Genomic DNA, 56,493 nt, shown 5'->3' with positions numbered 1-56,493 from the left:
GAACGCGAAACCTGGTTCACCGAAGCCAATGGCCGCTATTACGTCACCCGTAATGACTCTTCGATTGTCGCCTTCAAGCTGGGCCGCCACTCGCCCCTGCACGGCGGCATCCGCATGGTCGGTGCCCACACGGACAGCCCCTGCCTGCGGGTCAAGCCCCAGCCTGAACTGCAACGCCAGGGCTTCTGGCAACTGGGCGTCGAAGTCTACGGAGGCGCCCTGCTGGCCCCCTGGTTCGACCGCGACCTGTCCCTGGCCGGGCGCGTTACCTTCCGCCGCGATGGCCAGGTCGAAAGCCAGCTGATCGATTTCAAGGCGCCGATTGCAACCATCCCCAACCTGGCGATCCACCTCAACCGTGCCGCCAACGAAGGCTGGGCGATCAACCCGCAGACCGAGTTGCCACCGATCCTGGCCCAGGTCGCGGGCGATGAGCGCGTGGACTTCCGCGCCCTGCTCACCGACCAGCTGGCCCGAGAGCACGGCCTCAATGCCGACGTGGTGCTGGACTACGAGCTGAGTTTCTACGACACCCAAAGCGCTGCGGTGATCGGCCTCAACGGTGATTTCATCGCCGGTGCGCGCCTGGACAACCTGCTGTCGTGCTATGCCGGCCTGCAAGCCCTGCTCACCACCGAGACCGAGGAAACCTGCCTGTTCGTGGCCAACGACCACGAAGAAGTCGGCTCGTGCTCGGCCTGCGGTGCCGATGGCCCGATGCTGGAGCAGATCCTGCAACGCCTGTTGCCTGAGGGCGACGAATACGTACGCACGATCCAGAAATCCCTGCTGGTGTCGGCAGACAACGCCCACGGCGTTCACCCCAACTACGCTGACAAGCACGACGCCAACCACGGGCCCAAGCTCAATGCCGGGCCGGTGATCAAGGTCAACAGCAATCAGCGCTACGCCACCAACAGCGAAACCGCCGGGTTCTTCCGCCACCTGTGCATGGCCGTGGAAGTGCCGGTGCAAAGCTTCGTGGTACGCAGTGACATGGGCTGTGGCTCGACCATTGGCCCGATCACCGCCAGCCACCTGGGCGTGCGCACCGTGGATATCGGCCTGCCGACCTTCGCCATGCACTCGATCCGCGAACTGGCCGGCAGCCATGACCTGGCCCACCTGGTCAAGGTGTTGAGCGCGTTCTACGCCAGCCAGCAACTGCCTTGATGGGTGACATGTAGTCGCTGCCGAAGGCTGCGAAGGGGGGGCGAAGCCCCCCGTTTTCTTGAATACGCCGCAAATCCCCCGCAACGCCCTTCGCAGCCTGCGGCAGCGACTACAGGCGTATGCATCCGCTTGATTCATTTTTGATACACATCACCACACATCTGCGCAAACCGACCTAGACTTGGGGCATTCATTTGTTCAGGTCCCCTTACCATGTTCGAAACCACTGCATTCCACTCCATGATGATCCCCATCATCAGCGGCATGTTGCTGCTGACCATTGGCTTCAACTTTCGCGAACGCAGTAGCGGCATCGGCGTGCTGATGATCTGGGCCGGCATGCTGCTGATTTTCGGCACCATCGTGTTCAAGATCCTCGCCAAGCTCAACGAATAGACCCGACGCCGTTCCGCCCCGGGGCCGCGATCATTTATTTATGTGACAAGAAATGAATGATCACGAGCCCTAGCGTACACTCGGCCAATTCACCCCCCTCGAGGTTGGTCGCCCAGTGTTTTCCCGTCTTTTCGCCTTGCCCTGTTACCTGCTGGTTTGCCTGCTGACACTCTTGCCCATGACTTCGGCGCAGGCCGTCGGCTTGCCGGGCTTGCTCGGCAGTTCGGATAAAACCCAGGCGCAACCCACCGAGCCACTGGGCCAGTCGCTGGACGAGGTGATCAAGAACCTCGAAAACGACCAGCAGCGCAGCAAGCTGCTGGCCGATCTAAAAAAACTGCGCGACGCCACCAAAAAAGCCCAGCCCGAAGCCGAAATCGGCGTGTTGGGCCTGATCGGCAGCACCCTGGCCGACCTCGAAAAGCAGTTTTCCGGGGATGACAGCCCAACCTACCGCTGGACCAAGGAAATATCCCAGGCCAAGGAAGAGCTTTCGGCATTGATGCTGCCTGCCAATGAATGGCTGCCGATCATCTTTGGCTTTGCCCTGGTCATCATGATCTGGAGCCTGCTGGCCGCCCTGCTGATTTGGGTCAGCCATCGGGTGCGCTTGCGTTTTGGCCTGAGCGAGGAATTGCCCCAACACCCCAAGGCCGTCGACATGCTGCGTTTTGCCTTGCGCAAGCTGGGCCCGTGGATGGTCGCGCTGATGATCACGGTGTACATGAGTTATTCCCTGCCGTCTTCACTGGGCAAGGACCTGGCAATGGTGCTGGCGTACGCGCTGGTGATCGGCACCTGTTTCTCGGCCATCTGCGTCATCCTCTTCTCGCTGCTCGATGGCCCCCACCGCCACCGCGCGCTGCATATCCTGCGGCACCAGGCATTTCGCCCGCTGTGGTGGATCGGCAGCTTCGCCGCCTTTGGCGAAGCCCTGAGCGATCCGCGGCTGGTGGCCACCCTTGGCGTGCACCTGGCCCATACCGCAGCCACCTTCGCCAATGTCATGGCCGCATTGTCCACCGGCCTGTTTATCATCCGTTTCCGCCGCCCCATCGCCCACCTGATCCGCAACCAGCCATTGTCCAGGCGCCTGACCCGTCGCGCCCTGAGCGACAGCATCGAGATCCTCGGCACTTACTGGTACATCGCGGCGCTGATTCTGGTGGGCATCTCGCTGGCGGCCACGTTTATCTCGGCCGGCGACACCAGCACCGCCCTGCGCCAGTCGCTGATCTGTACCGTGCTGGTGGTGCTGTGCATGGTCATCAACGGGCTGGTACGCCGCCATGCGCAAAAGCCGCAACGTGGCCACAAGCGCCATGCGCTGTATTCCGAGCGCCTGAAAAGTTTCGTCTACACCTTGGCCCACCTGATTGTGTGGCTGGTGTTTATCGAGCTGGGGCTGCGGGTGTGGGGCTTGTCGCTGATCGGTTTCACCGAGGGTGAAGGTCACGAGATCAGCGTCAAGCTGTTCGGCCTGGGTGGCACACTGCTGTTTGCCTGGCTGATCTGGATTCTCGCCGACACAGCCATTCACCATGCCCTGACCCGCTCGCGCAAAGGCCTGGCCAATGCGCGTGCGCAAACGATGATGCCGCTGATTCGCAACATCCTGTTTGCCGCGATCTTCATCATTGCGCTGATCGTTGCCCTGGCCAATATGGGCATGAACGTCACCCCCCTGCTGGCGGGTGCCGGTGTGATCGGTCTGGCCATCGGTTTTGGTGCGCAGTCACTGGTTGCCGACCTGATCACCGGCCTGTTCATCATTATCGAAGACTCCCTGGCCATCGACGACTACGTTGATGTCGGCGGCCACCTGGGTACGGTGGAAGGGCTGACCATTCGCACCGTGCGCCTGCGCGATATCGACGGCATCGTGCACACCATTCCGTTCAGTGAAATCAAAAGCATCAAGAACTACTCCCGGGAATTTGGCTACGCCATCTTCCGCGTTGCGATCCCCTACAACATGGAAATCGACGACGCCATCAAACTGATGCGTGAAGTGGGGCAAAAGATGCGCACCGACCCGCTGCAGCGGCGCAATATCTGGTCGCCGCTGGAGATTCAGGGTGTGGAGAGCTTTGAGTCCGGCAGCGCGATTTTGCGCGCCCGTTTCAAGACCGCGCCGATCAAGCAATGGGAAGTGTCGCGGGCGTTTAACCTGTCGCTCAAGCGCCATCTGGATGAAGCCGGGCTGGACCTGGCCACCCCGCGCTTGAGCGTGCAAGTGGTGACGGCGGGGAGCGGGATATTGCAGAAGGATTGAACGCTGCCACTCACCTGACGGGTGTGGGAGCGGGCTTGCTCGCGATAGCAGGCGCCAGGTTCTTTCAGTTGAACCGTGTCGATGCCATCGCGAGCAAGCCCGCTCCCACAGGGGTGATCTATCGCCCAATAGCAGGCCGGAATCAGCGCTCCTGCACATCCACCCCGACATGAATCGCATCATGTCGCCAATACTCCAGGTCGCAGTCGATCAGCCGTTCGTGCTGGTCGTAATTGACCCGGGCAATGCGCAACCCCGGGCTGCCGGTTGAAACCTTGAGTGTCGCCGCAGCCTCTACCGGCAGCGCTGTAGGCACAATCTCAAAACGCACCCGGCCGTAATGCAAATCATAATGCCGGGCATAGAGTTCGGTGATCGACTGCGTCAGATCAAGGTCAAGGATCTGCGGGAAATATTGCGGGTTCAGGTAGTGCTCCACATACAGCACCAGCCGCCCGTCAATCCGCCGGCCCCGGCAGATCTGAATCACACTGGACAACGCCGGCAACTGCAAGCGCTCACACACCGCCGCCGTGGCCGGCAGCAGGCGCGCCGATATCACCTCAGTGGTAGGCACCCGCCCCTGGGCCGTGACCATTGCATGGAAGTGGCTGCGCTGCATCAGGTTGTACGCCAGGCGCGGCGGTGAAATAAACCAGCCGCGCCGCTCCTCGCGGTACACCAGCCCCTGGGATTCGAGCTGCAACAACGCTTCGCGCACGGTAATGCGGGTGGTGGCGAACAATTCGCTGAGTTTGCGCTCGGCCGGCAACTGACTGCCACCCGCCAGCAGGCCGTGCTCAATCTGCTCTTGCAGCGTGCGACTGATCGCTGTTACCGCCTTGGGTGCACCTTCTCGCATCAACGTTACCTGGCTGGACTAGTCCAGCACCAAATGTGGGCAGGCATGACCGTCAAACAGTCGCTCCTTGAGCCTGCCAGCCTAGGCAGAACATATGACTGTTCGATGACAAGGGCACTGCCACATACCCCCTGAAAACCGCCAGCCCCCTTGCCTGCCGGGGCCTGTGCGATGGTCTACGCTTAGCCGGAATGCACACGCTGGCTGGCGAGATGCCTTGCATAACCAATGCCGACATTAAAGTGTCATCTGCCGGGCTTAAATTGGCTCAGGTATTGCTGACCTAGACCAACCCACCGCAAAAGAGCAATAAAACCCAGCGTTGAAAACGCCCAAGGAGCTTCGGATGAAACAGTTTTTCCTTGCATCACTGTTAGGTTCAAGCATTGCCCTGTGCACATCGGCTATGGCCGCCGATGTCGATTTGAAAGCCCTCGAAGCCGCAGCCAGGGCTGAAGGCACCGTCAACAGCGTCGGCATGCCTGATGACTGGGCCAACTGGAAAGGCACTTGGGCCGACCTCAACAAGCTTTATGGCCTCAAGCACATCGACACCGACATGAGTTCGGCCCAGGAAGTGGCCAAGTTTGCCGCGGAAAAAGACAACGCCAGTGCCGACATCGGTGACGTGGGCGCCGCCTTCGGCCCGATCGCCGTGGCCAAGGGTGTGACCCAGCCGTACAAGCCGACCACCTGGGAGCAGATCCCGGACTGGGCCAAGGACAAGGACGGCAACTGGGCCCTGGCCTATACCGGCACCATCGCCTTTATCGTCAACAAAAAGCTGCTGCACGGCTCCGAAGTGCCGACCAAGTGGGCTGACCTGAAGTCAGGTAAATACAAGGTCTCGATCGGTGATGTCAGCACCGCGGCACAAGCCACCAATGGCGTGCTGGCGGCTGCCATTGCCAATGGCGGCGATGAAAAGAACGTGCAACCGGCCCTGTTGATGTTTGCCGACATTGCCAAGCAAGGTCGCCTGTCACTGGCTAACCCGACCATCGCCACGATGGAGAAAGGCGAAGTGGAAGTCGGCGTGGTCTGGGATTTCAACGGCCTGAGCTACAAGGCCAAAATGGCCAACCCCGATGACTATGTCGTGCTGATCCCATCTGACGGTTCGGTGATCTCGGGCTACACCACCATCATCAACAAATACGCCAAGCACCCTAACGCCGCCAAACTGACCCGCGAGTTCATCTTCAGCGATGCCGGGCAAACCAACCTGGCGCGGGGCAATGCCCGGCCGATTCGTGCCGAACACCTGAAGCTGCCGGCTGATGTGCAGGCCAAGCTGCTGTCCAACGACCAGTACAAGAATGTAACCCCGATCAAGGATGCAGACGCCTGGGAAAAAACCTCCAAGGCCTTGCCGCAGCTGTGGCAGGAAGAAGTCATCATCAATATGCAGTAACCCTGCGCCTTGATCTGTGTGGGAGCGGGCTTGCTCGCGATGCCATCGACTCGATCCAGCTGATGTGCCGAGTTGTACCCATCGCGGGCAAGCCCGCTCCCACAACAGCTTTTGCGCTGTGCCAGCGGAGTCTTACATGAAACACAACGTCATTCTGGTAGTCCTCGATGGCTTGAACTACGAGGTCGCCCGCCAGGCAATGGGCCATCTGCAAGCCTATGTCAGTGCCGACCGCGCCGCGCTGTACAAGCTCACCTGCGAGTTGCCCGCCCTTTCGCGCCCACTCTACGAATGCATCCTGACCGGCGTGCCGCCGATTGAAAGCGGCATCGTGCACAACAATGTGGCGCGCCTGTCCAACCAGCGCAGCGTTTTCCATTACGCCCGCGAAGCTGGCTTGAGCACTGCGGCTGCCGCCTATCACTGGGTCAGCGAACTGTATAACCGTTCGCCCTTCGTGATTGCCCGGGACCGCCACACCGTTGCCGCCGATCTGCCGATTCAGCACGGGCACTTCTACTGGAGCGATCACTACCCCGACTCCCACCTGTTCGCCGACGCCGAAAGCCTGCGGTTGACGCACAAGCCGGATTTCCTGCTGGTCCACCCCATGAATATCGACGACGCCGGGCACAAGCACGGCCTCGACACCCCGCAATACCGCAACAGCGCGCGCTCGGCCGACATCATCCTGGCCGACTACCTGCAAGGCTGGCTGCAGGCCGGCTACCAAGTACTGGTCACCGCCGACCACGGCATGAACAACGACCGCTCCCACAACGGCCTGCTGCCCGAAGAACGTGAAGTGCCCCTGTTTGTGCTGGGCGATGCATTTAGCCTCAACCCGGATGTCATGCCAAAACAGCTCGAGCTGTGCGGCACCATCTGCGAGTTGCTCGGTGTGGCTCACGACAAACCGCTGTGCCGCGAGCTGCTGAGGCCCGCACCATGACCCGGGGCAAATGGCTTGCAGTCCTGTGCCTGGTGCCCTTCGCGGTATTTTTTATCGTGTTTCAAATCGCTCCGCTGGTGTGGGTGCTGATCCACAGCGTGCAATCGGAAGAAAGCGGCTGGGGCCTGGCCAACTTTATCAAGATCTTCAATTCCAAATTCTATTTGCAGGCCATCCAGCACAGCCTGGAGATCAGCTTCTGGTCCAGCCTGTTCGGCATCGTCATTGCGATCCTGGGCAGTTATTCGCTGCGCAAGGTGGATTCGCGGCTGCGCAATTTCGTCAATGCGTTCGCCAACATGACCAGCAACTTCTCCGGCGTGCCGCTGGCCTTCGCCTTCATCATCCTGCTGGGCTTTAACGGCAGTATCACGATCATGCTCAAACAGGCGGGGATCATCGAGGATTTCAACCTCTACTCCAAAACCGGCCTGATCATCCTCTACACCTATTTCCAGATCCCCCTCGGCGTGCTGCTGCTTTACCCGGCCTTCGACGCCCTGCGTGAAGACTGGCGCGAGTCGGCCTCCCTGCTGGGCGCCAACAGCTGGCAATTCTGGCGTTTTATCGGCCTGCCGGTACTGACCCCGGCCCTGCTCGGCACCTTCGTCATCCTGCTGGCCAACGCCCTGGGCGCCTATGCCACGGTGTATGCCTTGACCACCGGCAACTTCAACGTGCTACCCATCCGCATTGCCGCGATGGTCTCGGGGGATATCAGCCTGGACCCGAACATGGCCAGTGCCCTGGCGGTGATCCTGGTGGGGCTGATGACCCTGGTGACCCTGGTGCATCAGTGGCTGTTAAAGAGGAGCTACCATGTCGCGCGCTGAAACCCCTTCGGCCAGTGTTTACCACCGCAGTGTGGTCTGGCTGCTGTTCCTGATTCTGTTGCTGCCACTGCTGGGCACGTTTATCTACTCCATCTCCAGCAGTTGGTCGGCCACGGTGCTGCCCAGCGGGTTTACCTTCAAGTGGTATGACCAGCTGTGGAGCGACCCGCGCTTCCTCAAGGCTTTCGGCCAGTCGCTGCTGGTCTGCGTTGCGGCGCTGGTGCTGTCAGTGGTGCTGATCCTGCCGTTGTTGTTTGTGGTGCATTACCACTTCCCCAAACTTGATGCGCTGATGAACATCCTGATCCTGCTGCCTTTCGCCGTGCCGCCAGTGGTGTCGTCGGTGGGGCTGCTGCAACTCTACGGCTCCGGCCCGCTGCAAATGGTCGGTACGCCGTGGATCCTGATCGGCTGTTATTTCACCGTGGCGCTGCCCTTTATGTACCGGGCGATCACCAACAACCTGCAAGCGATCAACCTGCGCGACCTGATGGACGCTGCCCAGCTGCTGGGCGCCAGCACCTGGCAGGCGGCGTTTCTGGTGGTGCTGCCCAATTTGCGCAAAGGCTTGATGGTCGCCCTGCTGCTGTCGTTCTCGTTCCTGTTTGGCGAGTTTGTGTTCGCCAATATCCTGGTGGGCACCCGCTACGAAACCCTGCAGGTGTTCCTGAACAACATGCGCAACAGCAGCGGCCATTTCACCAGCGCGCTGGTCATTTCCTACTTCCTCTTTGTACTGGTGCTGACCTGGGTTGCCACCTTCCTGAACAAGGACAAAAGCCAATGAGCTTCGTCAGCGTTGAACACCTGCAAAAATCCTATTCCGGCACCCCGGTTTTCAGCGATATCAATTGCAGCATCGCCAAAGGCGAATTCGTCACCCTGCTCGGGCCGTCCGGTTGCGGCAAGTCCACGCTGCTGCGCTGCATCGCCGGGCTGACGCCGGTAGATGGCGGCAAGATCCTTCTCGACGGCCAGGACATCGTGCCCCTGAGCCCGCAAAAGCGCGGCATCGGCATGGTGTTCCAGAGCTATGCGCTGTTCCCCAACATGACCGTCGAGCAGAACGTGGCCTTCGGCCTGCGCATGCAAAAGGTCAGTGCCAACGACAGCCACAAGCGCGTGGCCGAGGCGCTGCAACTGGTGGAGTTGAATGACTTCGCCAAGCGCTACCCGCACCAGCTGTCGGGGGGCCAATGCCAGCGCGTGGCCCTGGCCCGTTCACTGGTGACACGCCCGCGCCTGTTGCTGCTGGACGAACCGCTGTCGGCGCTCGATGCACGGATTCGCAAACACCTGCGCGAACAGATCCGCACCATCCAGCGCGAGCTGGGCCTGACCACGATTTTCGTGACCCACGATCAGGAAGAAGCACTGGTGATGAGTGACCGTATCTTCCTGATGAACAAGGGCCACATTGTCCAGAGCGGCAATGCCCAGACACTCTATGCAGCCCCGGCGGATGCCTTTGCCGCAGGCTTTATCGGCAACTACAATCTGCTCGACGCCGACACCGCCAGCCGCCTGTTGCAGCGCCCGGTCAGCAGCCGCATCGCCATTCGCCCCGAAACCCTGGGCCTGAGCGTGCAGGGTGAACCTGACGGAGTGATTCTGAACCACAGCTTGCTGGGCAACGTGATCCGCTATCGCGTCGAGGTGCGTGGCGTGCAATTGATTGTCGACGTACTCAACCGCGCGCCCGGTGACTTGTACCCGGACGGTCAGCGCGTGGCGCTGTCCATCGATCCGAGCACCCTTTGTGAGGTAGCCTGATGTTTCTGAATTCAATAAAGGGAGATTCGCGCTGATGGCCTTGGCAATTTTTGATCTGGACGAAACCCTGATTCATGGCGACTGCGCCACCCTCTGGAGCGAGCAGATGGGCCGCCTGGGCTGGGTTGACCCAAAGTCGTTCATGCAGCGCAACAATGAACTGATGGCGGCTTACAGCCGGGGCGAACTGGCGATGGAAGACTACATGGCCTTCAGCCTGGAACCCTTGATTGGCCGCACCCCTGAAGAAGTCGCGCACCTGGTCGAACCGTGGGTTGAAGACTATATCGAACCGATCATCTTCAGTGACGCAACCCGAACCATTGCTGCACACCGCAAGGCCGGCGACCGGATCCTGGTGATTTCGGCCTCCGGTACCCACCTGGTCAAGCCCATTGCCGAGCGCCTGGGTATTGATGAGGTGCTGGGTATCGAGCTGGAAGTGGCCCACGGTTTTTACACCGGCAAGACCGTGGGGACGTTGACCTACCGCGAAGGCAAGATCATCCGTTTGCTGGAATGGCTGGATGAGCAGGAAGAGAACCTTGAAGGCGCGAGTTTTTACTCCGATTCACGTAACGACTTGCCGCTGCTGCTCAAGGTCGATCACCCCCATGCAGTGAACCCCGACCCGGTGCTGCGCGAACAGGCTGAAAAGGCCGGCTGGCCGATTCATCACTGGAAATGACCCCCTGAAACTGTGGGAGCGGGCTTGCTCGCGATGGCATCACCGCGATTGGCCTGCCAGACCCAATCGCCTGTATCGCAGGCAAGCCAGCTCCCACAGGAGGGGTCAGGTCAAGCTGCTGTCTATCACCAGCACCAACTTGCCCGACACCTGATTGCTGGCCAGTTCGGCAAACGCCGCCTGCGCCTCTGCAATCGGGAAGGTCCTGGCCAACTGCGGGCTCAAGCGGCCCTCGGTGAACAACGGCCACACCTGCTGCCCCAGGTCACTGAGCAAATCCGCCTTGAACTGGTCGCTGCGGCTACGCAGGGTCGAACCCAGCAACTGGATACGCTTGCCCAGCACCAATGCCAGATCCAGCTCGGCCTTGCGACCGCCCATCAGACCGATCAACACCCAGCGCCCGTCCTGAGCCAGCAGCTTAAGGTTGGATTCGGCATAGTTGGCCCCCACAGGGTCCAGCACCACATCGAATGGCCCCAGCGCCTTGAGGCTGTCCAGCCCGTCGGTGCGGACTACGCCACCTTGGGCGCCCAGTGCCTGGCAGTAAGCCAGACGCTCAGCCGAACCCACGCTCACCCAGCACGGGCTGCCAAAGGCCTTGCACAGCTGAATGGCCGCTGAACCAACTCCACTGGCGCCAGCATGCAACAACACCTTCTCGCCCGGCTGCAGCGCCGCCAGCTGAAACAGATTCAGCCACGCCGTGCTGTACACCTCGGGCAGGGCTGCGGCTTCAACCAGCGACAAACCTTCAGGCACCGGCAGCGCGTGACGGGCATCCACCACCACCTCTTCTGCCATGCCGCCACCCGCCAACAGCGCGCACACCCTGTCGCCAACCTGCCACGACGAACCCGGGCCCACTTCACTGACCACCCCGGAACACTCCAGGCCCAATACCTGACTGGCTCCCGGCGGTGGCGGATACAAGCCTGCGCTTTGTAACAGGTCTGCCCGATTAAGCCCGGCAGCGGCCACACGAATACGGATTTGCCCTACATCGCAGGTAGGGCTTGGCTCTTCAACCCATGACACTTGACCTTCAACGCCTTGCAATGCTTTCACAGTGCCTCCATAGTGAGTCTGGACTGAGCCCGGAGCTGTTGCACCGGGCTTTTTGCATTATGCGACCGGTCCTTGATGGAACCGGCGACTTCAAAGACGGCCTAATATGCGTTATCAATTGCCCCCGCGTCGAATCAGCATGAAGCATTTATTCCCTAGCACCGCACTTGCCCTATTCATTGGCCTAGGCGTTTTGCCGTTTTCGGCCAATACGTTCGCCGCTAACAGTTGGGATAACCTTCAGCCCGATCGTGATGAGGTGATTGCCAGTCTTAACGTCGTTGAGCTGCTCAAGCGCCATCATTACAGCAAGCCACCACTGGACGACGCCCGCTCGGCGATCATCTATGACAGCTACCTCAAGCTGCTCGACCCTTCGCGCAGTTATTTCCTGGCCAGCGACATTGCCGAATTCGACAAATGGAAATTCCAGTTTGACGACTTCCTCAAGAGCGGTGACCTGAACCCCGGCTTCACCATCTACAAGCGCTACCTGGACCGCGTCAAATCGCGCCTGGACTTTGCCCTTGCCGAGCTGAACAAGGGTGTTGACTCGCTGGACTTCAATGCCAAGGAAACCCTGGAGATCGACCGCAAGGACGCTCCGTGGCTTAAGACTGAAGCCGAACTCAATGACCTGTGGCGCAAACGCATCAAGGACGAAGTCCTGCGCCTGAAAATTGCCGGTAAAGAACCTGCAAAAATCCAGGAACTGCTGACCAAGCGCTACAAGAATCAATTGTCGCGCCTTGACCAGACCCGCAGCGAAGACATCTTCCAGGCCTATATCAACACCTTCGCCATGTCTTACGATCCGCACACCAATTATCTGTCGCCAGATAACGCGGAAAACTTCGACATCAACATGAGCCTGTCCCTTGAGGGCATCGGCGCCGTGCTGCAGAGCGACAACGACCAGGTGAAAATTGTCCGCCTGGTGCCGGCAGGCCCGGCCGACAAGACCAAGCAGGTGGCACCGGCCGACAAAATCATTGGCGTGGCCCAGGGCGACAAGGAAATGGTCGATGTGATCGGCTGGCGCCTGGACGAAGTGGTCAAGCTGATCCGTGGCCCCAAAGGCTCTGTGGTGCGCCTGGAAGTGATTCCGGCGAGCAACGCGCCCAACGACCAGACCAGCAAGATCGTGTCCATCACCCGCGAAGCGGTGAAGCTGGAAGAGCAGGCGGCGAAAAAGTCGATCCTCAACCTCAAGCAGGATGGCAAGAACTACAAGCTGGGCGTCATTGAAATTCCGGCGTTCTACCTGGACTTCAAGGCGTTCCGTGCGGGCGATCCGAACTACAAGAGCACCACCCGCGACGTCAAGAAACTGCTGACCGAGTTGCAGAAGGAAAAAGTCGATGGCGTGATTATCGACCTGCGCAACAACGGTGGCGGCTCGTTGCAGGAAGCCACCGAGCTGACCAGCCTGTTTATCGATAAAGGCCCGACGGTACTGGTGCGTAACGCCGACGGCAAGGTCGACGTGCTGGAAGACGAGAACCCGGGTGCTTTCTACAAAGGCCCGATGGCATTGCTGGTCAACCGCCTGTCAGCTTCAGCCTCGGAGATTTTTGCCGGTGCCATGCAGGACTACCATCGCGCACTGATTGTGGGTGGCCAGACGTTCGGCAAAGGGACGGTGCAAACCATCCAGCCGCTGAACCACGGCGAGCTGAAACTGACCCTGGCCAAGTTCTACCGGGTTTCCGGCCAGAGCACCCAGCATCAGGGCGTGCTGCCTGACGTCGCCTTCCCGTCGATTATCGACACCAAGGAAATCGGCGAAAGCGCACTGCCTGAAGCCATGCCGTGGGACACCATCCGCCCGGCGATCAAGCCCGCTGTCGACCCGTTCAAGCCTTATATCGACAAGCTCAAGGCCGAGCACGAAGCACGGGTGGCCAAGGATGCCGAGTTTATCTTTATCCGCGACAAGCTGGCCCTGGCCGAGAAGCTGATGGCCGAGAAGACCGTCAGCCTCAACGAAGCCGAGCGCCGCGCCCAGCATGCCGACATTGATGCCAAGCAGTTGGTGATGGAAAACGCCCGTCGCCAGGCCAAGGGTGAAGCGCCACTCAAGGAAATGAAGAAAGAAGACGAAGATGCGCTGCCGGTGGAACCTGAAAAGACCAAGCCGGAAGACGACGCCTACCTGAGTGAAACCGGGCGGGTGTTGCTGGACTACCTCAAGCTCAGCTCCCAGGTCGCCAAGAAGTAATTCAACGGCGATAAAAAAGGGCGGGCCGCGTAATGCGGCCCGCCCTTTTTATTGCCTAGCGATACTGCCTGGCCAGTTCAGGATCGGCCAGCAATCCCGGGCCACCCTGCTGGTACAGGGTCGCTAGCTTGTGTGCTGCCAGGGGGTGCCCGGCTTTTGCCGCCAACGTCCACCAGCGGGCCGCCTCAGAAGCATCCGGCGGTTTTATCGGCGTACCCGCCAGGCTGAAAACACCCACCTGGTATGCCGCTTTGCCATCGCCGCTCAGCGCCGCCAGGCGCAACAAGCGCACGCCCTCCTCCCTGGCACCCAACCCTTGGCCGCGAAAGGCCAGGATATGCCCATAGAAGCTTTGCGCACGGGTATCGCCCAGGTTGGCCGCGCGCGCAAACTGCCCTTCCATCCAGTGCCAGAGACGCGGCTGACGAATACACCAGGGCCAGTGAAACAGCTTGCGCGCCAGCGCATAGCCCAGGCGCGCCTTGAGCCGCCAGAACACTCAGGCTTCCTCATGCTCATAGGCGTGCTCAAAGACCCGCACCACCTCAGAAGCATGCCAGGATGCAGCGGCAATACCATCCGGCGGGCCGGGGAAACGTCCGAGCCGTTCCACGCATTCAAAAAAACCGGTGCGCGGCAAGCGGCTTGCGCCCTGGCTGATCACCAGCGAACTGCGCAAGGGTTGATCGGCCTTGGCATCCATCGCCGCCAGATGTTCAAGAGCTGCGGTCAGGGTCAACATGGCCGGGCTCGGCAGTTGCAAACGCTCCAGCAATGCCCGGTATGTCAACAAGTGACGCTGTCGACGCGCCTGATCCAGCTCAGCCAACAACCCATCCCAGTGTTGACGACTGATGCGTACGCTCATGATGCTTCCCTCCAGCCTGCGATACCCAACTCCCAGGCCAAGCTGCGACGGATGGCGAGGTCGGGCAGACGCTCGCCGGTTTCGATCATTGCCAGATATGACGGACTAATGCCTACCGTGCGTGCCAGCGCCTCAAGGGCCAGGCCCTTGTGTTCGCGCAGGCGGCGCAACTGATCGAGTCCGGGGTGCTCCTGCTCGGCTGCAGGGGGCTGCAGAACCTTGTCAGGTTCGGCAAGTGGCTCCTGGAATCCGGCAGCCTTGAGCAGTGCCTGATAACTCTCCCACGAAAGAACGGCGTATTCAGGCTCACCATTACGCTTGATGATTTGAAGATCCATCACTAAACCCCGTCAGACTTTTTCATAAATCGAGTCAGAACTTTCCCTTTGAGCTTAATCCTATCAGCCGCCAAGGTCTCTGGGTTTTCAAACAAAAGTGAATATTTTGTGAAAACAGCCGAAAACGCCGTCATTTCCTGTAAATGTTATCCACACAAATTGTGGATAACCTTGTGAACAGAGCTGCTTTTCGCCCCTGAAAGGCCCGCCCCATAAGGGCTGGACTCAGATCGGGCATTTTTTACACACATAAAAAAACCCACAAATTCATTGACTTGGCAGTCAGCAACTACTAGCCAAGGGAACTTGTGGGCCTTTGAAGTTCTGTAGGGCAATGCCTACAAATACAGAATGCAGGCTATAGAAACGACAACGCCCCGTCGAGACGGGGCGTTATGCGTACAAAAGGCTGCTTACTGAGCAGCGTCTTGTTCTGGTTTTGCAGGGTCTTTGATGCCCAGCAGCTCCAGGTCGAATACCAGCACCGAATTGGCCGGGATTGCCGGGCTCGGGCTTTGCGCGCCGTAAGCCAGTTCGCTAGGGATGTACAGCTTGTACTTCTCGCCAACGTGCATCAGTTGCAGGCCTTCAACCCAACCCGGGATCACGCCGCTCACCGGCAGATCAATCGGGCTGCCGCGCTCAACCGAGCTGTCGAACACCTTGCCATCGATCAACTTGCCTTCGTAGTGAACAGTCACTACATCGGTCGCTTTTGGCTGAGGGCCATCGGCTTTCTTGATGACTTCGTATTGCAAGCCAGAAGCGGTAGTGACAACACCAGCTTTCTTGCCATTTTCTTCGAGGAATTTTTTGCCTGCAGCAGAGGCTTCTTCGCTCATTTTGGTCAGGCGTTCTTCAGCACGTTTCTGCAGGGCTGCGAACGCTTCGATCAGCTCGTCGTCCTTGAGCTTTTGCTCTTTCTTGCCAACGGCATCTTCGATGCCCTGGGCTACGGCCTTGGAATCCAGATCGTCCATGCCTTCTTGAGCCAGGCTCTTGCCCATGTTCAGGCCAATGCCGTACGAGGCTTTTTGCGCCGGAGTTTTCAGCTCTACGCTGGTCTGCGAATCACAACCCGCCAGTACCAGGCTTACCAGGGCCACAGCTGCCGCCAACCGATGCTGTTTCATGCTATTTCCTTGTTCATGCGCCAAATGGGCAATCGAATAAAGCCGCGAGCTTATCAGGCGGCCGCGACCAATGGCTACCGGGATAAGATAGGCAATTGGTGGATAAGTTCATGCATTAATAACAATTCATTTTAGCCGCAACTTTTGCCAGCGCATCTGTAAACCCGGCACGGCATAACCCTGCTCACTTGATGCCTGACTCCAGCTAAGGCATAAGGCTGTACATATTTTTACAAGGAGCGTTACTGTGCGTCTGTTTTACCGTGTTCTGCTGGGGCTGCTGGTGGCGGTGGCCCTGGGCCTTGGCCTGGTGATCTATTTCGTTGCCAATCCGAAACTGCCCGCTTACCAGCCCCCGCAGCAACTGCACTACCTGGACCAGTGGAGCCCTGCTGAGCGCCAGACCTATTACTACACCCCCCAGGGTACCCAGGTTAAAGGCCTGCACTACGACTGGTTCGGCGCCCTGGAACTGCCGTTTTCCAAACAGCCCTTCGCGGCCCCCGAGTACCTGGCGCGCTTTGGCTTCCTGGTGGACCCCAAGCAGCAGGCCAGTGCTGCCAATCCGGGCAACTTGCCCGTCGGCTTCACCCGCCACCAGAACCCCGGCAGCAATGTGGAGTATCTGGATATCACCTGCGCAGCCTGCCACACCGGCGAATTGCGTTTCAAAGGCCAGGCGGTACGCGTGGACGGTGCTCCGGCACAACATGTACTGCCATCGAGCGTACCGACCCTGCGCGGCGGCAGCTTCGGCCAGGCGCTGGTCGCCAGCCTCGCTGCTACGTATTACAACCCGTGGAAATTCGAGCGCTTCGCCCGCACCGTACTGGGCGATCAATATAATGCGCAGCACCAGCAATTGCGCAAGGACTTCAAGGCCTCCCTGGACACCTTCCTGGGCGTGGCCTGGAACGACACCCATCGTGGCCTTTATCCAACCCTGGAAGGCCCGGGCCGCACCGATGCCTTCGGCCGGATCGCCAACGCCAGCTTCGGCGATGCGATCTCCCCTGACAACTATCGCGTGGCCAATGCCCCGGTGGACTACCCGCACCTGTGGGATATGTGGACGTTTGACTGGGTACAGTGGAACGGCTCGGCCAAGCAGCCGATGGCACGCAACATCGGCGAAGCCCTGGGCGTGGGCGCCACCCTGAACTTTTTCGACCCCCACGGCCAGCCCCTGCAGGGCGATGCCCGCTACCCTTCCAGCGTGCGTGTCACCGACCTGCACCTCATTGAAGAGACGTTGCAAAAACTCAAGCCCCCGGTCTGGCCTGAAGAACTGTTCGGCAAGATTGACCGGCCACTGGCGGCCAAGGGTCGCGCGCTGTTCAGCGAAAACTGCGCCGGCTGCCATGTGCCACCTGAAGTGGAAGAAAACGGGCGGATGGTCAAGCAGCTTAAATTGCTGCCCGTGGATGTGATCGGTACCGACCCCAATACCGCCAACAATATTGCCGACAACCGCTACGACCTCAGTGCGCTGCAATGGGACGCCGCCGAACTGGCCAAGATGAACGTCGACCTGTACCCCCGCACCGACGCCCCTCTGGACATGAGCAAGCTGTCGGTGGCCAAGGGCCTGGCGTATGTCACCGCCTTTGTTGAAAAGCGTGCTTATCACGATGCCAATATCGGCCCCGAAGAGCAGGCGCGACTTAACGGTTTTGGCTTGCCGATCGGCGTGCTTGAAGTGCGTGCCTACAAGGCGCGGCCGCTGGACGGGATCTGGGCCACGGCGCCCTTTTTGCACAACGGCTCGGTGCCTACGGTGTATCAATTGCTTTCGCCCCAGGCCGAGCGCGACCAAACCTTCTATCGCGGCAGCTTTGAATACGACCCGCGTCATCTGGGCTATCGCACCGAGGCTTTCGACGGCGGTTTTGTGCTCGACACCCGCATCAGCGGCAACCACAACAGCGGCCACGAGTTCCGCGCCGGCCCTCGTGGCAACGGCGTCATCGGGCGCCTGCTGCAACCCGAAGAACGCTGGGCGTTGCTGGAGTACCTCAAAGTGCTCGGCGGGCCTCTTGAACACACATTGCCCACCCCATGAAACGCCTCCGTTCCCCAAAAGAATTCGTTAAAAGGATGTTTGCATGCTAACCACTTTCTGGCTTCGACTCGGCAAATGGCTGGGCAAGCTGCTCTTGCTGCTGATTGCCCTGGGCTTGCTCGGCTGGGCGCTGGCCACCGGCTGGTATGCCTGGCAGCATCGCGGACCGGTTTCGGCTCGCGAACAGATCCCGGACGGGGAAGCCGCCATGACCCGGGACACGATTCAGACCGCGATCAAAATCGTCGACCAGCACCGCGAAAATACCCGCTACCTGCGCGACGCCCATGCCAAGGCCCACGGCTGCGTCAAGGCTGAAGTCGAGGTGCTCGCCGACCTCGACCCGGCCTTGCGCCAGGGCGTGTTCGCCACGCCGGGTAAAACCTGGCAAGCGGTGATGCGCCTGTCCAATGGCAATGCCTACCCGCAGTTCGACAGCATCCGCGATGCCCGTGGCATGGCTATCAAGTTGCAGGACGTGCCCGGCACGCAATTGATGCCGAGCCAGCAGGGTCGTACCGAACAGGACTTTGTGATGTTCAACCATCCCAATTTCTTTGTCAGTGATGTAGCTGAATACCGTCAGAACATCGGCGCGCAAGCCGATGGTAAAAAGGTCCTGGCGTTTTTCCCGTCCTGGGATCCGCGTAGCTGGCAAGTTCGCCATTTGTTTATCGCCCTGGCCACCCTGGCGCCCGCCCCGGCCAGCCCGACGCAAACCACCTACTTTTCGGTATCGCCCTACAAGTTCGGCACGGCCAATGCCAAATACCGCGTGGCACCGGACCCGGACAGTTGCCCGGCCTACAACTTGCCCCAGCAAAACGAGGCACTGCCCAACTTTTTGCGTAACGCCTTGAACCAGCAACTGTCAACGGATCGGGTGCCGGCCTGCTTTGTGCTGCAGATCCAGCGCCAGGATGCCAACCGCTTTATGCCGATCGAGGACACCAGCATCGAGTGGCAGGAATCGGACGCGCCCTTCGAAACCGTCGCGCGGGTCAAGGTGCCCGCCCAGGATTTCGATACCCCGGCCCAGAACCTGGCCTGCGACAACCTGTCGTTCAGCCCTTGGCATGGCATTGAAGAACACCGGCCGATTGGCGGGATCAATCGCCTGCGCAAGGCGGTGTATGACGCGGTCAGCGAGTACCGTCACGCGCGCAACGCCGAGCAGCAATAACCTGGTTACTCGACAGCGGGTGCAAAAGGCACCCAGCTGTCATCGACCCGGCCCCTGTGTGTCCATACGGGGTCGGTGTTCACCACCCGCAGCACAAACGCAGCGGCGACATTGCGAACGTATTGCATTGCGCTCAACTGGTCGCGGCTCAACTGGCGCTGCAACGGGCTGGTGAACTCATCAGGGTGGGCCACCTGTGCCAGCAACCCGGCTTCAGCGTCATCCGAAAACCGGCGCAAACACAGCAACGCCCCCTCCGGTGCAGAAAAGTAGGCACGCACGCCCGGGGTTGCCTGCATCAACAAGAAATCGACCCACAGGTTGTCCGGGGACATAAAGTCGTTCAGCACCCTGGCTTGCGCCTCAGGCACGACAGCCCGCAGCACGTCGGCCGAGTGAAACACCGCGACAATCCGGTACCCTTCGGGCAACTGCGGTAACCCGTCGCTGCCTCTGGGGAAAACCTCCGGGCGATCGAAGGTGCGATAGACCGTAGCCTTTGGCCGTGTGCCAATAAATGCCGAGGTTTGCAGATGCTGGAGGATAAAACCGGCCTGCTGCACATGGCGGTGCTGGCCCATCTGTTCATGGGCATACTGCGCAGCGGCATCGGCGCTGGTCAGCAACGGGCCATGGATCGGTGCAACATCGGCCTCCCAGAGGAGCTGCGCCTGCCATTCTCGCCAGCCTGCCGCAATCCTGCCGCGACGGCGCCAGAACGAACCGCCCTGCACCACCCTCAATTCCCCGGCTACATACACCATCGACAGCAGATGGCTGGGCAGGAAAATACTCGGGGGATGCGCCTGCTCAAGGTGATCCGGGGTGTCGGGATGAACCAACATCAACAAGGGCTCCAGCGCCTGCTCCTGGGGCGAGCCGCTGGCCACATAGCAAATCAGGCTACGGTCGATATTGGACAGGTAAAAGCGCGAGTAATTGTGACGGAAAGCAATGGCGGTGCGCAGGTCCATAAGCGAGAAGAAATTGTCCTGCAAGTCACTCTCAGGATTGCCCGCCAGGGTGGTGCGCTGGAATGCGGCGTGGGAGTGATACAGGCCTTCGATCGCAAAGCCGGCTGGGGCCAGCATGTCACCGTTTGACGATCGCGCCAGTACATCGGAGGGGTTGAACAGGCTGGCGCCGCTCGAAACAGGCAGTGTTGCGTAGTAGTGATTGGCCTTGCTCAGGATAAACCCGCCGTACTCTTTATCCCGGCGGTTGCCGATCAGGTCATGGGCAAATACGGCAGCATCATCGGCACTGATAAATCTGGGGCTTAGCGCCGGACTTGCCCTGAGCAATGCCGGGGCTTCGGGGCCGTTGCCTTGGGTCGGGTGATTCATGTCAGGGCTCCGTGAAATCAATGGATCCCTTAGCTTCAAACAACCGCGCGGCTGGCGGGCACTATATAGATATCGATAAAAACTCAGCCTGGCCCAGCAGCCGAAATAACGGTGGGAGCGGGCTTGCTGGCGATGCAGACGGCGCGGTCCCTGGTTCAGATCGCGTCGCGGCCATCGCGGGCAAGCCCGCTCCCACAGGGGGGTGTGCTGCCCGGGTATCAGTGAACCGGCAACTCCACGCCTTCAAACAGCTCTTCGAGTTCTTGCTTGTTGTGGCAGGCAATCGCCTTGGCCATCACTTCGCGGGTGAGGTGCGGGGCGAACTTCTCGATAAAGTCGCACATAAAGCCGCGCAGGAAGGTGCCACGACGAAAGCCGATCTTGGTGATGCTGGACTCGAACAACTCGCTGGCATCCAGTACCACCAGGTCTTTATCCAGATTGGTGTCGACAGCCATTTTGGCCACGATGCCAACACCCAGGCCCAGGCGCACATAGGTTTTGATCACGTCGGCGTCGGCAGCGGTAAACACCACTTTTGGCGTCAGGCCGCGATGGCTGAAGGCTTCGTCGAGCTTGGAGCGCCCGGTAAAGCCGAACACGTAGGTCACGATCGGGTATTCGGCCAGCGCTTCGAGGGTCAGCTTCGGCAATTTAGTCAGTGGGTGGCCCTGGGGCACCACCACGCAACGATTCCAGCGGTAGCACGGCATCATCACCAGGTCGCCGAACAGCTCCAGGGCTTCGGTGGCAATGGCAAAGTCGACGGTGCCATCGGCGGCCATCTCGGCGATCTGCATGGGCGAGCCCTGATGCATGTGCAGGGCCACGTCCGGGTACTGCTTGATAAAGTTGCTGATGACCGGTGGCAGGGCGTAACGCGCCTGGGTGTGGGTGGTGGCAATCGACAGCGTGCCCTTTTTCTCGTTGGAGAATTCCTGGGCGATCTGCTTGATGCTTTCGACCTTGCGCAGGATCTCGCCAGCGGTGGTGATGATGCGCTCGCCCGCCGGAGTGACGCGGGTCAGGTGCTTGCCGCTGCGGGCAAAGACCTCGACGCCCAATTCGTCTTCAAGCAGGCGGATCTGTTTGCTGATACCCGGCTGTGAGGTGTACAGGCTCTGCGCGGTGGCCGAAACGTTGAGGTCGTGGTGCGCCACTTCCCAGATGTAGCGCAATTGTTGAAGCTTCATATGCATCCCTCAAAGCTGATAGGCGCCTAGGTATCGGCGGCGATATATAACTATATGGAAGGTTGGAATAATAAATCTAGAACTTTTTATCGTTTTTTTTGATTCATCAGCCTTGCACATCAGCGCTGCGCCGACGCTGTAACAGCGGTACCAAATACACCGGGATCTGAGCCAGTTCGATAACCCGGGCGGCCGTGCGCCCCAAATGCGATTCGCCCCCCGCGGGCTGGGCATGGCTGCCCAGGATCAACAGGTCAACCGAAAGCTTTTGCGACTGCTCCAGAATGACTTGCGAAGGCTCCCCCTGAATCACCTTGACCGAGCGAATCAGGGCCAGCTCCTGCTCCCACCCTGCCAGCTCTTCGCGCAGGCTTTCAAATACGCGCAACTCGATATTGGACAGCATGGTGCTCATGCCCTGCTGGTGCAGCTCGCTCAACGCCTGCTCGTCGAGGTAACTCTGCAGGACCGACTCGGCAAACAACCCCATAGGCTCGACCACATGCACCACAAACAGGTCTGCGCTGAAGCTGCGGGCCATTCCCAGCGCGTGCTGCATCACAACGGGCGCGTAAATGCCCAGGTCAGTGGCGTACAGGATTGAGCGGATCATGCGACCTTCCCGACAGCTTCGATGGACGAGGTAAATTGAGCTTAGCAGCGCCGCAACAAGTACGAGGCTCCGCTCGGCAACTTGCCCGCAGGGCTTATTCGCAGGTTAAATCCCGAGCTTCATTGCTGATGCCGTGAGGCACATGCCCCGTCGCCACCACCTGGCGCGCCCGCTCGCAATGCCCGGCCTGGTCATCAAAAAACACATCGGCAGCAAAGGCTTCCAGGAATGCCGATTTGTCCAGCCCGCCCAGAAACAGCGACTCGTCCAGGCGAATATCCCAGTCGCGCAATGTGCGAATCACCCGCTCATGTGCCGGCGCCGAACGCGCAGTCACCAGCGCGGTACGAATCGGGCAAGCGTTATCAGGAAATTCGCGCTGCAGCAGGTTCAATGCCTCCAGAAACCCCTTGAACGGCCCACCGCGCAGCGGATTGCGCGCAGATTCGCGCTCAAGGGACTGAAACGCCTCCAGGCCACCGGACTGGAAAACCCGCTCCGACTCATCGGAAAACAGGACCGCATCGCCGTCAAAGGCAATGCGCAGTTCATTGCTTTCGGCACGCAGCGAGCCGCCCGAGAGAATAGTCGCTGCGGCAAAACCTGCATCCAGGGCACTGCGCACATCTTCGGCATGGGTCGACAAGAACAGATCACAACCAAAAGCATTGAGGTAAGGGTGAGGGTTGCGCCCGCCCGAGAACGCGGCCCGGGAAATACCCAGGCCGTAATGCTGGATTGAATTGAACACCCGCAGCCCGGTGTCGGCGCTGTTGCGCGAGACCAGCACCACCTCGACCCGCTCGCGGCCAAGGCTGGCATTGAAGCTCAGGAGTTTTTTCACCAGCGCGAAGGCATCCCCCGGCGCCAGCACTTCATCTTCATGTTCGATCTGGTATTGCCGGTACGCCTCGATCCCCTGGGTCAGGTAGACCTGATGGCTGTCGCTCAAATCGAACAGGGCCCGAGAAGAAATGGCCAGCACCAGCTTGCCCTTTAAGCCTTTGCTCATATCGCCTCCACGGCACTCAAGCGGGTTCAAACGTTGCTTCACGGTAGCTCGTCAGGCTCAAGCATCAAGGCCAGGCGAATATGATGGGCCAGTTCGCCTTCACTCAGGCGCGATTTCAACTCACCGTAAAAGGCCCCGTCGCGTACGACAAACAGGGTAGGCAGATGGAAAATTTCGTAACGTTCGACCAGGCCACCGTTGTTGCCAGCATCAATCCAGCACAACCGTTCAACGGGCAACTGCATGCCTGGCAACATGCGCCGGGCCACCCGGCACGCCGAGCAGCCAGCGCTGGTGAAGATCACCAGCGAAGTGCCGGGCAGTGCCAGCAGTTGCTGGTCGGCATCAAAGTCGGTCAGTTCCATTGCAGTCACTATACTCATAAGACAATACTAATTTGATGGCACTTGGAGTCAGTATTCATGGGTCGTTTTTTACCTCACCCAGATGATGTTCCCGTCGAGATTACGCTACGCAACCAACCTTCACTGCCGCGCCGCAAGCTGCACTCTATCAGCCTCGGCGGCGTGGCATGCAACAGCGACAGAAGCTGGCGCTGCGGCACTGCCGTTGAGATGTCCATGCCTACCCTGGGGGAAAACGCACGTTATCCGGGCTATATAGCCTGGTGCGAAAAGCATCCGGCGGGCTACCGCATCGGCGTGGCCCTGATCGACGAGCAAACCCTGTTTGGCGCACGCATGGGTGAACAGGTTTGCCAGATCGAGCACTTTTCCCGCCTGCAACAGCAACAAAGCCAATGTCCGCTGGACCTGCAAGCCCTGGCCCTGGAATGGGTCACTCATCACGCCGTGGAGTTCTCCCAAGCCACAATGGAGCATGCAATGGCGCAGGCGGTGCTGGATTAAAGCTGCGCCTGCCCATTGTCGACTAACCGGTTAACGCGTTAAGGTTCGGCTCCCCGATGCGCTCAATCAAGCTGTGCTCCGCCGCACGGGGATCGCTGGCGGCCGGCACCCGTGACCTGACGAGTAACACGATGGCTGATTTACCGATCGACGACCTAAACGTTGCCTCCAACGAAACCCTGATCACCCCTGAACAGCTCAAGCGCGAAATGCCTTTGCGTGAAACCGCGCTGCAGACCGTGACCAAAGGGCGCGAGGTGATTCGCAATATCCTGGATGGCACTGACCATCGACTGTTCGTTGTCATCGGGCCTTGCTCGATCCACGATATCAAGGCGGCCCACGAATATGCCGAGCGCCTCAAAGTGCTCGCCGCAGAGGTCAGCGATACGCTGTATCTGGTCATGCGCGTGTATTTTGAAAAGCCACGCACCACCGTGGGCTGGAAAGGCCTGATCAACGATCCGTACCTGGACGACTCGTTCAAGATCGAAGACGGCCTGCATATCGGCCGCAAACTCCTGCTGGACCTGGCTGAAATGGGCCTGCCAACGGCTACCGAAGCCCTTGATCCGATTTCCCCGCAGTACCTGCAGGACCTGATCAGCTGGTCGGCCATTGGTGCGCGCACCACCGAATCGCAGACCCACCGCGAAATGGCCTCGGGCCTGTCTTCGTCGGTAGGTTTCAAAAACGGCACCGATGGCGGCCTGACCGTGGCGATCAACGCCCTGCAGTCGGTTTCCAGCCCCCATCGTTTCCTGGGTATCAACCAGGAAGGCGGCGTGTCGATCGTCACCACCAAGGGCAATGCCTACGGCCATGTGGTACTGCGCGGCGGCAACGGCAAGCCCAACTATGACTCGGTCAGCGTCGCCCTGTGCGAGCAGGCCCTGAACAAGGCGAAAATCCGCCCGAACATCATGGTCGACTGCAGCCACGCCAACTCCAACAAGGACCCGGCCCTGCAACCGCTGGTCATGGAGAACGTGGCCAACCAGATCGTCGAAGGCAACCAGTCGATTATCGGCCTGATGGTCGAAAGCCACTTGAACTGGGGCTGCCAGGCCATTCCGAAAAACCTCGAAGACCTGCAGTACGGCGTTTCGATTACCGATGCGTGCATCGACTGGGCCGCTACCGAGAGCACGTTGCGCAGCATGCGCGCCAAGCTCAAGGATGTACTGCCCAAGCGCGAGCGCGGCTGATACGCAATGTGGGAGCGGGCTTGCCCGCGATGGCATCGACATGGTTTAACTGAATGACCGTGTCGCCTGCATCGCGAGCAAGCCCGCTCCCACAATAGTTTTGCGCCAGTCCCACACCGTTGCCGCCACACACAAAAACGCCGGGGCATGCCCGGCGTTTTTGTGTGTGGCTTTCAGGTATTGGCCTGGGGCCGCTTGTGGCGTTCCATATAGCGCTCTACATATGAGCACGAGGGAATCACTTCATAGCCCATCTTGTCGGCGTAATCGAGCGCCTGCTCCGTCAAGGCCGCAGCAATGCCGCGGCCACGTAACGCATTGGGCACGAACGTGCGATAGATATCCAGGGTCTGCTTGCCCAGATCCATATAGGTCAGGTAAGCACGATGACCGTCGACAGTGGTCTCAAACTGGTGACCTGCCTGGTCATGGTGGATGGTCAACGCCTCGCTCATCATTGCTCCTCGCGGGTCTTGTACTGTGACCCCTACCTTACTGATGTTTTTCCGCCGAGGGAACCACTACGCCATCACGCACGCGCTGCCCGCACAGGTGTGCGCAGGCCATGATTAAAGCGTAGCCACTCTCAGTGCAAATGTTCACGTCATGGGCCTGCCAGTTGTCCGCCGATCAAGGCTGCTCAAACGTTTCGTCGACCCCATCACCTGCACGCCACCTGAACATTTTGCGGAAGGTTGAGGCTATGACGTACAACCTAACTTAAAGTCACGCGACGCCATCACGCCGAAGCGGCTGCTTGCACTCCAAACTGACTGTTTTACAAGCACAATCTGTTAACGCTAGCCCATCAAGATTGATTGCCAATTATTTTTTTTGGTTCTTGCGCTAGGTCATTTTACTTACTACAAGTAATGGGTACTATGTACGCCGGCTGTTTCCTCACTTTGAAGGAACAGCTTTAATTAGAAAGTCCTTGAAGGGGAACACGATGAACAACGTTCTGAAATTCTCTGCTCTGGCATTGGCCGCAGTTCTGGCTACCGGTTGCAGCAGCGTATCTAAAGAAACTGAAGCCCGTCTGACTGCAACTGAAGATGCAGCAGCTCGCTCCCAGGCTCGTGCTGACGAAGCCTACCGTAAAGCTGATGAAGCTCTGGCTGCTGCTCAAAAAGCACAACAGACTGCTGACGAAGCTAACGAGCGCGCTCTGCGCATGCTTGAAAAAGCAAGCCGCAAGTAATAGTCCTTCGGGACTGTTATCAAGCCGACCTATTTATAGGTCGGCTTTTTTATTGCCTGCCAGCCACTCAACAGGCAATAAAAAAGCCGCCAAGGCTATTAACCAAGGCGGCTTTTTAGTGCGTTCTTGCAGTACGGCTTACTGCACATAGTCCAGCGACTGGCCAGTAGCCATTCCCGCATTGGATGTACCGATGACTGCCGGTATGCCAGTTTCGGCACCCACTACCGGGAAGGCCAGGTCCTTGTCTATCTGGATGTTGTTTTCCAGATTCGGGTGCTTGAGCAGGAAGTTCATGAAGCCTGCATATTTGTTCTGCAAGTCTTCCGGGGTCAAGTGGGACTTGTCGCTCACCGCCAGCAGCGAGCCATCCTTCACGTTCAACGGCTCGTGAACTTCAAGGAATACCTTGCCGCCACTCACGCCCAGTTTGTACGGCTCGTTGATGATCCGCACCGGCGTACCCACCGGCACCATCTCTGCCATTTGCAGCACGTTCTGGTTGAGCATGCGGAAGCAACCGTGGCTGGTGCCCGTACCGATGCCGAACTTGGCGTTGGAGCCGTGGATCAGGTAGCCCGGCATGCCCAGGGTAAACTTGAACGGGCCAAGCGGGTTGTCCGGCCCTGCGGGCACCACGTTAGGCAGCGGGTCGCCGTTTTTGGCGTGCTCGGCCTTGATCGAAGCCGGCGGCGTCCAGGTCGGGTTGGGGGTCTTGGCGGTAATTTTGGTCTGGCCCAGGGGCGAACCCCAACCCTCGCGACCAATCCCCAGCGGGAAGGTGTAGACCTTGTTCTGGTCCTTGGGGAAATAGTACAGGCGGTATTCCGCCAGGTTGATCACGATCCCCTCGCGCTTGCCCGGCGGCAGGATGAACTGGGTCGGCAACACGATATCGGTATCAACGATAGTGCCGTCCGGGTTCTTCTTGACCGGCAACCAGGCATCGACCCCCGGGTTGGCAGCGATCATTTCCGAATAGCCCAGCTCGTACTTGTTGCCCAGGTCTGCGAAGGAGTCTTCGTACTTGCCCTTGATGACCTGCACTTCGCCCACGACGTCTTCGCCGGGAGGTGGCAGCGGGAATTCAAGCGCAACAGCGGGCCCCGCAACACAGAGTGCGGCAACGGACAGGTAGCGGGTAACTGCAGGTAGGCGCGACAACATCCGGAACATCCTTCGCATAGACAACGGGGGACAAAAAAGGGAGTGTACACCGCGCCCACGGGGAGCGTGAGCCGGTCAGGGCATCAAACAGGTAACATCATAGTTCAAAGCGCAGCTCTGGCCAGATGGGCTCCGTGCCGCGGCGCTGCGACTCAATGATGGCCCGGCACAGCGGGCATAACCGGTGGTCCTGGAACACCTTGCGGGTGACATCAGACCAGCGCGGTTGTGCAGGCAGCAATGAGCCACACAAGGTGCGGTCAATGGTGCCGCCCAGCTCCAGTTGACGCGTCACCAGATGCACCCGTACCTCCTGGCAGGCGAACAGATCGAGCTGCTCATCGGGCTCGATCAGTTGATAGGCATATAAAGACCAGGCAGGACGCGACATCGGGGGCTCCAAATCGGGGGGGCGCCACCTTAGCCGAAACACTGGCCGTAGAAAAGCATCAAAGCAGGGGTTTTAGCGCCGGCCACACATTATCCAGCAAAAGCCCCTGCGCCCCGACCGCCGGGTGGATGCGATCAGCCTGCATCAGCTCGGTCTTGCCGCCCACGCCCTCGAGAAAAAACGGCACCAGCGCGACGTTTTTTTCCTTGCCCAACTCGGCATACACCGCGGCAAAGGCCTGGGTGTAACGCGCACCATAATTGGGCGGCAACTGCATGCCCAGCAACAGCACCTTGGCACCCGCCTGTTGCGAGGCGTCGATCATCCCTGCAAGATTTTGTTTCAATTGCGCAGGTAACTGGCCACGCAGGCCATCATTGCCGCCCAGTTCGACAATCACCACATCCGGTTTATGCTCTACAAGCAGCGCCGGCAGCCGCGCAAGCCCGCCAGCGCTGGTGTCGCCGCTGATCGAAGCATTGACCACCTTGTCGTCGTAGCCTTGCTCCCTGAGCCGCTGTTCGAGCAAGGACACCCATCCCAGACGGGTATCCAGGCCGAAAGCCGCGCTGATACTATCGCCGACGATCAAGATTGTTCCCGCCGTTGCCGTCTGCGCCATGCACATCAGGGCCAGGGCAGCACTTAAAAACCACACACGCATTGGATTCTCCATGGGCGAAAGTATTCTCACCGCGCAGAACCTTAGCAAAGTGGTTCCCAGCGCGGAAGGCGAGCTGACCATCCTGCACCCTTTGAACCTTGAACTGAACAAGGGCGACAGCCTGGCGATAGTCGGGGCTTCAGGCTCCGGCAAGTCGACCTTGCTGGGTTTGCTCGCAGGCCTGGACTTGCCCAGCCAGGGCGAAGTGATCCTGGCCGGGCGGGCCTTGAGCACCCTGGACGAAGACCAGCGCGCCCGGGTTCGGGCCGAGCATGTGGGCTTTGTGTTCCAGTCGTTCCAGTTGCTCGACAGCCTCAATGCCCTGGAAAACGTCATGCTGCCGCTGGAGCTGGATGGCCGCAAGGATGCCCGCGAGCATGCCCGCCACCTGCTTGAGCGGGTTGGCCTGGGCCAGCGCCTGAGCCACTCGCCGCGCCAGCTGTCGGGTGGCGAGCAACAGCGGGTTGCCATCGCCCGGGCGTTCGCCGCCAACCCCGACGTGCTGTTTGCCGATGAACCCACCGGCAACCTCGACAGCCACACCGGCGAGCGCATCACCGACCTGCTCTTTGAACTGAACAAGGAAAACGGCACCACCCTGGTGCTGGTGACCCATGACGAACGCCTGGCCCATCGCTGCCGGCGCCTGATCCGTCTTGAAGCTGGCCATCTGGTCGGCCCTCTGGAGCCCTGATGGCACGCCTGCCGCTGTTGCGCCTGCTGAGTCTGGCCGTACGCCAATTGCTGCGCGATGCCCGCGCCGGCGAGCTGCGCGTGCTGTTTTTCGCCCTGCTGGTCGCCGTGGCGGCCAGCACAGCCATCGGCTACTTCGGTGCCCGTCTCAATGGCGCGATGCTGTTGCGCGCCACTGAGTTTCTCGGCGCCGACCTGGTGCTCGATGGCAGCGCCCCGGCGCGCGAAGAGCAAATCAAGGTCGGCACAGACCTGGGCCTCAAACACGCGCGGGTGGTCGAATTTGCCAGCGTGATCGCCACCGACAACGGTATCCAGCTCTCCAGCATCAAGGCGGCAGACGATGCCTACCCGCTGCGCGGCGAACTGAAAAGCGCCCCGCAGCCCTATGCCGAAGAACAACCTGGAGGCGGCCCCAAACCCGGTGAGGCCTGGGCCGAAGCCCGGCTGCTGACCGCGCTGGACCTCAAGGTCGGTGATCAGATCGATGTCGGTTCAAAAACCGTGCGCATCACCCGAGTGCTGACCTATGAACCCGACCGCGCCGGCAACCTTTACAGCCTGACCCCACGGGTACTGATCAATCTGGACGACCTGGCTGCCACCGGTATCGTACAACCGGGTAGCCGGGTGACCTACCGCGAGCTGTGGCGCGGGGAGGCGCCAGCCCTTGAATCCTACCGCCAGGTGATCAAACCCGGGCTGGAAGCCAACCAGCGCCTGCTCGACGGCCGGGATGGCAACCAGCAGATCGGCGGTGCCCTGGGTAAGGCCGAGCGTTACCTGAACATGGCCAGCCTGGTGGCGGTGCTGCTGGCGGGCGTGGCCGTGGCCTTGTCTGCCACCCGCTTTGCCAGTCGACGCTTCGATGCCAGTGCCCTGCTCCGGTGCCTGGGCCTGTCACGGCGCGAAGCCCTGTTACTGTTCACCCTGCAACTGGCGGTGCTCGGCCTGCTGGCCAGCCTTGCTGGTGCCCTGCTGGGCTGGCTGGCGCAGCTAGGCTTGTTCGCCTTGTTGCACGACCTGCTGCCTGCTGACGTACCGCCCGGCGGCCTGATGCCGGCGATTGCCGGGATGGGTACGGGGCTGGTGGCGCTGGCAGGTTTTGCCTTGCCGCCACTCGCCGCACTGGGCCGCGTACCGCCACTGCGGGTGCTGCGCCGCGACATGCTGCCGATTCCGGCCAGCACCTGGACCGTCTACGGTGCAGCCCTGCTGGCACTGGGGCTGATCATGTGGCGCATGAGCCTGGATCTGGTGCTGACCTTCGCCTTGCTCGGCGGGGGTGTGATTGCCGCCGTGGTGCTGGGCGGGCTCCTGCTGCTGGGCCTGCAAAGCCTGCGCCGTCTGCTGGCACGGGCCTCACTGCCCTGGCGCCTGGGGCTGGGGCAGTTGCTGCGCCACCCGCTGGCCGCCGCTGGCCAGGCCCTGGCCTTTGGCCTGATCCTGCTGTCGATGGCGCTGATCGCCCTGCTGCGCGGCGAGTTGCTCGACACTTGGCAAAACCAGTTGCCTAAAGACGCGCCCAACTACTTTGCACTGAATATCCTGCCGGCCGACAAGGAGGCTTTCGGTGCTCACCTGATGACCCTGCAGGCCCGCGCCGCACCGCTGTACCCGGTCATTCCGGGGCGCCTGATCAGCATCAACGGCCAACCGGTGCAAGATATCGTCAGCAAAGACTCCAGTGGTGACAAGGCCATCCAGCGCGACTTGAGCCTGACGTGGGCCGCCGACCTGCCTGCCGAAAACCAGCTGACGGCAGGTAGCTGGTGGGGCCCGAAGCCCGAAGGCGATGTGCCGGGTGTTTCAGTGGAAGCCAAAGTCGCCGAAAGCCTCAAGCTGAAGCTGGGCGACCTGATGACCTTCACCATTGCCGGAGTCAATCGCGAAGCGCGGGTCACCAGTTTGCGCAGCATCAACTGGGACAACTTCCAGCCCAACTTTTTCATGATTTTCCAGCCTGGCACCTTGCAGGACTTGCCGGCCACCTACCTCACCAGCTTTTATCTGGCACCGGGACATGACAAGGAAATCATCGAACTGTCGCGTACCTTCCCCGCCGTGACCATCCTGCCCATCGATGCATTGCTGGAGCAACTGCGCAGCATCCTGGCGCAAGTGACCATCGCTGTGGAATACGTGCTGTTGTTCGTGCTGGCGGCGGGCATGGCGGTGCTGTTTTCCGGCTTGCAATCCACCCTGGATGAACGCATTCGCCAGGGCGCCCTGCTTCGTGCGCTGGGGGCCGAGCGGCAACTGCTGGTGAAGGCCCGGCGCATCGAGTTCGGCCTGCTGGGCGCCACCAGCGGCCTGCTCGCGGCACTGGGTGCCGAACTGGTCAGCCTGGTGCTGTACCGCTTTGCCTTTGACCTGCCGTGGCACCCGCATCCGTGGTTGCTGCTGTTGCCGGTGCTGGGCGCGCTGATGGTGGGCGGTGCGGGAGTGTTTGGCACACGCAGGGCGCTGAATGCCAGCCCGTTGACGGTGTTGCGCGAGGGTTGATATGGCCCCTGTAGCCGCTGAGGAGCGCAGCGAGGCTGCGATCGTCATCTTTGGATTCAACTGTTACGCCGCGAACATCTTGTGGGAGCGGGCTTGCCCGCGATGGCAGCACATCGTTCCTCCAGATACAGCGCGGTGCCTGCATCGCGGGCAAGTCCGGCTCCTACAGAGAAAATATGTCGGCCGCTAACCCTGCATCCAGGCAGGTCCGGCGGCCGTTTCGCGCCCGATCGCAGCCTCGCTGCAATCGTCAGCGGCTATAAGTTTTACACTAGCTTTTCTCGTAATAAATCTCGTTGATCCACCACAGCACTTCCCCGCTCGGGGTCTGCACCACGGCCTCGTCCCCCACCTGTTTTTTCAACAGCGCACGGGCCATCGGTGAGTCAATGGAGATGTAATCGTTGCGCCCGTAAATTTCGTCGTAACCCACAATGCGGAATTTCTTGACGTCCCCGGCCTCGTTTTCAATTTCGACCCAGGCACCAAAAAATACCCGGCCTTCCTGTTCGGGCGAGTAATCAACTACCCGCACATCTTCCAGGCGCTTGCGCAGGTAGCGCACGCGCCGGTCAATCTCGCGCAGCAACTTCTTGTTGTACTGGTAGTCAGCGTTTTCGCTGCGATCACCCAACGAAGCTGCCCAGGTAACCTTGCGCGTGGTGTCCGGGCGCTTTTCCCGCCACAGGTAGTCAAGCTCCTGCTTCAGGGCTTCATGGCCTTGCCTAGTGATGATGTTGGTACTCACTCGCGGTCGTTCTCCAGCAGGTTGCATTGGCCAGGGCAGACTCTTAACACCCCGGCGCGACGAAATACATAGGGCCACTGATAAAAATCACAACCACGGCAACTCGCTCACTGTGCCGTGGCCTGCCGGTACTGGCGCGGAGTAAAACCGGTCAACGCCTTGAACTGGCGGGTGAACGCGCTGTGGTCGGTGTAACCGCACTGCAGGGCTACTTCAGTGATCGGGATATCGGTCAGCAACAGACGATGGGCATGCTCCAGGCGTACTTTCTGGATCATCTGGCGTGGCGTCAGGTGAAATACCCGCTTGCAGTAACGCTCCAGTTGCGCCACGGAAATCCCGGCGATACGGGTCAACTCGCCCAGGGTCACACGGCGGTTGAAATGCGTGCGGATGTGTTCGTCCACCGCCGCCAGCCGCTGGTACGCAGGGTGAGTATCGCTGGCGGATTGTAGGTCCACGGAGATCCCCGCCAGGCCGATGATCTCGCCCTGGCGATTGTACAGCGGGCGCTTGTGGGTCAGGCACCAGCCTGGCTCCCGAGTCCCGTACAAGTGCAGCTCCAGCTGGTCTTCCAGCACCCGCCCCTGTTCCAGCACCTGGCGATCCTGCTCGGTATAACCCGGCCCCAACTGCGCAGGGAAAACCTCGGCGCTGGTTTTGCCCAGCAGGGGTTGCAACTGCTTGAGGCCGCAGCGCTGCACCAGGGTGCGGTTGGCCAGCACATAGCGCGCGGCAGTGTCCTTGATAAAGATCGCGGCATTGGGGATGGCATCGAGCATCGGCAGCAACAGCGCCACCCCCGAGAGCAACTGTTCAAGGCTCTCGGGGCGGCTCAGCTCGCTGCCCTGGCCCAGCATTGCAAAAGCAGTCTGCGTCATCAATCTCACTCTCCCACAACTGAGCAGGCATCAATCGCCTGTGTCCATTGTGCCGATTTCGTCATCGGCTTCAATGGAAAAGATCAATCGCAAACCTCCCCCGACGTTCAATCTAGCGCCATTGCACACCCGCCAACCGTGTTGGCGCACTGGCAAATGACATCACACCTGCCTAACCAATAACTCACAAAAAGGCGACGCCATGTCAGGTAAAGGCAAATTCAAGAAACAGCTCTCACTGATGGACCTGACCTTTATCGGTCTGGGTGCCATCTTCGGTTCCGGCTGGTTGTTTGCAGCCAGTCATGTGTCGGCAATCGCAGGTCCGGCAGGGATTTTTTCCTGGCTGCTGGGCGGTTTTTCCGTGTTGTTGCTGGGCATCGTTTACTGCGAACTGGGCGCTGCCCTGCCGCGCGCCGGTGGCGTCATTCGTTACCCGGTTTACTCCCATGGCCCGTTGCTCGGGTACTTGATGGGCTTTATCACCCTGATCGCGTTCTCCAGCCTGGTGGCGATTGAAGTGGTCGCCGCTCGCCAATACGCCGCGGCATGGTTCCCCGAGCTGACCAAGGCCGGTTCCAGTGACCCTTCGATCCTGGGTTGGCTCCTGCAGTTCGGCCTGTTATGCCTGTTCTTTATGCTCAACTATCGCAGCGTGAAGACGTTCGCCCTGGCCAACAACCTGGTCAGCGTATTCAAGTTCATCGTGCCGCTGCTGGTGATCGGCGTGCTGTTCACCTTCTTCAAACCGCAAAACCTCTACGCCCACGGCTTCGCCCCGTTCGGCCTGTCGGGCGTGCAGATGGCCGTTTCCGCAGGCGGCATCATCTTCGCCTACTTGGGCCTGACCCCGATCATCTCGGTGGCCAGCGAGGTGAAAAACCCGCAACGCACCATCCCGATTGCCTTGATCCTGTCGGTCCTGCTGTCGACCGTTATTTATGTGCTGTTGCAAGTCGCCTTCCTCGGCGGTGTGCCCACGGAGATGCTGGCCAATGGCTGGGCCGGTGTGACCAAGGAGTTGGCCCTGCCCTATCGCGATATCGCCCTGGCCCTGGGTGTGGGCTGGCTGGCTTATCTGGTGGTGGCCGATGCGGTGATCTCGCCCAGCGGCTGCGGCAATATCTACATGAACGCCACACCACGGGTGATCTATGGCTGGGCACAAACCGGCACCTTCTTCAAAGTGTTCACGCGCATCGATGAAAAGTCCGGTATCCCGCGCCCGGCGCTGTGGCTGACCTTTGGCCTGTCGGTGTTCTGGACCTTGCCGTTCCCTTCCTGGGAAGCGCTGATCAACGTGGTCTCCGCCGCGCTGGTATTGAGCTACGCCGTGGCCCCGGTGTCCGTGGCCGCCCTGCGCCGCAATGCCCCCGACATGCCACGCCCGTTCCGGGTCAAGTGGATGGCGGTGCTGGGCCCGCTGTCATTTATCGTGGCGGCGCTGATTGTTTACTGGTCGGGCTGGAACACCGTGTCCTGGCTGCTCGGCCTGCAAATCCTGATGTTCGTGGTGTACCTGCTGTGCTCACGCTTCGTACCGACCAACCACCTGAGTCTGGGCCAGCAAGTACGTTCATCGTTGTGGCTGATCGGCTTCTACGCCGTAACCATCGTGCTGTCCAAGCTCGGCACCTTTGGTGGCCTGGGCGTGCTCGCTCACCCGTTCGACACCCTGGTCGTCGCCGCCTGCGCCACCGCGATCTATTACTGGGGTGCCGCCACCGGCATACCGGCGCACCTGGTCCGCCTGGAAGACGACGAGGACAGCGAAGACGCCCCGCAACCTGCCAGCCAGACGTCACCGCGCCATGCCAGCGGAGGATTTGTGCCGACTTCGTCCTGACACACCGTTTGCCACTGTCCTCCCAGCCGTTGTTCTCTTCCAAGGGATACGTTCATGAAGCAAGTCCATATCATTGATTCACATACCGGCGGCGAACCCACCCGCCTGGTGCTCAAAGGCTTTCCGCACCTGGCCGGGCGCACCATTGCCGAGCAGCGCGACGCCTTGCGTGACCAGCATGACCAATGGCGCCGGGCCTGTCTGCTGGAGCCCCGTGGCAACGATGTACTGGTCGGCGCGCTGTACTGCGAGCCGGTGTCGGCAGATGCCACCTGCGGCGTGATCTTCTTCAACAATGCCGGTTATCTGGGCATGTGCGGGCACGGCACCATCGGTTTGATCGCCTCCCTGCATCACCTGGGCCTGATCGAGACCGGTGAACACAAGATCGACACCCCGGTCGGCCCGGTCACCGCCACCCTGCATCCAGATGGCAAGGTCACTGTGGGCAATGTGCCTTCCTACCGCTACCGCCAGCAGGTCGCCGTTGACGTACCCGGGCATGGCCGCGTGCAGGGCGATATTGCCTGGGGCGGCAACTGGTTCTTCCTGGTCAGCGACCACGGCAAGGCGCTGCAACTGGACAATGTCGAAGCCCTCACCGAGTACACCTGGGCCATGCTCAAGGCCCTTGAGGCGCAAGGGATACACGGCGCAGACGGTGCCCTGATCGACCATATCGAACTGTTTGCCGACGACGACCAGGCCGACAGCCGCAACTTCGTCATGTGCCCGGGCAAGGCCTATGACCGCTCGCCCTGTGGCACCGGCACCAGCGCCAAACTGGCGTGCCTGGCCGCCGACGGCAAGCTGGCCCCCGGCCAGCCCTGGGTGCAGGCCAGCATCACCGCCAGCCAGTTTGTCGGCAGTTATCAATGGGACGGCGAGCGCATTCGCCCGTTCATTACCGGCCAGGCCTTTATGACCGCCGACAGCCTGCTGCTGATCGACGAAAAAGATCCTTTCGCGTGGGGCATTTAAGCCCTTCGCCGTAAACACATCCGAATAAACGACTCGAGGAGTTAGAACAATGAGCGATAACATTTTTACCGGTTGCATGCCTGCCCTGATGACCCCGTGCACCGCCGAGCGCAAGCCGGACTTCGACGCGCTGGTGGCCAAGGGCCGCGAATTGATCGATATCGGCATGAGTGCCGTGGTGTACTGCGGGTCAATGGGTGACTGGCCATTGCTGAGCGAAGCCGAGCGTCAGGAAGGTGTGGCACGCCTGGTGGCTGCCGGTATTCCAACCATCGTCGGCACCGGCGCAGTAAACAGCCGCGAGGCCGTATCCCACGCAGCACACGCCGCCAGGGTCGGCGCCCAGGGCCTGATGGTGATTCCACGCCTGCTGTCCCGTGCGGCCTCGCCTGCGGCGCAAAAAGCCCACTTCGCTGCCATCCTGGAAGCCGCTCCGCAATTGCCGGCGGTGATCTACAACAGCCCGTACTACGGCTTCGCCACCCGCGCCGACCTGTTCTTCGAGCTGCGCAGCCAATACCCGAACCTGATCGGCTTCAAGGAGTTCGGCGGTGCTGTCGACATGCGTTACGCCGCCGAACACATCACTTCCAAGGACGATGATGTGACCCTGATGGTCGGTGTCGATACCCAGGTGGTGCACGGTTTCGTCAACTGCAACGCCACCGGTGCCATTACCGGTATCGGCAACGCCCTGCCGCGCGAAGTGCTGCAACTGGTGGCCCTGAGCAAGCAAGCGGCCAAAGGCGACCCCAAGGCCCGCCGTCTGGCCCGTGAGCTGGAAGCCGCGCTGGCGGTACTGTCGTCGTTCGATGAAGGGACTGACCTGGTGCTCTACTACAAGCACCTGATGGTGCTCAATGGCGATACCGAGTACAGCCTGCACTTCAACGACACCGATGTGCTGAGCGATGCTCAGCGCCACTACGCCGAGAACCAGTACAGCCTGTTCCGCCAGTGGTACAAAAACTGGTCCGCCGAACAGAACGTCGCCTGACCCGCAGCGCAACATCCCTGAACAGCGGCGCACAGCATGTGCGCCGCCTTGTTCCAGCCCAGCCCCCTTTTTTCAGGAACACGCCATGACTCTGACAGGCAACATGCTGATCGGTCAGCAAGCCATCACCGGTAACCGCGAAGCGATCCGGGCGATCAACCCCGCCACCGGCACTGCGCTCGAACCGGCCTACCTCGGCGGCGGCAGCGAACATGTCGAGCAGGCGTGCGCTTTGGCATGGGAGGCTTTTGACGGTTTTCGCGAGGCTTCACTGCAAACTCGCGCCATATTCCTTGAAACCATCGCCGATGAGATCGAAGCCATTGGCGATGAACTGATTGATCGCGCTGTCAGCGAATCCGGCCTGCCACGTCCGCGCATTCTCGGCGAGCGCGGACGCACCTGCCAGCAACTGCGCACCTTTGCCCGCACCGTGCGCGCCGGTGAATGGCTGGATGTGCGGGTCGACAACGCCCTGCCCGAGCGCCAGCCGCTACCGCGCGCCGACCTGCGCCAACGTCATGTGCCGCTGGGGCCGGTGGCCGTGTTCGGTGCCAGCAACTTCCCGCTGGCGTTCTCGGTGGCGGGCGGCGACACCGCGTCGGCACTGGCGGCTGGCTGCCCGGTGGTGGTCAAGGCCCATAGCGCGCACCCCGGCACCAGCGAACTGGTGGGCCATGCGGTGGCCCGGGCGGTGAAAAAATCGGGCCTGCCAGAAGGGGTGTTTTCCCTGCTGTTTGGTTCCGGCCGCGAAGTGGGTGTAGCCCTGGTCAGCGACCCACGCATCAAGGCGGTCGGCTTTACCGGCTCGCGCAGTGGCGGCATGGCTTTGTGCAACGTGGCGGCAGCACGCCCCGAACCCATCCCGGTGTATGCGGAGATGAGCTCGATCAACCCGGTACTGCTCTTCCCTGCTGCACTGCAGGCTCGCGGCGATTCATTGGCGCAGGGTTTCGTTGCTTCTCTAACCCAGGGTGCAGGGCAATTTTGCACCAACCCGGGGCTGGTTATCGGCCACCAGGGCCCGGCACTGGAGAGCTTTATCAGTACGGCTGCACGGCTGATCCAGCAGAGCCCGGCCCAGACCATGCTCACTCCGGGGATCTTTCAGGCCTATGAGGCCGGCGTTGGCGCGCTGCAAGAGCTCGACAGCGCAAAACAGGCGGCAGCCGGTTTGCAGGGCGAAACACCCAACCAGTGCCAGGCCCACCTGTTCGTGACCCGGGCCAGGGACTTCCTCAACGACCCGGCATTACAGGCAGAAATATTCGGGGCTACGGCGCTGGTGGTGCAATGCGCCGACGACCAGGAGATCCGCCAGGTACTTGAGCACCTGGAAGGCCAATTGACCATCACCCTGCAACTGGATGATGCCGACCTCGACAGTGCCAGGGCCGTGCTGCCTACCCTGGAGCGCAAGGCCGGGCGTCTGCTGGTCAATGGCTGGCCAACCGGGGTTGAGGTGTGCGACGCGATGGTCCACGGCGGGCCTTTCCCGGCGACTTCAGACACCCGCACAACGTCGGTCGGCACGGCTGCGATCCTGCGCTTCCTGCGCCCGGTCTGCTATCAGGACTTCCCTGACAGCCTGTTGCCGACGGCACTCAAGCACACCAACCCGCTGCACCTGCGCCGCCTGGTCGATGGCCACAGAGAAGTACTGGAAAATGCCTGATCACTTCGACTCGAATACAGCAGACATTGCCGTGGTCGGCGCCGGGGTTATCGGCGTCGCCTGTGCCCTGCAACTGGCGCGTCAGGGCCAGCGGGTGGTGGTCATCGACATGCAGGAGCCCGGCCACGGCGCCTCGTTCGGCAACGCCGGGCATCTGGCCACCGAACAGGTATTTCCCATTGCTGACCTGTCCATTCTCAAGCGCCTGCCGGCCATGCTGATGGACCCGATGGGCCCTTTGCGCCTGGACTGGAAATACCTGCCCCGCGCCCTGCCGTGGTTCACCCGCCTGCTGTTGAACCTGCGCCCGGCGCCGTTCCAGCGCAGCGTGGCAGGCATTCGTGCCCTTAACGAAAGCAGCGTGGGCGCCTGGCACCGGTTGCTCAAAGGCATTGAGTGCCCGGGCCTGATGCGCGAAGACGGTTCGTTGCTGGTGTACGAGCGCTCCGAGTCCCGGCAAGCACTCCTGGCACTGCAGGCCCGCATGCGCCAACAGCAGGTACCGGTGGAGTTCCGGGACGCGAAAGCTGTGCGCGAGACGGCACCACAACTGAGTGAACAGATCCAGGGCGGGTTGTTTTTCCCGGCCACGGGGCACTTTATCGACCCCTACCGCATGGTCTGCGAGCTGGTGGAAGCTGCCAAACAGTGCGGCGTGCAGTTTCTCAAACAACAGGTAACAGGCGGGCAACTGAGTGAGACCGGGGTTTGCCTGCAAACCCGCCAAGGTAAAATAAACGCTCGCCGGGTCGTGATTGCCTGCGGCGCCCACTCGGCCAAACTGACCGCAGCCCTGACCGGCAAGCACGTGCCGCTGGATACCGAACGCGGCTACCACCTGATGCTGCCCCGGGAGCATGACCGGCTGCCGTTTGCCGTCACCTCACTGGAACGCAAATTCATCATGACGCCGATGAGCGATGGCTTGAGGCTGGCGGGTACGGTTGAATTTGCCGGCCTGGATGCGCCGCCGAGCATGGAGCGCGCCTGGCAATTGCATCGCCTAAGCAAGGGGTTGCTGCGCGAGGAGTTGAGCGCTGAGGGGGCGACGCCGTGGATGGGCTTTCGGCCATCGTTGCCTGACTCGCTGCCGATCATCGATCGGGTAGGCGACGGCAAGGTGCTGCTTGCCTTCGGCCATCAGCATTTGGGCTTGACCCAGGCGGCGGTGACGGCCGAAATGATTGCGCTGCTGGCATCCGGAGCACCGGTACAGCCGGCTTACCGGCTAGACAGGTTTTAAACCACCTGTGGGAGCGGGCTTGCTCGCGATGGCATCGACGCGGTTCAACTTAAGTACCGCAGCGCCTGCATCGCGGGCAAGCCCGTTCCCACAAAAGCAGCTCAACGCAGGGCTATCAACCTTGCCGGCAGTGACGGTTGAAATGATTGCGCAACTGGCATCCGGAGCACGGTACAGCCGGCTTACCGGCTAGACAGGTTTCAGACCACCTGTGGGAGCGGGCTTGCTCGCGATGGCATCGACGCGGTGCAACTGAAGTACCGCAGCGCCTGCATCGCGGGCAAGCCCGCTCCCACAAAAGCAGCTCCCGAAAGGCAGCTCAACGCAGGGTTATCAACCTTGCCGGCAGTGACGGTTGAAATGATTGCGCAACTGGCATCCGGAGCACGGTACAGCCGGCTTACCGGCTAGACAGGTTTTAAACCACCTGTGGGAGCGGGCTTGCTCGCGATGGCATCGACGCGGTGCAACTGAAGTACCGCAGCGCCTGCATCGCGGGCAAGCCCGCTCCCACAAAGGCAGCTCAACGCAGGGTTATCAACCTTGCCGGCAGTGACGGTCGAAATGATTGCGCAACTGGCATCCGGAGCACCGGTACAGCCGGCTTACCGGCTAGACAGGTTTTAAACCACCTGTGGGAGCGGGCTTGCTCGCGATGGCATCGACGCGGTTCAACTGAAGTACCGCAGCGCCTGCATCGCGGGCAAGCCCGCTCCCACAAAGCCCGCTCCCACAAAAGCAGCTCCCAAAAGCAGCTCAACGCAGGGTTATCAACCTTGCCGGCAGTGACGGTCGAAATGATTGCGCAACTAGCATCCGGAGCACCGTACAGCCGGTTTACGGGCTAGACAGGTTTTAAACCACCTGTGGGAGCGGGCTTGCTCGCGAAGGCATCGACGCGGTGCAACTGAAGTACCGCAGCGCCTGCATCGCGGGCAAGCCCGCTCCCACAAAGCCCGCTCCCACAAAAGCAGCTCAACGCAGGGTTATCAACCCCTGCCGGCTGACACGGGTCAGGTTGTGAATCACCACTTGGGCATTCTCGGCACTGGGGGACTGGATCACCGCCAGGTCAAAACTGTCAGCGGCAAAGCGCGCCAGCTGATCACCCTCTTCCACAAACTGGATCAGAAAAGCCGTAGGCCGGCCTTTGCGGCGTGGCCAGCCATCCAGATAGCGCAGCAGCGTTGGCTGATGCTTACCGCTCAGAAGGATTTTTGGATTGCGCAAGGCAGGGCTGGCCGAGATCGGCGCAAGACGTACAACAGGACGTGGGTGACTCATGAATCGGTTCTCCGCCTCAAGTTTCTGCGTGGCAGGTGAGAGGCAACACCGAACCAGCGCTTTAGCGGTATTTCAAGGCCTGTTACAAGCCTCTTAGACGGTCTTTGACCCTCTGGCGCCCCGCAAGTAGCTGTTTAAATCGGCGCAAGAAAACATCCTAGATAAACCTGCTTGCAGCTGTCAATACTCATCTGAAACGAAAAAGGCCCGCTCTGGGCGGGCCTTTTCACTGACATCGGATTTCAGTCAGCAATTGCACGATCGATCGACAATTTGCCCGCACCTTCGATCAATACCGCGACGGTGCCACCCAGCAGGGCCAGGGCAAACTCATAGCCATTGTTGGCCATAAACAGGCCGTTGCTGATATGCACCGAGAAAATCGCCACCAGCAGGGTAAACGACAAACCCAATGCCGCCGGGCGCGCCAGCAGACCGACAATCAGCGCCAGACCACCGAGGAACTCGGTACCGCCAGCCAGAACGGCCATCAGCGTACCCGGCGCCAGGCCGATGCTTTCCATCCATTGCGCAGTCCCGGCCAGACCACCGCCACCAAACCAGCCAAACAGTTTCTGCGAACCGTGAGCCGCGAAAATGATGCCTACAAAAATACGCAAAACCGTCAAGCCATAACCTGCGCGGCTGCCCAGTACGGTATGGATCAATTTGCTCATGGTGGAATCCTTTAAGGTAATCAGTGGGGGAATGCTCGCCATACTAATCAGTTTTTATAATGTTAAAAGTCGAATAAACCGAGAAAAACAATCGATTTATTCGATTATTTACGTGTGACGAGTTCAGCTTTTTTGGGCTCCAGCGAATCCCGCTCCCGATCAAACGCCAAATAGTACTTGTTCACGCTATTAACATAGCTGACAGCCCCCATTCCCACCTGCTCCATCGCAATACGCTCTACCTGAAAGAACCACTGGTTGGGGTTCAGGCCACGTCGCCTGGCCTCGGCGCGCATGCCTTGCACCCGCTCCGGCCCCATGTTGTAAGCTGCCAGCACGAAGGCCATGCGCTCGCGTTCATTGAGTTTGGGGCTGGCAAAGAACTTGCGACGAATCATTGCCAGGTACTTGGCCCCGGCTTGTACATTGTTATCGACGCTCTGAATATTGTTGACCCCCACCCGCTGCGCGGCAGAAGGCGTGATTTGCAGCAGCCCGGTCGCGCCGCCGGTGCCTTTGGCATTGGGGTCAAGGGTGGACTCCTTGAATGCCAGCGCCGCCAGGTTCAGCCAGTCCATACCTTGCTGTTGTGCATGTTTCTGCAAGACCGGGCGCAATTTCTCAAGCTGCTGGCGGTCGGCCCGAGCCAGGGGGTAATGCACCCGGTACAAGCGACGATAGACCCGTTCAAAGGCGACATCCTGATCGGCCGGGGCCTTGTAGCCATCCAGAAAACGGTCAATGCTGGCCCGCAACATCGAAGCATCGCGGCGCACATACCAGTGCATGGCTTCGGGTTCGCTGACCAGCACCTTGCGGTCAAAACGCAATTTGGGCATCAATGTGGCCCAACGCTCGGCAATCGGGCGCTCCACGATGGTCAGATGAAAAATACCCGCCTGCACCATCTCCAGCACGTCTTCGACTGCCAGGGTGGGGTCTACCCATTCGATCTTCACCGGAGGCAATTTGCGCAGGGCCAGTTTCTGATTGATCAGGTTGACCGATGCCCCCGCCGCACTGCCGGTGGTCAGCGCCACGGTACGACCCGACAGCTGCTCCATACGGGTAAAACGGCGCTCGCCCTTGACCCCCACCAACAGCAGCGGCACTTCGTCGACGATCGGGTCACTGGCACTGATGGCGCGGCTGGGTTTGAAATCAATCAATTCGCCCGGGGCAACCACATCGCCTTCACCGCGGGACAAGGCGCCAAGCAGTTGATCCTTGGCTTTGGGAATGATCTTGAGGGTTATTTCCTGGCCATCACGGGCATGGCTGTTGAGGTAGTGTTCAAACGCACGCAGTCGGTGGTATTCAACGCCAATCGCCTGCCCCTGAACCTCGCCCGAACTGTTGCGGCTTTGATTGACCAGCACCCGTAACACCTGGCTGCTGCGAATTTGCGCCAGATCGCGGACCTGACTCGGCTGCCCGACCTGTAAGGGTCCGGCCAGGCGCGCCAGTGCCGGTAGCGGCAACAGCAGCAGGCACAGCGCAATCAATAGCGTCGGTCTTGTCATCCGTTCTCCGGAAAGAATACAGCCCAGCAACTTGTCGGTTTCCCGACAACCGGTTGCCCCAATTGAGGCTTTCAAGCGCTGGAAACAGCGCGCAAAACAGTCAATGCGCCCTTTGGTAAACCGGGCATTGCGTTGTTGCGGCATTCAAAGACAACCATAACTGTCTGTAGTTCTTAGTTTTTCTTGTAAATCTACAGCTCTGATATGCTTCATGGCCTGTGGCCTGAGGTAAAACCATGCAACTCATTGATATCGGCGTCAACCTGACCAACCCAAGCTTCGACGGCAAACACCAGGCCGTGCTGGATCGCGCTTACGCAGCTGGGGTGTGCCAATTGGTACTGACCGGCACCAGCGTTGAAGGCAGCGAACAGGCCTTGCAACTGTGCCGCGAGCTGGACGAAAGCGGCCAGCGCCTGTTCTCTACGGCCGGCATTCACCCGCACGCGGCCAGTGACTGGAACGGCGACAGCGCCCGCCAGTTGCTGGCCCTGCTCAAAGAGCCAGGCGTCTGTGCCGTGGGCGAGTGCGGGCTGGACTTCAACCGCGACTTCTCGCCCCGCGCCCAGCAGGAGAAAGTACTGGAAGAGCACCTGGCGCTTGCTGTTGACCTGCAATTGCCGGTGTTTTTGCATGAACGTGATGCCAACCAGCGCTTGCTGGAGATCCTGCGCGACTTCCGCGACCGCTTGCCGGCGGCTGTTGTGCATTGCTTTACCGGGGAGAAAAAGGCGCTGTTCAGCTACCTCGACCTGGACCTGCATATCGGCATTACCGGCTGGATTTGCGACGAACGCCGGGGCACCCACCTGCACCCGCTGGTGCGCGACATCCCCCGTGGGCGCCTGATGCTCGAAAGCGATGCGCCGTACCTGTTGCCGCGGACCCTGCGACCAAAACCGAAAAGCGGCCGTAATGAACCGGCCTACCTGACCGATGTACTGCGCGAAGTGGCGGTGCACCGTGGCGAAAGCGAACAGGACCTGGCCGAACACACCACCGCGTGTGCGCGGGGGTTTTATGGGTTGCCGGTACTGACAGACTGACGCCCCATCCCTTGTGGGAGCGGGCTTGCCCGCGATGGCATCGACGCGATTTACCAGAAAGACCGCGTCGCCTGCATCGCGGGCAAGCCCGCTCCCACGCAGTGCCTCTTTTGACCCACATCAACAAGATCGTCACTGAATAGCGGCACAATGATGGCACCTTGCCAATATTGTTTGCGCCAACTCAGAGAAGACCTCCCATGGGCACCTGGCTTAGCAACATCTCGCTCAAATACAAATTCTGGGCTGTCAACGCGGTGGCGTTTGTCACCACGCTGCTGCTGGTACTTTACGCCGTGCAGCTTGAGCAGCAATCGCGCAGCCATGCTGCGCAAGCCAACGCCCAGGCCCAGGCGCAATTGCTCAGTGCCTGGCCCCCCGGGCAGCCCTTGCCCGAGGCCAGCCAGTTGCTGCGTCTCGAACCTGGGCAAGTCCCCACGGTCAGCGGCCAGCCCCTGCCCCAGTTGAGCAACGCCAACGGCTGGGTGCCGATCAATCCCATGCCCCTGTTCGGTCGCGACCTGCTGCTGGGCGCCGAGGTGCTGACCCGCGACGACGGGCACACAATCGCCGTGCTGGCCCAAACACCCAGCCTGGCCCAGGTGTTTGTCGAGCGGCTGCCCAACTATGCCGCCGCCGTGCTGATCCTGATGCTGGCCATGCTCTGCGCCTCGCAGCTGCTGATCCGCTTTTTGCTCAGCCAGCTCAACACCCTCAAGGACGTCATGCTGCATGTGGAGAAAACCGGCGACTTGTCCGCCCGGGTGCCGCTGGCCTGTACCGATGAAGTCGGGCAGATGGCCAGCGCCTTCAATGCCATGCAGGCCGGTTACCAACGAGTAGTAAACACCGTGGCCCAAACGGCCGCGCAACTGGACGCCGGTGCCGCGCGCCTGGCCAGCAGCATGGACGAGGTACGCCACGGCATGCTGGGCCAGCAAAGCGAAACCGACCAGGCTGCCACCGCCATCAATGAAATGTCGGCCACCGTCTACCATATTGCGCAACACGCCGGTGCTACCCGCGACCTGTCGCAAACCGCTGACAACCTGGCCGGCAGTGGCCAGCAGGTGGTCAGCCGGGTGCAGCAATCCATCGCCAGCCTGTCCACCGGGGTGCAAACCACCGCCGAGATGATTCAGCAACTGGCCCAGGACAGCCAGAAGATCAACGGCGTGGTCAGCGTGATCCACAGCATTGCCGAGCAGACCAACCTGCTGGCTCTTAACGCCGCCATCGAAGCGGCCCGCGCAGGCGAGATGGGCCGGGGCTTTGCCGTGGTCGCCGATGAAGTGCGGCATCTGGCCAAGCGTGTGCAGACCTCCACCGACGAAATCACCGCGATGGTCTCGGCCCTTCAGGCCGGCACCCGTGATGCCGTGGATTTTATGCAGGAAAGCTCGTTCAAGGCCGACGACTGCGTGCAGCAGGCCCAGGAAGCCGGCGCGGCACTGGCCGAGATCACCCACGCGGTGGCGCAAATGCGCGAAAGCAATACCCAGATTGCCGTGGCAGCCGAGCAACAAAGCCAGGTGGCCGAAGAGATGAACCGGGCGGTGGTGAGCATTCGTGATGTCACCGAAAACACCGTGCAACAGACCGTCGATTCGGCCACCACCAGCAATGAGCTGGCGACCCTAGCCGGCGAGTTGAACCGGGCGATCGGTCAACTAAAGCTATAAGGCCAATAGCCATTGTTGATTCGCCGCAAGGCGGCCCTGATTCTATGATTTGTTTATCCGGTTCAGCCCAGGCTGAACCCTCGAACAAGGAGAGCAATCATGGGCAAACGTCATCCAAACCTACCCGCCTGGCAATGGCGCTCCACCCCGCAAAGCCATCAGGGCCGCGCGCATCAGGCCATCAACCTGATCGCGGTACCCTTGCTGGTGGTGGCTTTCCTGCTGCTGGTGTCAGGCGTGTTCAGTGAAAACGCCACCAGCGCGGTGATCGGCCTGGTCGCCCTGTTTGCAGCGCTGATCCTGAAACGCCAGGGCCACAAACTCGCCAGCGAAACGGACAACAGCCAGGCCTTCTGATTAACCGAACACGGCTACGGTCTGGCGGCTGAGCGCAATCAACTCGCCGCCAGGGCCCCACAGGTTGGCGGCCACATGGCCGTAGCCGTCCCGGGCATGCTCGATGACTGCCAGGTACTTGCACCACTCAAGGGTGCTGACCGTTGGCAGGGGCTGCACAAACTCGATGGTCCAGGTCAGCGTGCTGCCCGCTGTGGGTTTGTTCAGCAACGGCAACAGCGCAGGTGGCCAGGTATCGACCAGCGCCAGCAAATGGGTCTCGGTCAGGGGCTCGTCCTGCACGTCACCGGCAAAACGCACCCAGCCGCCCATTTCCCGCGTGCCTCGACCAGTAAACGGCAGCGCCCCCACAGCCCAGGCCATGGACATGTGCCGCATGAATTCAGGGGTAACGCCCTTGATATAGGGCAATAATGGGCACTCCTCGACGGCCTTCATGTCAGGGGCCGGCAGGCCTTCCACGTTCGCCGCCGACTGCCGGGATGCACCAAAACTGCCTTGCACCAGGGTCACCACCTGACCGTCCTGCAGGGCACGGCCCAGCACCTGGCTAACTGCCTTGCCCTCGCGCAACACCTCGACCTCAAAACGGATGGGCACATCCGCTGCCACCGGCCCGACAAAACTCACCGCCAGCGAACGCAACGCCCGCTCGGGGGCGATGTGCGCGCGCATGGCTTCGTACTGCAGGGCCACCACCAGGCCACCAAAGCTGGCACGGCCCTGGCCCCAATCGGCCGGGATAGTCACGTCCAGCGGGGTTTGGCGCACTGCCGCCACTAACTCGCGAAACTGCATAAGCACCTCCAAACAGATAAACAGGCCGGGATACTACCCATCCAGGGGGCGCCGCACAGTGACGTATCGGCCAAAGATCAGGAGTGAAAGCACGCCGCACTCAGTTTGATCAGTGCCTTGTCAGCCCGTTTTTCGCCGTGTTCCAGGGTGGCCTGCCACTGCGCGACACAGGGTTGCAGATCGGCCTGCTGCCCGGCCTGCAGCAACCACTGCCAGGCATCGTGCCATTCGCCCAGGGCCTGTTGCGCAGCCTTGAGGCGTGCCAGCACCAGCGGCGGCAACTGGTTCAGCTCGGGATAAGCCTCGGCCGCATAGCGCACGCGCTTGATCAACAAACGCACGCGATGGCGGTCATGGCCCGGGTCATTAAGGGCTTTTTCCAGGGTTTGCCACTGTTTATCCAGCACCTTTTCGATGCGCTGGCGCAAACCGCGCAGCAGCCCTTCACGCTCGGCCGCGCGCAAAAAACGTGGAAACACATCGAGGATCATCAGCAACTGGGCCAGTTGCTCGCTGTCCGCCACCCGGGCATAACTGCCGGCCAACTGCTGCAAGCGCCGTTGGGCCAGCCCGGTGTAGCCCGCCTTGTGCAGATGGGCAGCCAGGACCTCAAGATCGCGCAAGGGCGTAGTCAAAACGCCCACCTGGGACGCTGACATCTCCAGTTGCACCACCCCCGGCAGCCCGCGCAAGGGCCGCAGCAGGCTGCGCAAGCGGCGCACCGTGGTGCGTAGGTCGTGCAGGGCCTCGGGGTCCGTATCGGCTTCCAGGCGCGCCTGGCAAGCCCACAGCTTGACCTCCAGACGCGCAATATTGGCCACTATCCGGTCAACCAGCTCAGACATCCTCACCCTCCCCTCTTACCGCGACGGTTCAACGCCCGGCGCGGGATTCACGAATGTAGAAACGCGCCTTTTCGGCTTTTTTGGTGCAGCCCTCAAAGGCTTCGAATTGCTGCTGGGTCTTGGCTGCGGTCAGCAGGGACAAGGCCTTGGAGTAGCTGACCGTACCGGCAAAACCTTCCGCCTTGGCCAGGTCCAGCTCGTGCCAGGCCGCGTCGAGGTTGGTGGCACAGGTGTCACGGTAGGCTTTGGTCCCCGCACATCCGGCCAATGCCAGGGCAATCAACGGCACACAAATCCATGCTTTCATGGTGTTTCCTCAAGAATTGAATGTTCAGTGCAGTCTCAGACGAACAACCTGCATAAAAGTGCCACAACACCCCCCATCTAAAAAACCTCACTTGCCAGCCCTAGCCTAGCTCGTGGATCCGGGTTCATCCTCAAAGCTGTCACTACACTTAACAAAAAGGCATTGTGAGTGTCTGTCAGGGGGAAAGGCCGCTCATGAAAAAAACAATTGCATTGGTATTGGGCTCCGGTGGCGCCCGGGGCTATGCCCATATTGGCGTCATTGAAGAACTTGAAAGCCGGGGCTATGAAATTGGCTGTATCGCCGGCTGCTCAATGGGCGCAGTGGTCGGCGGCATTTATGCCGCCGGCAAGCTTGACCAGTATCGCGACTGGATTCAAAGCCTGGACTACCTCGATGTGTTGCGGCTTGTGGATGTCAGCTTTCGCCTGGGGGCGATTCGCGGTGAAAAGGTCTTTGGCCAGATCCGCAATATCGTCGGCGAGATCAATATCGAAGACCTGCGCATTCCCTACACTGCCGTGGCCACCGACCTCACCCACCAGCAGGAAATCTGGTTCCAGGAAGGCTGCCTGCACCAGGCCATGCGCGCCTCGGCAGCGATTCCCAGCCTGTTTACCCCGGTGATGCAGGGCAATCGCATGCTGGTGGACGGCAGCCTGCTCAACCCGTTGCCGATCGTGCCGGTGGTGTCCAGCAACTGTGACCTGATCATCGCCGTCAACCTCAGCTCGACCCTGCAGAGCCACTACCAGTTGCCGGTTATCCAGCGGCCTGCGGCTTTTAAAGGGCGTTTTGACAACCTGATGAGTTCGCTGGGCTCACGCATCCCGTTTCGCAACAAACACGCCGAGCAATTGCTCAATCTGGAGCAGGAAATGCTTAGCCCCCTGGAGGAACCGCAGAGCAACCCCTGGCTGGACTCTACCCAACCTGCGCGGCCCGGGGCGCAAGAGGGCTCGCCCAAGTCGGCCACCGGCTCGGTGATCATCGACAACGTGGGCCCGGCTTCACTGCTGGACTTGATCAACCAGAGTTTCGAGGTAATGCAAACCTCGTTGGCGCAATACAAGATTGCCGGTTACCCGCCCGATATCCTGATCAACGTGCCCAAGCGGGTGTGCCGGTTTTTCGAGTTTTACAAAGCGGCCGAGCTGATCGAGCTGGGGCGGATCATTACCCGAGATACCCTGGACCGCTACGAAAAGGACGCGGCGTCCAACAACCGGTAACCCACCCCGGCCTCGGTCACGATAAACCGCGGCCGGGTCGGGTCATCCGCCAGTTTCTGGCGCAAATGGCCAACCACGATGCGCAGGTAATGGCTGTTCTCGGTGTGGGTCGGGCCCCAGATATCCTTGAGCAGTTGCTGCTGGGTGATGACCCGCCCGGGATGGCGCGCCAGTTGCGCCAGCACGGCGTACTCCTTGCGGGTCAGTGCCACCTCGACGCCATCGAGCAGCACGCGGCGAAACGCCAGATCCACGGTCAACGGCCCAAGCACAAGGGCCGACTCCCGGGTTTCGCCTGCGGGGGCCTGGCGCAGCAAGGCCCTGATTCGCGCCAAAAATTCCTGGATACCGAAGGGCTTGGTCACATAATCGTTGGCCCCACCGTCCAGTGCCTGGACTTTTTGCGCTTCGCTGGCGCGCACCGAGAGCACCAGCACCGGCGCCCCGGACCACTCGCGAAACTCGCGCAGCACGTGTTGGCCGTCCATGTCCGGTAACCCCAGGTCCAGCACCAGCAGATCGGGCTGCCCCAACGCAGCCTGGCTCAGGCCGTCGGCACCGGTGGCGGCCTCCAGCACGGTATAGCCCTGGGACACCAGGCTGATACGCAGAAACTTGCGGATCTGCGGTTCGTCATCGATGACCAGGATGGTCGCGCTCTGGCTCATGGGTGTATGCCGCAATAAGGGGGTGGCCCAAGAATATCAGTCTTCACGCTCCGGCCCCTCATTGTCCATGCCCGGCTGGGCGCTCAACGGCAGATACAGGGTGATGCAAGTGCCCTGCCCGCCGATGCCCTCGCCCACTGTGATGCGCCCGCCGTGGGCACCCACCATGCCCATGCAGATCGCCAGCCCCAGGCCCGTGCCCTGGCCGCCGCGATCACCCCGGGCGGCGGTGTAGAACATGTCGAAAATCTTCGCCCGATCCTCCTCGGGAATTCCCGGCCCCTGGTCACTGACGGCAAACCACAACTCGCTGTCATCGGCCCCGGCCGTCAACTGCAAGCGGCCGTGGGCCGGGGAAAAGCGCGCGGCGTTTTCCAGCACATTGACCAGCGCCTGCTCGATCAGCGCACCATGCACATGCAGCAGCGGCAATTGCGCCGGTACATCCACCTGCACCTGCAAGGGCGCCAGCACCGCACGCAGGCGGTTGAGGGCGCTGCCGGCAATGTCGGCGGGCGACACCCAGTCACGGGCCAGTTTCAGCGCGCCGTGGCCCAGGCGGGTCATGTCGAGCAGGTTCTGGATATAGCGGTCCAGGCGCTCGGCCTCATCGCGGGTGCCTTCAAGCAACTCGCGCCGATCGCTCAGCGGGATGGCCTCACCCAGCGCCAGCAAGGTGTCGATGCTGCCGCGCATGCTGGTCAGCGGCGTGCGCAAGTCATGGGACACCGAGGCCAGCAGCGCGCTGCGCAGTTGCTCGGTTTCGCCGTGCAGGCGCGCCGCTTCCAGGTCCTGGGCCAGACGCGCACGGGCCAGGGCCTGGGCCAGGGGTTGGCTCAGGGCCATCAGCAAACGCCGACGCTGACCAGTCAACGGCTGCCCGGCTTTGGGGCATACGCCGAGCAAGGCCAGCGGCCCTTCTTCGGCGCTGATCGGCCACCACCACCAGCGCCCCATCGGCAAGGTACCCGTGCCCTTGCCGGCGGGCTGGTCATGGCTCCAGGACCAGTCCGCGGCGGCGCGCTCGGCTTCGGATAACTGCAACGGCCCGCCAGCCTCCACGTTCCAAGCGCCATTGCCATCGCGGTTGAGCAGGCACACATCCAGCTCTTTCCAGCCGCTCAAATGCTGCCCGGCAGCACTGACCACGGCCTTGCGGTCGGTGGCGGCGGTGAGCTTGCGCGACAGGTCGAGCAGTTCGGTGGTCTCTTGCTGGGTGTCGCGCAATACCTGCAATTGTCGACGCTGGCGAGCTGCCAGTTTGCCGGTGAGCGCTGCCATCAGCAGAAAGAACAGCAGGGTCAGCACATCTTCTTCGCGCTGGATGCTGAACGAGAAATTAGGCGGGATAAACAGAAAGTCATAGGCCAGAAACGACAGCGCCGCACAGGCCAGCGCCGGCCCCAGGCTGCTGCGCACCGCCACCAGCAAGACGGCGGCGAGAAACACCAGGGAGATATTAGGCAGCGCCAGCACGCTGGACACCCCCCAGGCCAGGGCACTGGCCAGTACCGTGGCAATCAGCGCCAGGCCGTAGTCGAACCACACCAGCGAGTGCGGGTTGCGGCTGACAGTGGGCGGCGGCGATTGCTCATTGTCGAGCACGTTGATTTCCAGGCCGTGGGCATCGCGCAGCAAGCGCGTCGCCAGCCCGCCACCAAACAGGCGACGGCGCCAGGTGAGCCGCGATTGCCCCACCAGCAGCAGGCTGGCACGGCGTTCGCCGGCATGCTGGATCAGGGTTTTCGCCACTTCCCCGGCGCGCAGCACGACCACCTCCCCGCCCAGGCGCTCGGCCAGTTGCTGGGCGCTTTGCAGGCGCAGGCGCGATTGCTCGTCGCGTACTGTGCCGTTGTCTACATGCACCAGGCTCCAGGGCAGATGCCGGCGCTCGGCCACCCGGCTGGCATGGCGCACCAGGCGCTCGGCATGCAGGTCACCGTCCACCCCTACCAGCAAACGCCCGCGCAGTGCCGGAGCAGCCTGGCCTTGCTGGCGGTAGCCCTTGTCCAGTTCATCGTCGACATACACCGCAGCCGTCTGCATCGCCAGTTCGCGCAGGGCATTGAGGTTGGTCTGGCTGAAAAACGCATCGATGGCTGCCCGCGCCTGCTCCGGCACATAGACCTTGCCCTCGCGCAGACGCTCCAGCAGTTCCCGCGGCGGCAGGTCGATCAACAGCAGTTCGTAGGCCTCCTGCACCACCCAGTCGGGCACGGTTTCGCGCACCTGCACCCCGGTGATCCCGCGTACCTGATCGTTGAGGCTTTCCAGATGCTGGACGTTGACCGTGGTGTAGACGTCGATCCCGGCGGCCAGCAGTTCCTGCACATCCTGCCAGCGCTTGGCATGCCGGCTGCCAGGGGCGTTGCTGTGGGCCAGCTCATCGACCAGTACCAGCTTGGGCCTGGCTGCCAGCAGGCCGTCCAGGTCCATTTCCTCAAGCTGCACACCACGGTATTCCGAGCGCAGCATGGGTTGCTGGGACAGGCCGTTGAGCAAGGCTTCAGTTTCGGCCCTGCCGTGGGTTTCGACCACCCCCGCCAATACGTCGACACCCTGGCGCAGTTGAGTGTGGGCGGCCTGCAGCATCGCGTAGGTTTTGCCCACGCCGGGTGCCGCACCGAGAAACACCTTGAGCCGGCCACGGCCTGCGCGGGGTAGATCGGCTAGCAGCGCATCGGCGCGGGCGGAATGATTCATGTGATGTCCCTGTGTCAGTACGACTTGTGGGAGCGGGCTTGCTCGCGATGCAAGCGATGCGGTCCGCCAGATACACCGCAGTGCTGCCATCGCGAGCAAGCCCGCTCCCACTCATGGAGGTGTCAGTTATTGAGCTGCGCCAATGCCCGGTTCAACAGCAACACGTTAACCACCGGCGGCCCCACCAGCGGCCGCTCGATATGCTCCGCCACCAGCTGTTCAACAGCCTGCACCGGCAGGCTGCGAGCGGCAGCTACCCGTACCAGTTGATAGCGTATTGCCTCTGGTGGCAAGTGCGGGTCGAGCCCGCTGCCCGAGGTGGTCAGCAGCGCCAGGGGTACCGGCCCCTGGCCCGGCACGGCAAGCTGGGCGGCACTGTCCTTGACCCGTGTGGCCAGTGCCGGGTTGCTCGGCGCCAGGTTGCTGGCCGAACTGGCCACGGTGGCAAACGCCCCCGCCGAAGGCCGCGGGTGGAACCAGCCGTCGCCAGTGAAATCCTGCGCAATCAGCGCCGATCCCAGTACCTTGCCGGCACTGTCACGCACCAGGCTGCCATTGGCCTGTTCCGGGAACGCCAGTTGGGCAATGCCAGTCACGGTCAGCGGGTAGATTACGCCGGTAATGGCAGTCATCAACAGCAGCAGGCTCAGGGCCGGGCGTAAAAAAGTAGTCATGGTGTAACCCTCCAATGCTTAAACCAGATGCAATGCCGTCAGCAGCATGTCGATCAGCTTGATGCCCACAAACGGCACCACCAGCCCGCCCACGCCATAGATCAGCAGGTTGCGCCGCAGCAGGTGCGCGGCGCTGGCCGCCTGCACCCGCACGCCACGCAGCGCCAGCGGGATCAGCACCACGATGATCAGCGCGTTGAACACGATGGCCGACAAAATGGCGCTTTGCGGGCTGCTCAGGCCCATCACGTTGAGCACGCCCAACTGTGGGTAGATCGAGGCAAACAGCGCCGGCAGGATCGCGAAGTACTTGGCCACGTCATTGGCAATCGAGAACGTGGTCAGCGCACCGCGAGTCACCAGCAACTCCTTGCCGATCTGCACCACGTCCAGCAGCTTGGTGGGGTCGCTGTCCAGATCGACCATGTTCGCCGCCTCACGGGCCGCCTGGGTGCCATCGTTCATGGCCATGCCCACGTCTGCCTGGGCCAGGGCCGGGGCGTCGTTGGCGCCGTCACCACACATGGCTACCAGACGACCGTCATTCTGCTCATGGCGGATGCGCGCCAGTTTTTTCTCCGGCGTGGCCTCGGCCAGCACGTCGTCCACCCCGGCTTCAGCGGCAATTGCGGCGGCGGTCAGCGGGTTGTCGCCCGTCACCATGACAGTGCGGATACCTAACTTGCGCAGTTCGGCAAAACGCTCGCGAATACCGGGCTTGACCACGTCCTTGAGATGGATCGCCCCCAGCAACTTGCCCTGGGCACACACCAGCAACGGCGTGCCGCCACTCTGGGCGATCTTGTCGATTTCCCGGGACAGGGCCGGCAACAGCTCGCCGCGCTTGAGGCCGACAAACGCCAGTACTGAATCCACCGCCCCCTTGCGGTACACCTGACCGTTGCAGTCGATCCCCGACAGGCGGGTTTCAGCGGTAAACGGCACTGCAATGAACTCGGACGCAGACAGTTCGGGCAGGCTGTACTGGCCCCGAATAAACTCGACGATGGACTTGCCCTCCGCCGTCTCGTCCGCCAGCGAGGCGCGCAACGCGCCCTCGGCCAGCTCTTTGGCGGTCACGCCGGGGGCGGCATACAGCGCCGTGCAGCGGCGGTTACCGAAGGTGATGGTGCCGGTCTTGTCGAGCATCAGCACGTGCACATCCCCCGCCGCTTCCACCGCACGACCGGATTTGGCGATGACGTTGAGACGCACCAGGCGGTCCATGCCGGCAATGCCGATGGCCGACAGCAAACCGCCGATGGTGGTGGGGATCAACGTCACCAGCAGCGCCACCAAAAACACCAACGGCAGGCTGCCACCGGCAAAGTATGCGAACGGCTGCAAGGTCACGACCACGATCAGAAAGATCAGGGTCAGGCCGATCAGCAGGATATCCAGGGCGATCTCGTTGGGGGTTTTCTGCCGCTTGGCGCCTTCGACCAGGGCAATCATACGGTCCAGGGTGGACTCGCCGGGGTTGGCGCTGATCTGCACCAGCAACCAGTCACTGACCAGCCGCGTGTTGCCGGTCACCGCCGAGCGATCACCGCCCGACTCACGGATCACCGGGGCCGATTCACCGGTAATCGCCGCTTCGTTGACTGCGGCAATCCCTTCAATCACCTCGCCGTCGCCGGGGATCATCTCCCCCGCTTCGACGCGCACCACATCCCCCTTGCGCAGGCGGGTGGCCGGGACGATTTCAAAGCCCCCGGTGGCAGTGCGCCGACGCGCACTCAAGCCCACGCTGCCGGCCTTGAGGCTATCGGCGCGGGCCTTGCCGCGGCCCTCGGCCAAGGCTTCGGCAAAGTTGGCGAACAGTACGGTAAACCACAACCACAGGGCGATTTGCACCGCCACCCCGGTGGGTACCGCCGGCTCGGGCATAAAACACAGCACGGTGGTAAAAATCGCGGTCAGTTCGACCACCAGCATCACCGGCGAACGCTTGAGCTGGCGCGGGTCCAGCTTGACGAACGCTTGCAGCAGCGCCGGGCGCCAGATGGCAGCGAACGAGGTTTTCGCAGCCTTGGCTTGCGGGGTGGGCGTCAATTTTGAAACAGGAGCAGGCATGGTCATCATCGTCTCCTCAGAAGCCCTGGGTCAGTTGTTCGGCGATTGGGCCGAGGGCCAATGTCGGCAAAAAGGTCAGGCCGCCCACCAGCATGATGGTCACCGTCAGCAGCGCGACAAACAGCGGGCCGTGGGTCGGGAAGCTGTCC

53 protein-coding genes and 1 pseudogene (2 of these 54 running past the window's edge) are annotated in these 56,493 nt (G+C 61.0%); 26 read left to right on the top strand and 28 right to left on the bottom strand.

Going from position 1 to position 56,493, the window contains the following annotated elements; genetic code table 11:
• The 3 genes from BFC21_RS00555 to BFC21_RS00545 all read left to right on the top strand — a co-directional run.
• A protein-coding gene (locus BFC21_RS00555) for a M18 family aminopeptidase (RefSeq protein WP_086796162.1) crosses the window boundary here: on the top strand, positions 1 to 1,173 show its 3' portion. The gene continues 117 nt to the left of window position 1, outside the view; only the last 1,173 of its 1,290 coding nucleotides appear in the window; the start codon falls outside the window, past its left edge; it ends in the stop codon at positions 1,171 to 1,173.
• 213 nt (positions 1,174 to 1,386) lie between these two features.
• A complete protein-coding gene (locus BFC21_RS00550) occupies positions 1,387 to 1,569 on the top strand; it encodes a hypothetical protein (protein ID WP_016780151.1) in 183 nt (60 codons plus the stop codon).
• A 115-nt stretch (positions 1,570 to 1,684) separates the two neighbouring features.
• Entirely contained in the window at positions 1,685 to 3,844 is a 2,160-nt protein-coding gene (locus BFC21_RS00545; RefSeq protein WP_016780150.1) for a mechanosensitive ion channel domain-containing protein, read from the top strand.
• A 142-nt stretch (positions 3,845 to 3,986) separates the two neighbouring features.
• Here the strand turns inward: BFC21_RS00545 and BFC21_RS00540 are convergent, their stop codons facing one another.
• A complete protein-coding gene (locus BFC21_RS00540; RefSeq protein WP_095004175.1) occupies positions 3,987 to 4,706 on the bottom strand; it encodes a UTRA domain-containing protein in 720 nt (239 codons plus the stop codon).
• 346 nt (positions 4,707 to 5,052) lie between these two features.
• On the opposite strand from BFC21_RS00540, the gene BFC21_RS00535 reads away from it, so the two are divergent.
• The 6 genes from BFC21_RS00535 (at position 5,053) to BFC21_RS00510 (ending at position 10,366) form a co-directional block, all read left to right on the top strand.
• Entirely contained in the window at positions 5,053 to 6,120 is a 1,068-nt protein-coding gene (locus tag BFC21_RS00535) for an ABC transporter substrate-binding protein (protein WP_016780148.1), read from the top strand.
• A 136-nt stretch (positions 6,121 to 6,256) separates the two neighbouring features.
• Entirely contained in the window at positions 6,257 to 7,072 is an 816-nt protein-coding gene (locus BFC21_RS00530) for an alkaline phosphatase family protein (RefSeq protein ID WP_088379380.1), read from the top strand.
• Entirely contained in the window at positions 7,069 to 7,905 is an 837-nt protein-coding gene (locus tag BFC21_RS00525; protein ID WP_016780146.1) for an ABC transporter permease subunit, read from the top strand. The genes BFC21_RS00530 and BFC21_RS00525 overlap by 4 nt, the downstream gene beginning before the upstream one ends.
• On the top strand, positions 7,892 to 8,692 hold the full coding sequence (locus BFC21_RS00520) for an ABC transporter permease (protein WP_088379379.1): 801 nt from the start codon (positions 7,892 to 7,894) through the stop codon (positions 8,690 to 8,692). The genes BFC21_RS00525 and BFC21_RS00520 overlap by 14 nt, the downstream gene beginning before the upstream one ends.
• A complete protein-coding gene (locus BFC21_RS00515; RefSeq protein ID WP_016780144.1) occupies positions 8,689 to 9,678 on the top strand; it encodes an ABC transporter ATP-binding protein in 990 nt (329 codons plus the stop codon). The genes BFC21_RS00520 and BFC21_RS00515 overlap by 4 nt, the downstream gene beginning before the upstream one ends.
• Positions 9,679 to 9,712: 34 nt before the next feature.
• A complete protein-coding gene (locus tag BFC21_RS00510; RefSeq protein ID WP_088379378.1) occupies positions 9,713 to 10,366 on the top strand; it encodes an HAD family phosphatase in 654 nt (217 codons plus the stop codon).
• 105 nt (positions 10,367 to 10,471) lie between these two features.
• Here the strand turns inward: BFC21_RS00510 and BFC21_RS00505 are convergent, their stop codons facing one another.
• A complete protein-coding gene (locus BFC21_RS00505; RefSeq protein ID WP_120265502.1) occupies positions 10,472 to 11,434 on the bottom strand; it encodes an NAD(P)H-quinone oxidoreductase in 963 nt (320 codons plus the stop codon).
• Between the two features lie 139 nt (positions 11,435 to 11,573).
• On the opposite strand from BFC21_RS00505, the gene BFC21_RS00500 reads away from it, so the two are divergent.
• The gene (locus BFC21_RS00500) at positions 11,574 to 13,655 is read left to right on the top strand and encodes a carboxy terminal-processing peptidase (RefSeq protein WP_177342574.1); all 2,082 of its coding nucleotides are present in this window, start codon (positions 11,574 to 11,576) and stop codon (positions 13,653 to 13,655) included.
• A 55-nt stretch (positions 13,656 to 13,710) separates the two neighbouring features.
• On the opposite strand, the gene BFC21_RS00495 is transcribed toward BFC21_RS00500, so the two are convergent.
• From BFC21_RS00495 to BFC21_RS00480, 4 genes are all read right to left on the bottom strand, one after another.
• Entirely contained in the window at positions 13,711 to 14,154 is a 444-nt protein-coding gene (locus tag BFC21_RS00495; RefSeq protein ID WP_088379376.1) for a tetratricopeptide repeat protein, read from the bottom strand.
• Complete coding sequence (locus tag BFC21_RS00490) at positions 14,155 to 14,523, bottom strand: hypothetical protein (RefSeq protein WP_016780139.1); 369 nt, start codon at positions 14,521 to 14,523, stop codon at positions 14,155 to 14,157. It lies immediately after the preceding gene.
• Complete coding sequence (locus BFC21_RS00485) at positions 14,520 to 14,861, bottom strand: helix-turn-helix transcriptional regulator (protein WP_088379375.1); 342 nt, start codon at positions 14,859 to 14,861, stop codon at positions 14,520 to 14,522. Before BFC21_RS00485 ends, BFC21_RS00490 begins: the two co-directional genes overlap by 4 nt.
• 413 nt (positions 14,862 to 15,274) lie before the next feature.
• On the bottom strand, positions 15,275 to 15,994 hold the full coding sequence (locus BFC21_RS00480; RefSeq protein ID WP_016780136.1) for an FKBP-type peptidyl-prolyl cis-trans isomerase: 720 nt from the start codon (positions 15,992 to 15,994) through the stop codon (positions 15,275 to 15,277).
• A gap of 247 nt (positions 15,995 to 16,241) precedes the next feature.
• Here BFC21_RS00480 and BFC21_RS00475 point away from each other — a divergent pair, with 247 nt between their 5' ends.
• Both BFC21_RS00475 and BFC21_RS00470 read left to right on the top strand, forming a co-directional pair.
• Entirely contained in the window at positions 16,242 to 18,056 is a 1,815-nt protein-coding gene (locus BFC21_RS00475) for a di-heme-cytochrome C peroxidase (RefSeq protein WP_120265501.1), read from the top strand.
• Positions 18,057 to 18,099: 43 nt separating this feature from the next.
• Positions 18,100 to 19,239 carry a catalase family protein gene (locus BFC21_RS00470; RefSeq protein WP_083369840.1) on the top strand — a complete coding sequence of 380 codons (1,140 nt, stop codon included), beginning with the start codon at positions 18,100 to 18,102 and terminating at the stop codon, positions 19,237 to 19,239.
• A 5-nt stretch (positions 19,240 to 19,244) separates the two neighbouring features.
• Here the strand turns inward: BFC21_RS00470 and BFC21_RS00465 are convergent, their stop codons facing one another.
• The 5 genes and pseudogenes from BFC21_RS00465 to BFC21_RS00445 form a co-directional block, all read right to left on the bottom strand.
• Positions 19,245 to 20,585: a hypothetical protein gene (locus BFC21_RS00465; protein WP_088379374.1), complete on the bottom strand. Its 1,341-nt coding sequence runs from the start codon at positions 20,583 to 20,585 to the stop codon at positions 19,245 to 19,247.
• 218 nt (positions 20,586 to 20,803) lie between these two features.
• Complete coding sequence (cysB, locus tag BFC21_RS00460) at positions 20,804 to 21,778, bottom strand: HTH-type transcriptional regulator CysB (protein ID WP_016780131.1); 975 nt, start codon at positions 21,776 to 21,778, stop codon at positions 20,804 to 20,806.
• 106 nt (positions 21,779 to 21,884) lie between these two features.
• Positions 21,885 to 22,391, bottom strand: a complete 507-nt coding sequence (locus BFC21_RS00455) for a universal stress protein (RefSeq protein WP_016780130.1) — start codon at positions 22,389 to 22,391, stop codon at positions 21,885 to 21,887.
• Positions 22,392 to 22,485: 94 nt separating this feature from the next.
• Positions 22,486 to 23,403 (bottom strand): 5'-nucleotidase, encoded by a 918-nt coding sequence (locus BFC21_RS00450; RefSeq protein WP_016780129.1) that lies wholly within the window; start codon positions 23,401 to 23,403, stop codon positions 22,486 to 22,488.
• 38 nt (positions 23,404 to 23,441) lie between these two features.
• A pseudogene (locus BFC21_RS00445) lies at positions 23,442 to 23,827 on the bottom strand (thioredoxin family protein).
• Between BFC21_RS00445 and BFC21_RS00440 the strand changes: the two are divergent.
• The gene (locus tag BFC21_RS00440) at positions 23,826 to 24,272 is read left to right on the top strand and encodes a PilZ domain-containing protein (protein ID WP_088379371.1); all 447 of its coding nucleotides are present in this window, start codon (positions 23,826 to 23,828) and stop codon (positions 24,270 to 24,272) included. The pseudogene BFC21_RS00445 and the gene BFC21_RS00440 overlap by 2 nt on opposite strands.
• Positions 24,273 to 24,403: 131 nt before the next feature.
• Complete coding sequence (locus BFC21_RS00435) at positions 24,404 to 25,480, top strand: 3-deoxy-7-phosphoheptulonate synthase (protein ID WP_029611320.1); 1,077 nt, start codon at positions 24,404 to 24,406, stop codon at positions 25,478 to 25,480.
• A 173-nt stretch (positions 25,481 to 25,653) separates the two neighbouring features.
• On the opposite strand, the gene BFC21_RS00425 is transcribed toward BFC21_RS00435, so the two are convergent.
• On the bottom strand, positions 25,654 to 25,935 hold the full coding sequence (locus BFC21_RS00425) for a GNAT family N-acetyltransferase (protein ID WP_016780125.1): 282 nt from the start codon (positions 25,933 to 25,935) through the stop codon (positions 25,654 to 25,656).
• 494 nt (positions 25,936 to 26,429) lie between these two features.
• On the opposite strand from BFC21_RS00425, the gene oprI reads away from it, so the two are divergent.
• Positions 26,430 to 26,681: an outer membrane lipoprotei OprI gene (gene oprI / locus BFC21_RS00420; RefSeq protein WP_003172710.1), complete on the top strand. Its 252-nt coding sequence runs from the start codon at positions 26,430 to 26,432 to the stop codon at positions 26,679 to 26,681.
• Positions 26,682 to 26,819: 138 nt separating this feature from the next.
• Here the strand turns inward: oprI and BFC21_RS00415 are convergent, their stop codons facing one another.
• The 3 genes from BFC21_RS00415 to BFC21_RS00405 all read right to left on the bottom strand — a co-directional run bounded on the left by BFC21_RS00415 (position 26,820) and on the right by BFC21_RS00405 (position 28,903).
• Positions 26,820 to 27,848, bottom strand: a complete 1,029-nt coding sequence (locus tag BFC21_RS00415) for a L,D-transpeptidase family protein (RefSeq protein ID WP_088379370.1) — start codon at positions 27,846 to 27,848, stop codon at positions 26,820 to 26,822.
• Positions 27,849 to 27,945: 97 nt separating this feature from the next.
• Positions 27,946 to 28,239 carry a hypothetical protein gene (locus BFC21_RS00410; protein WP_003446817.1) on the bottom strand — a complete coding sequence of 98 codons (294 nt, stop codon included), beginning with the start codon at positions 28,237 to 28,239 and terminating at the stop codon, positions 27,946 to 27,948.
• Positions 28,240 to 28,297: 58 nt separating this feature from the next.
• Complete coding sequence (locus tag BFC21_RS00405; RefSeq protein WP_016780123.1) at positions 28,298 to 28,903, bottom strand: arylesterase; 606 nt, start codon at positions 28,901 to 28,903, stop codon at positions 28,298 to 28,300.
• Between the two features lie 10 nt (positions 28,904 to 28,913).
• Between BFC21_RS00405 and BFC21_RS00400 the strand changes: the two genes are divergently transcribed.
• Both BFC21_RS00400 and BFC21_RS00395 read left to right on the top strand, forming a co-directional pair.
• On the top strand, positions 28,914 to 29,597 hold the full coding sequence (locus BFC21_RS00400) for an ABC transporter ATP-binding protein (RefSeq protein WP_088379369.1): 684 nt from the start codon (positions 28,914 to 28,916) through the stop codon (positions 29,595 to 29,597).
• Positions 29,597 to 32,101: an ABC transporter permease gene (locus tag BFC21_RS00395; RefSeq protein WP_120265500.1), complete on the top strand. Its 2,505-nt coding sequence runs from the start codon at positions 29,597 to 29,599 to the stop codon at positions 32,099 to 32,101. Before BFC21_RS00400 ends, BFC21_RS00395 begins: the two co-directional genes overlap by 1 nt.
• Before the next feature lie 271 nt (positions 32,102 to 32,372).
• On the opposite strand, the gene greB is transcribed toward BFC21_RS00395, so the two are convergent.
• Together greB and BFC21_RS00385 are read right to left on the bottom strand one after the other, a co-directional pair.
• A complete protein-coding gene (greB, locus tag BFC21_RS00390; RefSeq protein WP_095004182.1) occupies positions 32,373 to 32,849 on the bottom strand; it encodes a transcription elongation factor GreB in 477 nt (158 codons plus the stop codon).
• Between the two features lie 107 nt (positions 32,850 to 32,956).
• Positions 32,957 to 33,730 carry an AraC family transcriptional regulator gene (locus BFC21_RS00385; RefSeq protein ID WP_088379366.1) on the bottom strand — a complete coding sequence of 258 codons (774 nt, stop codon included), beginning with the start codon at positions 33,728 to 33,730 and terminating at the stop codon, positions 32,957 to 32,959.
• 202 nt (positions 33,731 to 33,932) lie between these two features.
• On the opposite strand from BFC21_RS00385, the gene BFC21_RS00380 reads away from it, so the two are divergent.
• The 5 genes from BFC21_RS00380 to BFC21_RS00360 all read left to right on the top strand — a co-directional run bounded on the left by BFC21_RS00380 (position 33,933) and on the right by BFC21_RS00360 (position 40,472).
• Positions 33,933 to 35,576, top strand: a complete 1,644-nt coding sequence (locus BFC21_RS00380; protein ID WP_088379365.1) for an APC family permease — start codon at positions 33,933 to 33,935, stop codon at positions 35,574 to 35,576.
• Between the two features lie 54 nt (positions 35,577 to 35,630).
• Positions 35,631 to 36,557 carry a 4-hydroxyproline epimerase gene (locus BFC21_RS00375; RefSeq protein WP_088379364.1) on the top strand — a complete coding sequence of 309 codons (927 nt, stop codon included), beginning with the start codon at positions 35,631 to 35,633 and terminating at the stop codon, positions 36,555 to 36,557.
• A 49-nt stretch (positions 36,558 to 36,606) separates the two neighbouring features.
• A complete protein-coding gene (locus BFC21_RS00370) occupies positions 36,607 to 37,554 on the top strand; it encodes a dihydrodipicolinate synthase family protein (protein ID WP_088379363.1) in 948 nt (315 codons plus the stop codon).
• An 85-nt stretch (positions 37,555 to 37,639) separates the two neighbouring features.
• Positions 37,640 to 39,229 (top strand): aldehyde dehydrogenase (NADP(+)), encoded by a 1,590-nt coding sequence (locus BFC21_RS00365; RefSeq protein WP_088379362.1) that lies wholly within the window; start codon positions 37,640 to 37,642, stop codon positions 39,227 to 39,229.
• Positions 39,222 to 40,472 carry an FAD-binding oxidoreductase gene (locus BFC21_RS00360; protein WP_120265499.1) on the top strand — a complete coding sequence of 417 codons (1,251 nt, stop codon included), beginning with the start codon at positions 39,222 to 39,224 and terminating at the stop codon, positions 40,470 to 40,472. Before BFC21_RS00365 ends, BFC21_RS00360 begins: the two co-directional genes overlap by 8 nt.
• Before the next feature lie 975 nt (positions 40,473 to 41,447).
• Here the strand turns inward: BFC21_RS00360 and BFC21_RS00350 are convergent.
• The 3 genes from BFC21_RS00350 to BFC21_RS00340 form a co-directional block, all read right to left on the bottom strand.
• Positions 41,448 to 41,756: a hypothetical protein gene (locus BFC21_RS00350; RefSeq protein ID WP_095004186.1), complete on the bottom strand. Its 309-nt coding sequence runs from the start codon at positions 41,754 to 41,756 to the stop codon at positions 41,448 to 41,450.
• Positions 41,757 to 41,998: 242 nt separating this feature from the next.
• Positions 41,999 to 42,433 carry a DoxX family protein gene (locus tag BFC21_RS00345; protein WP_088379359.1) on the bottom strand — a complete coding sequence of 145 codons (435 nt, stop codon included), beginning with the start codon at positions 42,431 to 42,433 and terminating at the stop codon, positions 41,999 to 42,001.
• Positions 42,434 to 42,537: 104 nt separating this feature from the next.
• The gene (locus tag BFC21_RS00340) at positions 42,538 to 43,956 is read right to left on the bottom strand and encodes a transglycosylase SLT domain-containing protein (RefSeq protein ID WP_086796143.1); all 1,419 of its coding nucleotides are present in this window, start codon (positions 43,954 to 43,956) and stop codon (positions 42,538 to 42,540) included.
• 236 nt (positions 43,957 to 44,192) lie between these two features.
• Here BFC21_RS00340 and BFC21_RS00335 point away from each other — a divergent pair, with 236 nt between their 5' ends.
• From BFC21_RS00335 to BFC21_RS00325, 3 genes are all read left to right on the top strand, one after another.
• Complete coding sequence (locus BFC21_RS00335; protein WP_088379358.1) at positions 44,193 to 45,002, top strand: TatD family hydrolase; 810 nt, start codon at positions 44,193 to 44,195, stop codon at positions 45,000 to 45,002.
• A 200-nt stretch (positions 45,003 to 45,202) separates the two neighbouring features.
• Positions 45,203 to 46,684, top strand: a complete 1,482-nt coding sequence (locus BFC21_RS00330; RefSeq protein ID WP_095004187.1) for a methyl-accepting chemotaxis protein — start codon at positions 45,203 to 45,205, stop codon at positions 46,682 to 46,684.
• 99 nt (positions 46,685 to 46,783) lie between these two features.
• The gene (locus tag BFC21_RS00325) at positions 46,784 to 47,041 is read left to right on the top strand and encodes a terminase (protein ID WP_120265498.1); all 258 of its coding nucleotides are present in this window, start codon (positions 46,784 to 46,786) and stop codon (positions 47,039 to 47,041) included.
• Here BFC21_RS00325 and BFC21_RS00320 read toward each other — a convergent pair whose 3' ends face one another.
• The 3 genes from BFC21_RS00320 to BFC21_RS00310 form a co-directional block, all read right to left on the bottom strand.
• Complete coding sequence (locus tag BFC21_RS00320) at positions 47,042 to 47,839, bottom strand: acyl-CoA thioesterase II (RefSeq protein ID WP_088379355.1); 798 nt, start codon at positions 47,837 to 47,839, stop codon at positions 47,042 to 47,044.
• A gap of 77 nt (positions 47,840 to 47,916) precedes the next feature.
• Positions 47,917 to 48,684: a CHAD domain-containing protein gene (locus BFC21_RS00315; RefSeq protein ID WP_088379354.1), complete on the bottom strand. Its 768-nt coding sequence runs from the start codon at positions 48,682 to 48,684 to the stop codon at positions 47,917 to 47,919.
• A 28-nt stretch (positions 48,685 to 48,712) separates the two neighbouring features.
• Entirely contained in the window at positions 48,713 to 48,991 is a 279-nt protein-coding gene (locus tag BFC21_RS00310) for a hypothetical protein (RefSeq protein ID WP_016780105.1), read from the bottom strand.
• A gap of 194 nt (positions 48,992 to 49,185) precedes the next feature.
• On the opposite strand from BFC21_RS00310, the gene BFC21_RS00305 reads away from it, so the two are divergent.
• On the top strand, positions 49,186 to 50,223 hold the full coding sequence (locus tag BFC21_RS00305; RefSeq protein ID WP_088379353.1) for a patatin-like phospholipase family protein: 1,038 nt from the start codon (positions 49,186 to 49,188) through the stop codon (positions 50,221 to 50,223).
• On the opposite strand, the gene BFC21_RS00300 is transcribed toward BFC21_RS00305, so the two are convergent.
• The 5 genes from BFC21_RS00300 to kdpA form a co-directional block, all read right to left on the bottom strand.
• Complete coding sequence (locus tag BFC21_RS00300; RefSeq protein ID WP_088379352.1) at positions 50,190 to 50,891, bottom strand: response regulator; 702 nt, start codon at positions 50,889 to 50,891, stop codon at positions 50,190 to 50,192. The genes BFC21_RS00305 and BFC21_RS00300 overlap by 34 nt on opposite strands.
• A gap of 36 nt (positions 50,892 to 50,927) precedes the next feature.
• The gene (locus BFC21_RS00295; RefSeq protein ID WP_120265497.1) at positions 50,928 to 53,594 is read right to left on the bottom strand and encodes a sensor histidine kinase KdpD; all 2,667 of its coding nucleotides are present in this window, start codon (positions 53,592 to 53,594) and stop codon (positions 50,928 to 50,930) included.
• Between the two features lie 122 nt (positions 53,595 to 53,716).
• Positions 53,717 to 54,268: a potassium-transporting ATPase subunit KdpC gene (gene kdpC / locus BFC21_RS00285; protein WP_088379350.1), complete on the bottom strand. Its 552-nt coding sequence runs from the start codon at positions 54,266 to 54,268 to the stop codon at positions 53,717 to 53,719.
• Positions 54,269 to 54,286: 18 nt separating this feature from the next.
• Entirely contained in the window at positions 54,287 to 56,350 is a 2,064-nt protein-coding gene (gene kdpB / locus BFC21_RS00280) for a potassium-transporting ATPase subunit KdpB (RefSeq protein ID WP_088379349.1), read from the bottom strand.
• Positions 56,351 to 56,360: 10 nt separating this feature from the next.
• Positions 56,361 to 56,493, bottom strand: the final stretch of a protein-coding gene (gene kdpA, locus BFC21_RS00275) for a potassium-transporting ATPase subunit KdpA (RefSeq protein WP_120265496.1). The gene runs 1,562 nt beyond the window's last position; the window shows 133 of its 1,695 coding nt (coding positions 1,563-1,695); its start codon lies off the right edge, out of view; its stop codon occupies positions 56,361 to 56,363.

This window comes from Pseudomonas sp. TMW 2.1634 (genome assembly GCF_001703595.1).
GTDB lineage: Bacteria > Pseudomonadota > Gammaproteobacteria > Pseudomonadales > Pseudomonadaceae > Aquipseudomonas > Aquipseudomonas fragi.
Note: the sequence above shows the minus strand (reverse complement) of the source record. Positions and strands in the feature narration are given on the sequence as shown.

Bases quoted from the DNA above. Each gene is read 5' to 3' on its own strand.
- BFC21_RS00550 (WP_016780151.1), top strand. From the start codon at position 1,387: ATGTTCGAAACCACTGCATTCCACTCCATGATGATCCCCATCATCAGC.
- BFC21_RS00540 (WP_095004175.1), bottom strand. From the start codon at position 4,706: ATGCGAGAAGGTGCACCCAAGGCGGTAACAGCGATCAGTCGCACGCTG.
- BFC21_RS00535 (WP_016780148.1), top strand. From the start codon at position 5,053: ATGAAACAGTTTTTCCTTGCATCACTGTTAGGTTCAAGCATTGCCCTG.
- BFC21_RS00530 (WP_088379380.1), top strand. From the start codon at position 6,257: ATGAAACACAACGTCATTCTGGTAGTCCTCGATGGCTTGAACTACGAG.
- BFC21_RS00525 (WP_016780146.1), top strand. From the start codon at position 7,069: ATGACCCGGGGCAAATGGCTTGCAGTCCTGTGCCTGGTGCCCTTCGCG.
- BFC21_RS00520 (WP_088379379.1), top strand. From the start codon at position 7,892: ATGTCGCGCGCTGAAACCCCTTCGGCCAGTGTTTACCACCGCAGTGTG.
- BFC21_RS00515 (WP_016780144.1), top strand. From the start codon at position 8,689: ATGAGCTTCGTCAGCGTTGAACACCTGCAAAAATCCTATTCCGGCACC.
- BFC21_RS00510 (WP_088379378.1), top strand. From the start codon at position 9,713: ATGGCCTTGGCAATTTTTGATCTGGACGAAACCCTGATTCATGGCGAC.
- BFC21_RS00500 (WP_177342574.1), top strand. From the start codon at position 11,574: ATGAAGCATTTATTCCCTAGCACCGCACTTGCCCTATTCATTGGCCTA.
- BFC21_RS00490 (WP_016780139.1), bottom strand. From the start codon at position 14,523: ATGAGCGTACGCATCAGTCGTCAACACTGGGATGGGTTGTTGGCTGAG.
- BFC21_RS00485 (WP_088379375.1), bottom strand. From the start codon at position 14,861: ATGGATCTTCAAATCATCAAGCGTAATGGTGAGCCTGAATACGCCGTT.
- BFC21_RS00480 (WP_016780136.1), bottom strand. From the start codon at position 15,994: ATGAAACAGCATCGGTTGGCGGCAGCTGTGGCCCTGGTAAGCCTGGTA.
- BFC21_RS00470 (WP_083369840.1), top strand. From the start codon at position 18,100: ATGCTAACCACTTTCTGGCTTCGACTCGGCAAATGGCTGGGCAAGCTG.
- BFC21_RS00465 (WP_088379374.1), bottom strand. From the start codon at position 20,585: ATGAATCACCCGACCCAAGGCAACGGCCCCGAAGCCCCGGCATTGCTC.
- cysB (WP_016780131.1), bottom strand. From the start codon at position 21,778: ATGAAGCTTCAACAATTGCGCTACATCTGGGAAGTGGCGCACCACGAC.
- BFC21_RS00455 (WP_016780130.1), bottom strand. From the start codon at position 22,391: ATGATCCGCTCAATCCTGTACGCCACTGACCTGGGCATTTACGCGCCC.
- BFC21_RS00450 (WP_016780129.1), bottom strand. From the start codon at position 23,403: ATGAGCAAAGGCTTAAAGGGCAAGCTGGTGCTGGCCATTTCTTCTCGG.
- BFC21_RS00440 (WP_088379371.1), top strand. From the start codon at position 23,826: ATGGGTCGTTTTTTACCTCACCCAGATGATGTTCCCGTCGAGATTACG.
- BFC21_RS00435 (WP_029611320.1), top strand. From the start codon at position 24,404: ATGGCTGATTTACCGATCGACGACCTAAACGTTGCCTCCAACGAAACC.
- BFC21_RS00425 (WP_016780125.1), bottom strand. From the start codon at position 25,935: ATGAGCGAGGCGTTGACCATCCACCATGACCAGGCAGGTCACCAGTTT.
- oprI (WP_003172710.1), top strand. From the start codon at position 26,430: ATGAACAACGTTCTGAAATTCTCTGCTCTGGCATTGGCCGCAGTTCTG.
- BFC21_RS00415 (WP_088379370.1), bottom strand. From the start codon at position 27,848: ATGTTGTCGCGCCTACCTGCAGTTACCCGCTACCTGTCCGTTGCCGCA.
- BFC21_RS00410 (WP_003446817.1), bottom strand. From the start codon at position 28,239: ATGTCGCGTCCTGCCTGGTCTTTATATGCCTATCAACTGATCGAGCCC.
- BFC21_RS00405 (WP_016780123.1), bottom strand. From the start codon at position 28,903: ATGCGTGTGTGGTTTTTAAGTGCTGCCCTGGCCCTGATGTGCATGGCG.
- BFC21_RS00400 (WP_088379369.1), top strand. From the start codon at position 28,914: ATGGGCGAAAGTATTCTCACCGCGCAGAACCTTAGCAAAGTGGTTCCC.
- BFC21_RS00395 (WP_120265500.1), top strand. From the start codon at position 29,597: ATGGCACGCCTGCCGCTGTTGCGCCTGCTGAGTCTGGCCGTACGCCAA.
- BFC21_RS00385 (WP_088379366.1), bottom strand. From the start codon at position 33,730: ATGACGCAGACTGCTTTTGCAATGCTGGGCCAGGGCAGCGAGCTGAGC.
- BFC21_RS00380 (WP_088379365.1), top strand. From the start codon at position 33,933: ATGTCAGGTAAAGGCAAATTCAAGAAACAGCTCTCACTGATGGACCTG.
- BFC21_RS00375 (WP_088379364.1), top strand. From the start codon at position 35,631: ATGAAGCAAGTCCATATCATTGATTCACATACCGGCGGCGAACCCACC.
- BFC21_RS00370 (WP_088379363.1), top strand. From the start codon at position 36,607: ATGAGCGATAACATTTTTACCGGTTGCATGCCTGCCCTGATGACCCCG.
- BFC21_RS00365 (WP_088379362.1), top strand. From the start codon at position 37,640: ATGACTCTGACAGGCAACATGCTGATCGGTCAGCAAGCCATCACCGGT.
- BFC21_RS00360 (WP_120265499.1), top strand. From the start codon at position 39,222: ATGCCTGATCACTTCGACTCGAATACAGCAGACATTGCCGTGGTCGGC.
- BFC21_RS00350 (WP_095004186.1), bottom strand. From the start codon at position 41,756: ATGAGTCACCCACGTCCTGTTGTACGTCTTGCGCCGATCTCGGCCAGC.
- BFC21_RS00345 (WP_088379359.1), bottom strand. From the start codon at position 42,433: ATGAGCAAATTGATCCATACCGTACTGGGCAGCCGCGCAGGTTATGGC.
- BFC21_RS00340 (WP_086796143.1), bottom strand. From the start codon at position 43,956: ATGACAAGACCGACGCTATTGATTGCGCTGTGCCTGCTGCTGTTGCCG.
- BFC21_RS00335 (WP_088379358.1), top strand. From the start codon at position 44,193: ATGCAACTCATTGATATCGGCGTCAACCTGACCAACCCAAGCTTCGAC.
- BFC21_RS00330 (WP_095004187.1), top strand. From the start codon at position 45,203: ATGGGCACCTGGCTTAGCAACATCTCGCTCAAATACAAATTCTGGGCT.
- BFC21_RS00325 (WP_120265498.1), top strand. From the start codon at position 46,784: ATGGGCAAACGTCATCCAAACCTACCCGCCTGGCAATGGCGCTCCACC.
- BFC21_RS00320 (WP_088379355.1), bottom strand. From the start codon at position 47,839: ATGCAGTTTCGCGAGTTAGTGGCGGCAGTGCGCCAAACCCCGCTGGAC.
- BFC21_RS00315 (WP_088379354.1), bottom strand. From the start codon at position 48,684: ATGTCTGAGCTGGTTGACCGGATAGTGGCCAATATTGCGCGTCTGGAG.
- BFC21_RS00310 (WP_016780105.1), bottom strand. From the start codon at position 48,991: ATGAAAGCATGGATTTGTGTGCCGTTGATTGCCCTGGCATTGGCCGGA.
- BFC21_RS00305 (WP_088379353.1), top strand. From the start codon at position 49,186: ATGAAAAAAACAATTGCATTGGTATTGGGCTCCGGTGGCGCCCGGGGC.
- BFC21_RS00300 (WP_088379352.1), bottom strand. From the start codon at position 50,891: ATGAGCCAGAGCGCGACCATCCTGGTCATCGATGACGAACCGCAGATC.
- BFC21_RS00295 (WP_120265497.1), bottom strand. From the start codon at position 53,594: ATGAATCATTCCGCCCGCGCCGATGCGCTGCTAGCCGATCTACCCCGC.
- kdpC (WP_088379350.1), bottom strand. From the start codon at position 54,268: ATGACTACTTTTTTACGCCCGGCCCTGAGCCTGCTGCTGTTGATGACT.
- kdpB (WP_088379349.1), bottom strand. From the start codon at position 56,350: ATGACCATGCCTGCTCCTGTTTCAAAATTGACGCCCACCCCGCAAGCC.